Genomic DNA, 56771 nt, shown 5'->3' with positions numbered 1-56771 from the left:
GCCTGCAACTGCCAGCGGCTGGTCACCAGCACCAGGCAGCCGGGACCGGGCAGCAGCGGCCGGATCTGCTCGGTACTCGCGGCGTTGTCGAGCAGGATCAGCATCCGGCGGCCGGCGCTGTAGGTGCGCCAGGTGGCCGCGCGACCGTCGACACCGGCGGGGATCCGGTCGGCGGGGACACCCACCGAGGCGAGCATGGTTTCGAGCGCGGTGGCGGGTTCGACCGGGTCGCCAGGACCGTATCCGCGCAGGTTGAGGTACACCTGCCCGCCGGGGAACCGCTCCCCGACCTCGTGCGCGAAATGGACCGCGAGCGTCGTCTTGCCGATCCCGCCCATGCCCTCGATCGACGCGATGGACGTCGATCTCTCGGTGTCCAGTGCTTCGGGGACCAGTTCGTGCAAGGCCTTGAGGTCGCGCTGACGGCCGGAGAACACCCGGAGATCCGCCGGTAGCTGACGCGGGATCAGCGGTTCGGCGCCGAGCCGGTACCTCGTCAGCTCGGAGTCCAATGTGGTCTCGACGGCCTCTTCGCCGGTCAGGATCGCCTGGTGCGCGCGTTGCAGCGACGTGCCGGGGTCGAGGCCGAGTTCTTCGGCCAGCACCGCGCCGATCCGGCGGTAGACGGTCAGCGCCTCGGCCTGCCTGCCGGAGCGGTAGAGCGCGACCATCAGCTGCTCGTGCAGCCGCTCCCGCAGCGGGTTCTCGCGGCACAGCCTGGTCAGTTCGGGAACGACGGTGGCGTGATCGCCGAGGGCGATGAGCGCGTCGGCCCACTGCTCGCGGACACGGAGCCGCTCCTCGCCCAACTGGTCGGCTTCGTCCCGAAGCAGGGCTTCGGAGTGGACGTTCTGTAGCGCCGGACCGCGCCATTCGGACAACGCGGCGGCGAACCGATCCGCGGCCCGGCGCAGGTCACCGTCCGCCGCGGCCTCCGCGCCCGCGGCGGCGAGTGCGCGGAAGCGGGCGAGGTCGAGCAGGCTCTCGTCGAGTTCGAGCAGGTAGCCGCCGCGTTCGGTCCGGATGGTGACCTCGTCGCCGAGCGCGCGACGAACGCGCAGGATGTAGGTCTGCAGGGCGCCCTTGGACCGCCGCCGGTCGTCCGGCCACAGCCAGCGGCCCAGTTCCTCGACCGGCACCACCGTGTTCGCGCGCAGCAAGAGGCCAGCCAGCACAATGAGCGGCCTGCTGCCGCCCAACGGCACCGGCAGCCCGTCCGCCGTGACCTCGGTGGGCCCCAGCACGCGAAAGTCGAGTGCCACGTCGCTCATTCTGTCCGGAACCGCGGGAAACGGCACCTGATTCCAGCGGTGGCATGATCGGCGTCGATGGACGTCTACGCGATCCCCCTGCGCACCCGGTTCCGTGGCATCACGGTCCGTGAAGGCCTGCTGATCCGCGGTGAAGCGGGCTGGGGCGAATTCTGCCCGTTCTCCGACTACTCCGACGCCGAAAGCGCGCCGTGGCTCGCCTCCGCGCTGGAGGCGAGCGAACGCGGATGGCCCTCGCCGGTGCGGGACAGCGTCGAGGTGAACGCGACCGTCCCGGTGGTGTCGCCGGAGAAGGCGTACGAACTCGTATCCGCTTCGGGCTGTCGCACGGCGAAGGTCAAGGTCGCCGACCCACAGGTGAGCCTCGCCGAGGACTGTGCCCGGGTGGAGGCGGTGCGGGCCGCGCTAGGCCCGTCCGGTGCGATCCGCGTCGACGCGAACATGGCCTGGGACGTGGACGCCGCGGTCAAGGCCATCGGGGAACTTGACCGCGCGGCGGGCGGGCTCGAGTACGTCGAGCAGCCGTGCCCGTCGATCGGGGAACTGGCCGACGTCCGGCGCCGGGTCGAGGTGCGGATCGCCGCGGACGAATCGATCCGCCGGGCCGAAGACCCGCTCAAGGTGGCCGTGGCGGGCGCGGCCGACGTGGCCGTGCTGAAGGTCGCGCCGCTGGGCGGGGTCCGGCGCGCGTTGGAGGTCGCCGAAGCCTGTGGCCTGCCGTGCGTGGTGTCGTCCGCCGTCGAGACGAGCGTCGGGCTCGCCGCCGGACTTGCGCTCGCGGGCGCACTGCCCACTTTGGACTTCGCGTGCGGACTGGGGACGATGTCGTTGCTGACCGGGGACGTCTGCGGCGTCTCACTGTCCCCTGTGGACGGTCGCCTGCCGGTCACCCTCAGCGCTCCGGCACCGGATCTCTTCGGCGCGCACGCTGCCGCTCCGGACGTCCGCGCCGCCTGGGAGGCCCGCTTCACCCGCGTCCGCACCCACCTCCGGATGCTATGAAGGACGCTTTCATAGCAAATTTTGCTATGAAAGCGTCCTTCATCTCACGCTGCTGCCGAGGATCAGCCGCAGTGCTCCAGCGGGGATTCGTAGCTGGAGGATCCCGCCGAGCCGCCCCACTTGACGCACTTCGCGCCCGCGGCCGCGCTCACCGGGCCCGCGTAGTACTCGAAGCTGCCGGAGTCTGTCTTTCTCGTCGCGCCTTCCACTTCGAGGAACGCCGAGACCGCGCTGGCCGCGCCGACCGACGTGGCCTTGATGGTGGTGACGCAGTTGTTCTTGTTCGTGCCGTTGTACAGCAGGTACGTGGTCGCGGCGGCGCCGAGCGCCTGCGAGTCGATCACCTTGTAGCCGTCGCCGCACACCTCGACGGCGTCGTACGGGTTGGGGTTCCCGGTGCCGCCGCACGTGTTCTTGGAGGTCACGTTGGCGTTAGGGTAGCCGAACTTCACGCCGTTGAAGTACGCGGGCTTGATGTTGCTCGGCCACGAGGAATCGTTGGTGCGGACTTCGTAGTGCAGGTGCGGGGTGATGTTGTTGCCCGGCTTGGAGGTGTTACCGACCTCGCCGATCTTCTGCCCCTGCGCGACCTGCGCACCGGCCGCGACCGAACGCACCTTCAGATGCGCGTAGTAGGTCGACCATCCTCCACCGTGGTCGATCTTCACCAGGTTGCCGAAACCGTTCGCCGAACCCTGATGCGCCGAGGTGACCACCTTGCCCGCGGCCGCCGCGACGACGGCGTCGCCAAGGTCCGCCCCCGCGGAGCCGCCGCGGTTGAAGTCGATTTCGTAGGCCCGGTGCGCGCTGCTGTTGTCGTTGTCGCCGTTCCACACCTGGTTGCAGGGGAACGGGAGCTGGAAGTTGGGACGCGGACCGACGGCGGCTTCGGCCGAAGTCGCGGTGATCGCCAGCCCGGCCATGCCAAGTAACGCGGTGGCGGCCGCGGTGACCACTCGTCTGAATCTCATCGGATGTCCTTTCTCGGCGTTTCGCGAGAAGCGTCCCGAAAGGGCGTACAAGCGAGATACAAACGAGCACGGGCCCTCCCGGCCGAGGGGTCCGGGAGGGCTCGTGGCTCAGCCGACCCGTTCGATGATCGCCCGGCGGATCAGGAACTTCCCTGGTTCGCGGACCTGTTCGAAGGCCGCGTTGTTCAGCAGCGCGCAGCTGCCGGAAGCACCGGTGACCTCGACGGTGGTGGCCTTGTCGTTGTCCAGGTTCGTCACCTTCAGTTTGGTGCCCGCCGGGAACTCACCGCTGGACGCGGCGGGTGCGCCACCCTCGCCGGACAGCGTCACCGTGGAGCCCTGGCAGACGACTTCGCCGGCCACGTCGACGGCGTCTTCCTGCACGACCGCCTCGTCCTCGGCCGCCATCGCGTCATCCATCCCGGCCTCCTGCTCGGCGGCCTTTTCGGCTTCGTCGGCGGCCTGGTTCTGCTCCTGTTTCTTTCCGTCGGCTCGCACGTTCTCGGCGCAGCCCGCCGTCTGGCGGCGCTGCTCGATGAGGTCGACGACGGCCTGCCGGTTCGCGATCCGCGCCTCGGACAAGGCGTCCGGGTCCGCCTGCTGACCGGCGATGAAGTTGAGGTTGTTCCGGAGGGCGGTGTCCAGCCCCTGGCAGCTTTCCGCGGCCTGTCCGTCCGGAGTGCTGACCGCGAACATCGCCGCGGCGATGGCGGCCACCCCGAGAACCGACGCGATGCCGATCGTCGCCCGCTTGCGGTGTTTCCCGGCGCTGTTCATCATCCGTGTTTCCTCCGGTCTGGTTCCTCCTCACCCACATCTGGAGATACGGTCGGATAACGAAAGTGGTTCAAACCGATTTCAGCCGAGCCAGGGTTTCGCGATCCGCGCGTAAGTCCCGTCGTTCAGCACGAGACGCAGCCACTGATCGGCCCACTCCTTGAACACGACATCGCGCGGCAGGAGGTACGCCTTCTCCGAAAAGGTGAACGGCGTGTCGGGGTGCACCGCGCAGAGGCGCGGGTTCTGCTTTGCCTGCCAACGGGTTTCGGTCGCGTCGGTGATCATCAGGTCGGCGCGGCCCGCGATGATCTCGGCGAAGATCGTGTTGTTGTCCGGATGCCGCACGATCGTCGCCCGCTTGAGGTTGGCGTCGGCGAACTGTTCGTTGGTACCACCCGGATTCACGATCGCCCGGACACCCGGCTGGTCGATCTGCTCCAGTGTCTGGAATCGTTTTTCGTTCTCGCACAAGGTGATCGGCGTCTTGCCGTCCCGAAGGTAGGGCGCCGTGTAGAAGCCCTTCTTCGCGCGATCCAAGGTCACCGACACGCCACCCATCGCCAGGTCGCACTTCCGCCCGACGTCGTCGGCGATCGACTTCCAAGTGGTCTGGACCAAATTGAGGCGGACGCCGAGCCGCTGGGCGAGGTCGCCCGCGAGGTCGATGTCGATCCCGCTCCACGCGCCCGCGGCGTCGCGATAGGTGAACGGGCGATAGTCCCCCGTCGAGCACACGCGGAGCTCGCCGCGGGACTGGACGACGTCGAGCCTGCTCTGCGCGCCATGGCCTTCGGGCGCGGCGCCGGCCGTGCCGATTCCCAGCACGGTCAGCACCGCGACCCCGAAGGTGAGTGTTTTCGCCTTGATCGTCATCAAGGCATTTTCCACGCCCTGAGGTAGGCGCGCACCAGCCAAGCGTCCGCCCATTCGGCGTCCGGCTCCTCCGGCAACGGCGAGGAAGTGCGCACCAGCTCGTCCAGCCGGTGCTCCAGGGATTCGGCCGCTTCCAAGGCTTCCTCCCGGGTCCGCTTGCCTTGCCGCAGGTCACGCAACCAGCCCAGCCACGGCTCGGGGACCGGAAGCGAGATGCGCCCGGTCTCCATCAGCTCCACGCCCTGGACGCCGAGGCGCACCATGTGCATGGCGAACTTCGTGTCGAAGCCGTACTTCTCGATCAGCTCCGGCCGACCGGGTTTGCCGCGCAGCCCCAGCATCCGCTCGCGCTGTGCGCGGGAGTAGCCGAGGAACCGTAGACCCGCGCGACGCGAGACGATCCGGTGCGCGTTCTCCCGCAGTTCGGCGCCGAGCTCGTCGATGTGCACGATCTCGTTGTCCGGCACGAACAACGGCAGCAGGACGGTCGGGTTCCCGTTGAGGGCGAGGCGCAGCCACTTGCGCAGCGAATAGACGGTCAGGTCGAGGTCGCCGGGACCGGACCGGACGCCTTCGGGCTGCGTGCGGAAGATGTACTGCTCGAACCGCTTCAGGCCGATCACGTGGTCCGGCGGCTCGACGCAGATGCCGAGCTCGTCCCGGTCGTCCTGGCCGAGCACGGCGGTACCGTGCAGCCCGGACCCGACCTGGCAGCGCAGGATCGTGCCCTGTTCGGCGATGGCGGCGAATTCGGGGCTGTCGTGTTTCACCCGAGAAGTTGTACCTGTGAAGACACGTCGAGGGCATCCGGTTTTCGGACCCCCAGGGGTCGGATTCCAGGGTCGGGTCGGGGCCGTTCCCCGATGTGCCAGGGGTCGTTCCCGGGCGAATATTGAGCCATGACGAACAGCGTGTACACCCCCCAGGCCACCAAGAAGCTCTACCGCAGCCGGACCGACAAGATGCTCGCGGGCGTCGCCGGCGGCTGGGCCGCCTACCTCGGCGTCGACGCCGCGATCCTGCGCATCGCCCTCGTGGCCGGTGTCTTCTTCACCGCCGGGTTCGCGATCCCGGTCTACGTCGCCGCGTGGCTCCTGACTCCGGAGCAGCCGGGCGAGTCCTGAACCGGAGCGGACGCCGCGCGCAGGGGACGCGGCGTCCGTCGGGGATCGGGGGCAAGGGGGTAGGTGAAAGGCCCGGACAGGGGGATGTCCGGGCCTTTTCGCCGTGCCAGGCATGTCGCGAAAGCCACTTTCGGGACATCTGATGTCCTGAAAGTGGCTTTCGCGACACCGCCGCCCTGGGCTGCGGCTCGACCAAGCCAGCCGATCCGGCTCCGGACATAGGAAAAGCCCGGACGCGCGAGGCGTCCGGGCTTTCCGGTGGTGCTACTGGCTCGAACTCAGAAGTCCATGCCGCCCATGCCACCGGACGGGTCGGCGGGAGCGGCCGAGGCCTTCTCCGGCTTGTCCGCCACGACGGCTTCGGTGGTCAGGAACAGCGCCGCGATGGAGGCGGCGTTCTGGAGCGCGGAGCGGGTGACCTTCGTGGGGTCCGGCACGCCAGCGGCGAGCAGGTCCTCGTAGACACCGGTGGCGGCGTTCAGGCCGTGACCCGTCGGGAGGCCCTTGACCTTCTCCGCCACGACGCCGCCTTCGAGGCCGGCGTTGATCGCGATCTGCTTGAGCGGCGCCTCGACGGCGACCTTGACGATGTTGGCACCAGTGGCCTCGTCGCCCTCGAGCTTCAGACCGGCGAAGGCTGCCTCGGCGGCCTGGATGAGAGCGACGCCACCACCGGCGACGATGCCCTCTTCGACGGCGGCCTTGGCGTTGCGCACTGCATCTTCGATGCGGTGCTTGCGCTCCTTCAGCTCGACCTCGGTGGCGGCACCGGCCTTGATGACGGCCACGCCGCCGGCCAGCTTCGCCAGACGCTCCTGGAGCTTCTCACGGTCGTAGTCCGAGTCCGAGTTCTCGATCTCGGCGCGGATCTGGTTGACGCGACCCTGGATCTGGTCGGCGTCGCCCGCACCCTCGACGATGGTGGTCTCGTCCTTGGTGATGACGGCCTTGCGCGCCTTGCCCAGCAGGGAAAGGTCCGCGTTCTCCAGCTTGAGGCCGACGTCCTCGGAGATGACCTGTCCACCGGACAGGATCGCGATGTCCTGCAGGATCGCCTTGCGGCGGTCACCGAAGCCCGGGGCCTTGACGGCGACGGACTTGAAGGTGCCACGCATCTTGTTGACGATCAGGGTGGCCAGAGCCTCGCCCTCGACGTCCTCGGCGATGATCAGCAGCGGCTTGCCGGACTGGATGACCTTCTCCAGCAGCGGCAGGACGTCCTTGACGGTGGAGATCTTGGAACCGAAGAGGAGGATGTAGGGGTCCTCGAGCTCGGCTTCCTGACGCTCCGGGTCGGTCACGAAGTAACCGGAGATGTAGCCCTTGTCGAAGCGCATGCCCTCGGTGAGCTCGAGCTCGAGACCGAAGGTGTTGCTCTCCTCGACGGTGACGACGCCTTCCTTGCCGACCTTGTCCAGCGCCTCGGCGATGAGCTCGCCGATGGTGCGGTCAGCGGCCGAGATCGAGGCGGTAGCAGCGATCTGCTCCTTGGTCTCGACCTGGACGGCCATCTTGTGCAGCTGCTCGGTGATGGCCTCGACGGCCGCCTCGATGCCGCGCTTCAGGCTGATGGGGTCGGCCCCGGCGGCGACGTTGCGCAGACCCTCGCGGACGAGAGCCTGGGCGAGCACGGTGGCGGTGGTGGTGCCGTCACCCGCGACGTCGTCGGTCTTCTTGGCAACTTCCTTGACGAGCTCGGCCCCGATCTTCTCCCACGGGTCTTCGAGCTCGATCTCCTTGGCGATGGAGACACCGTCGTTGGTGATCGTCGGCGCGCCCCACTTCTTTTCGAGCACGACGTTGCGGCCCCGCGGGCCGAGGGTCACCTTGACGGCATCGGCGAGGATGTTCAAGCCACGCTCGAGACCGCGGCGGGCGTCCTCGTCGAACGCGATCAGTTTGGCCATTTCGGTGTGGTCCTCCGATATTGGGCGCCGCCGCACGCTTGAACAGCGCGGCGGCAGGACTCTTTCCTCGGCCAGGCTCGGTGCCCGCGACGGACGACCCACCCCGTGAAGGGTGCGGCCTCACCGTCCCGACCTTCAGACGAGCGGTCGGTGACCCCTCGTCTGGCACTCGACGGCGTCGAGTGCCAATACTGTGTTTAGCACTCTCCAGGGTCGAGTGCAAGAACCGCAGGTCAGCGCGGTGAGGTGTCAGTTACCCGGTTTGATGGAGATCGAGGTCGGCGGAGCCTTCAACGACGACTCCGGGGACTGCGACTGCGAGCCGCCGGGGCCGACCGGGATGTTCGGCGCGGTGGTCTGCGGACCGTTGCCACTGCTCGAGTCACCGAAGATGAAGATGGCGGCGACGATCGCGCCGGCGACCACGAGGACGCCGACGATGATCCAGATCCACTTGGCGCCGCCGCTCTTCTTGGGCTGGAAACCGCCCTGTTGCTGCGGCGGCGGGCCGTAACCCGGGGGCGGGCCCTGCTGGAAGCCACCCTGCTGCTGGAAACCGCCCTGCTGCGGCGGCGGGCCGTAGCCAGGAGGCGGTCCTTGCTGGTAGCCGCCCTGCGGCTGGAAGCCACCTTGCTGCGGCGGGGGCCCGTATCCGGGCGGCGGGCCCTGCGGGGGCTGGCCTTGCGGCGGGGGACCCTGCGGTCCCGGTCCCTGCTGGCCGTAGCCGGGCTGCTGTCCTCCGTACGGGTGCACGGGGCCCCCCTCTCCCTGTGGCGGCGTGTTCTGCCGCGGCGCCTGCTGCTGGACCGGCGCCGCGGCCCCGGGCGGACCCGGCGGCTCGTTCGACATGGCGAGCGGACCCAACGCGCGCCTGGCGGCCGCGATCATCTCAACACAGTTCGGGTAGCGATCGGCGGGATTCTTCGCCATTCCCTTGCGGACGACCTCGTCGATCCCGGCAGGCACGCCGACGATCCGCGAGATGGCCGGGGGCTCTCCGTTCAGATGCCCCTTGATGACCGTCTGCACGTCGCCCTTGAAGGGCGGGCTGCCGGTCAGGCAGGCGTAGAGGACACAGGTGAGGGCGTACTGGTCGGTGCGGCCGTCGAGCGGCTCACCGCGCAAGTGCTCGGGCGCGGCGTAGGTCGGCGAGCCGAGGAAGTCGCCGCCGCGGGTCCGGTGCCCGGTGGCGCCGCGGCGGGTCAGGCCGAAGTCGGCGACGTAGACGTGCTCGCGCGAGGTCTCCTTGCTGGTGACCAGGACGTTGGCCGGTTTGACGTCGAGATGCACGAGACCCCGGTTGTGCAGGGTGTCGAGCGCGTCGGCGACCTGGTCGAGCATGGTCAGCGCGCGGGCGGGCGCGATCGGGCCGCCGGAGATCAGCCCGGCGAGGTCCCCGCCGTCGACCATCCGCATGGCGATGTAGAGCATGCCTTCGAGCTCGCCGAAGTCGTACAAGGGCACGACGTTGGCATGGTCGATCGCGGACGTGTTCCGCGCCTCGTCGACGAAGCGTTCGCGGAACTCGGCGTCGGCCCCGAGGTGATCACCGATGACCTTCAGTGCCACCTTGCGTCCGAGCCGCACGTCCGTGGCCTTGTAGGTCACGCTCATGCCGCCCTTGCCGAGCACACCGTCGATGCGGTAGTTGCCCAGCCGGCGACCGGTCAGGTCCCCCGACTCATCGCCTGTCACGCAGCGAAGCGTAACGCGCCAGTTCCGGAGGCCGCCGGGGGTCGCCTGAACTCGGCGCTAGACCTTGCGTACGTCCGCCGCTTGACTCCGCCCGTCTCGTCCGGATTGGACTTCGAATTCCACCCGATCACCCTCGTCGAGCGTCCGGAATCCATCGGCCTGAATGGCCGAGTAGTGGACGAAGACGTCGGGCCCTTCGGTGGATTCGATGAATCCGTAGCCCTTTTCCGAGTTGAACCATTTGACGGTGCCGACTGCCACGGCGCCCTCCCTCAGCACGGGACCCGCCGGCCTTCTCTGGCCAGGACGGCGGTTTCGAGTGCAGTTCACGCTACCCGAATTACCGGCGTCGGCAATGCTCAATTCGCCCTAAGATCAGCCGCGGGAAAGCCGCCTATTGCGCGATTGCACCAGGACGCGTCCTGGTCCCGCGAAGTCCAGCGCGAGCCCTTCGCCGGTGCGGACCGACTGCGGACCGGACTGGTCGACGGCGCGCAGACGGCACTGCACGGTGTCCGGGTAGGCCAGCAGGAAGTCCGGCCGCACGGTGACGAGTTCCCCGGCGGTGAGCTCGAAGGCGTCGACAGGGCCCTGCGCGGCCAGCACGAGCGGACCGCTTCCGCTGTAGTGCTCCAGGAAACCGGCATCGGCCCCGAAGAGCTTCTGCAACGGCGCCCAGCCCGGGTCCTGCCGGATGGTCGCGGGCCTGGCGAGGATCGCGTCCCGGCTCACGCACCAGCCCGCCCCGCCGGTGAATTCCAGCGGGTAGACGTCACCGGCGGTCAGCGGCGCGAAGTCGATCCAGCCGCCGCCCTCCGGCGCGTTGAACACCGACGGAGCGGCCTTGCCCGCCCGCGAACCACCGCGCACGGGAACGGTTTCGGTGATGCCGAAACTGCTGGCGAGCATGGTGTCCCCGGCGGCCTGGACGGCCTCGCCGGGGGACAGCAGCACGCGTGCGACCCCGAAGTTCGGGGTGTGCCTCGTCTGGACGCGCATGCGCTCAGCGGGACGGGACCTGGGCGATCACCCAGGCGGACAGCGCCGACGGGTTGCGGGTCTGGGTGAGCAACTGGCCCGGCCCGGCGAAGTCGAAGACGAGCCCTTCGCCGCTCTTCATCGACTGGATGACACCGGTGGCGACCTTGCGGATCTGGTACTGCAAGGTGTCGGCGAACGCGACGACGTGCCCGGTGTCGATGGTGATCACCTCGCCCTGCTGGAGGGTGACCGTCTCCAGCGCGCCGTAGCAGGCTACGACCAGCGGGCCCTGTCCCGTCGCGTGCGTCAGGAAGCCGCCCTCGCCGCCGACGAGGTTCTTGAGCCCGCCCCATTTGGTCTCGGTCTGCACGCTATGGGACGACGCGAGCCACGAACCGCGGGTGACGCACCAGCCGGTGCGGCCGTCGAGGTTGATGACCTGCATGTCGCCGGGCAGGTTCGCGGCGACGTCGACCCAGCCGCCGTTCTGCGGGGCGGTGTAGGTGGAGATGAAGAAGGACTCGCCGGAGAGGAAGGCGCGGCCGAGCCCCTTCATGATGCCGCCCTGTGCCTGGGACTGGACCTGCACTCCGTAGCTCGTCGCCATCATCGCGCCGGACTCGACCTGCGCCGGTTCACCCGGTGCGAGCATGAGCCTCGCCACCGCGAACGATGGCTGGTGACGGATCTGAACCTGCATGTCTTCTACTCCCCGGTGGTCGTTGTGACGCGCAGAGTCTTGCATGCGACCCCCGCTCGGGGAGGATGGTCGGCGTGATCTCCGTCGACGCCCACCGTGAGACCGTCACCGGCCTGCTCGGAAACGCCCCCGTCATCAGCCTTCCGCTCGCCTCCGCCGCCGGGCTCGTCCTGGCCGAGGACGTACTCGCGGGGGTCTCGCTGCCGCCGTTCGACAACTCCGCGATGGACGGTTACGCCGTCCGCGCCGCCGATGTCGCCCAAGTACCTGTGACGTTGCCGGTCGCCGACGACATCCCCGCCGGCCGCGTCGAGATCGGGACCCTGGAGCCGGGGACCGCGCACCGGATCATGACCGGCGCCCCGCTGCCACCCGGCGCGGACGCCGTCGTGATGGTCGAGCACACGGACGGCGGCGTGACCGACGTCCGGATTCTCAGGACAGCCGTCCCGGGCGCGCACATCCGACGGCTCGGCGAAGACGTCGTCGAGGGCACGGTGGTGCTTTCCGCCGGAAGCGTGCTCGGCCCGGCGCAACTGGGTCTCGCGGCGGCGGTCGGACTCGCCGAGGTTCCGGTGCGGAGGCCGTTGAAGGTGCTCGTCGTGTCCACCGGCACCGAACTCGTCGACGCGCCGGAACCCTTGCGGCACGGGCAGATCTACGAGTCGAACAGCATCATGCTGGCGTCCGCGATCCGCGCGCTCGGCTGCGAGGCCGAGGTCGTGCGCAGTGTCGTCGACGACGTGGCCGAGTTCCGCGCGGTGATCGAGCCGCGGCTGGCGGACGTGGATCTGCTGGTGACCTCGGGCGGGGTCAGCGCGGGGGCGTACGAAGTGGTGAAGGACGCGCTGACCGGGCAGGGCGTGGAGTTCCGGAAGGTCGCGATGCAGCCGGGCGGGCCGCAGGGCTGCGGACGGTGGAACGGCGTGCCGGTGGTGACGTTGCCGGGCAACCCGGTGAGCGTTCTCGTGTCCTTCGAAGCGTTCCTGCGGCCGGCGCTGCTGTCGGCGATGGGGCATTCCGGTGTCGACCGGCAACAGGTGCGTGCCCGGCTGACCGAGGCGATGACGTCCCCCGCCGGAAGGCGTCAGTTCCGGCGGGGCTTCTACACGCATTCCGAGGGTGAGGTCACCGGGATCGTCGGGCCGCGCGGCGGGCCGGGATCGCATCTGCTGGCGTCGTTCACGCAGGCGAACTGCCTGATCGTGCTGCCGGAGGACGTGGACTCGGTCGAGCAGGGCGACGAGGTGACCGTCCTGCTGCTGTGATTCACCGCGTCGCGTTTAGCCCGCTAAACGCGACGCGGCCGGGAAGTCGCGGCACCGGCCGATCGGCGTGAACAGCAGCGCGGCGACGGCGACGACTTCGAGTCCGGCCATCAGCCACAACGTCTGCCGCACGCCGGCGGTCTCGCCGAGGATCCCGCCGAGCAGGCCGCCGAGCGCGATCGCGCCGAAGCTGAGCACGGACATGCTGGCGGTGACCCGGCCGAACATCGCCGCCGGGACGTAACGCTGCTTGAACGTGGCGTTGAGGACGTTCGAGCCGACCACCCCGGCGCTGAGCGAAAACCCCGCGGCGACGAAGAAGGCGAGCCCCCAGCCGCCCTGCGCGAGCGGCCCCAGCAACATCATCAGCGCCCCGAATCCCTCACAGAGCACGAAGGCTCGCGCGGTGCCGATGCGTGCGGCGAGTTTGCCCGACAACGCGGCGCCGAAAACGCCACCCGCGCCGACGAGTGCGAGCACCAGCCCGACGGCACCCGGCCCCACCCCGAGATCGCGGGCGAGGAACACGACCTCGATCGACTGATATCCCATGAGCGCGACGTTCGAGACCGCGCCGAAGACCGCGAACACGCGCAGGAACCGGTCGCGGAGAACGAAATCGAGGCCCTCGCGGATCTCGTCCCGCAGTCGCGACCGCGTGGTGACCACGCGCCGTGGCTCGCGGTACCGGATGGATCGCAGGCACAGCAAGGAGATCCCGAAACTGATGGCGTCGGCGAACACCCCGGCGACGGCGCCGAAGCCCTGTGCCAGCAGCCCGGCGAGCCCGGGTCCACCGATCTGCGCGGCGGACTCGCTGCCTTGCAGTTTCTCGTTGGCCTCCTGGAGTTCCTCCTTCGAGACCAGTGAAGGCAGATAGGCGCGGTAGGCGACGTTGAAGAACACCTTCGCGACGCCGCCCGCCAGGGCGACGACGATCAATTGGGTCATCGTGAGCAGCCCGAACCAGGCGGCGACCGGGACGCTCAGGAACACCAGCATCGAGAAGGTGTTGCACACCAGCATGATCGGCCGTTTCGGCCAGCGATCGACCCACGCGCCCGCCGGCAGGCCGATGAGCAGCCACGGCACCCAGGCGGCCGCGGTCAGCAGCCCGACCGCGAACGTGCTCGCCTCCAGGGTGACCACCGCGACGAGCGGCAGCGCGACGACGGCGATGGAACTGCCGAGCACGCTGGTCGTCTCGCCGGTCCACAGCAGCCGGAAATCGCGTGAGCGCAGCAATCCGCCGCGTTCGCGGACGCTCACGGCCGGGCGGGGACGGCTCGGGTGGCGAAGAACACCGGCCTGCGTTCCTGGCCGTCGTCCGGTTGTTCCCGGTCGCTGTATTCCCGGACCAGCGCCTGGATCCGGCCCTCGATCTCGGCCATTTCCGCGACCGACAGCTTCATCCAGCTGTCGGTCGCGAAGGCGGCCCGGTGCCACTGCTCGGGATAGGTCTCGCGTTCGGCGAACCATTGCCGCGCCATGGAGACCTGGCGTTCGAGGGCGAGGGATTCGGCGGCGGCCGCGACCGGATCGTCCGGGAAGTCCGACGGGGACCAGGAAACCGCGTACCCGACGCGGCGCCACCAGCGCTCGCGCCGGTCGCGGGCGAGTTCGGGCGCCTCCTCGACGAGGTCGCTGGCGGCCAGCACCTTCAGGTGGTGGCTGACGTTCCCGACAGCCTGCCCGGTCCGCTCGGCGAGGACCGACGCGGTGCACGGGCCGTCGAGGCGGAGGACGTCGAGCAGGCGGCGCCGCAGCGGATGCGACATCGCGGCGAGCACCTTCGAATCGTGGACTTCACGCACTTCACGGTCGGCCATAACGCACAACAGTAGTTGCACAAGAGCCCTTGTACAAGTCCTCTTGTGCGCTACTCCATTCGCGTCGGTAATCTCGGGGCATGGGTTTCTTCTCGTGGATCGTGTTCGGCGCCATCGCCGGCTGGCTGGCCAACGTCGTGGTGGGCGGCCAGGACCGGCGGAGCGGCTGCCTGTTCAGCATCCTGATCGGCGTACTCGGTGCGGCGCTGGGCGGTTTCATCTACCGCCTCGCGACGGGCACCGAGCGGAGTTTCGAGTTCGACTTCCCCAGCTTCGGCGTCGCCATCCTCGGTTCGATCGTGCTGCTCGCCCTGCTGCGGCTGGTGCGCGGCTCCGGGCGGCGCGATTCTCAGCCGCCCTATCGCCGATGACCACTGGAGTAACCGTTGGTAACGGTTGACTCGCGGCGGGTGATCGCAGGCGTCCGGCGAACTAAGGTGGACTTTCGTTCAGTTCCAGCGGCCGCGGCCGGGTGCATATGCCGTCGGGGGGCATATGCATCCGGCCGCTCGCGCCTCGGCGATCACCGAGGCGGCGCGGACGGGGTCGACGAGCGAAGGCATCGGCGCCGCCGAAATGTCCCTCTTCCAGGCTCGGAACAACTCGGCGAGACGCTCGCCTGCGGGGTCCGGACTGGCGGGCATTCGCGGGTCCTCAAGGTCGGCGATCGGCATCAACTACCTAGAGTTATCGCTTATTTCCACCTACCGTTACCGCGATGTGGCCCCTCCCACCCGGACCGGGGAAACCCTTCCGGGGGAGGCCACGGCCCGGCCCCGGACAGGGCGGTAGCGTGGTGGCTCTTCATGCCCCAACCCCCCGACACGAACTGCGGTGAACCCGACCAATGAGCGGCAACCGGCCGGAAGCCACTGGTAACCCACTCGCGCACGCCGTGAAGCTGGCGCGCGAGACCGTTCCGCCGATGCACCCGGCCGGCAGGCCGTTCGTGTTCGGCGGTCTCGCCGCGACACTGGTGCTGCGGAGGTTCTCCAAGCGCCTCGGCGTCGTCGGCGCGCTCGCGACGGCCGCCACGGCCGCGTTCTTCCGTGAGCCCAAGCGCGTCCCGCCCGCCCAGTCCGGTCTCGCGGTGGCGTCGGCGGACGGCCTGGTCTCGCTGATCGAAGAAGCCGTGCCGCCGCCCGAGCTGGGGCTGCCCGCCGTGCCGCGGATGCGGGTCAGCGTGTTCCTGTCGGTGTTCGACGTGCACGTCCAGCGGATCCCGGCGTCGGGTGTGATCGAGCGGGTCGCCTACCGGCCCGGGAAGTTCCTGTCCGCGGACCTGGACAAGGCGAGCGAGGACAACGAGCGCAACTCCGTGCTCATGCGCACCGAAGACGGCCACGAGCTCGTCGTGGTGCAGATCGCCGGGCTGGTCGCCCGGCGCATCCTCTGTGAGATCCGCGAGGGTGACAAGGTCGGCGTCGGTTCGACGTACGGCATCATCCGCTTCGGCTCGCGAGTCGACCTGTACCTGCCGCCGGGCAGCAAGGTCCTCGTCTCGAAGGGCCAGCGCACGATCGGCGGCGAGACCCCGATCGCCGAGCTGCCCACGGCGCCGCACCCGGAAGGCTGATCCATGGTCCGTGTGACCACGACAACTCCCGGCGTCCGGCTGTTGCCGAACGCCATCACGGTGCTCGCCCTGTGCGCCGGTCTGTCGTCGGTGCAGTTCGCGCTGATCGGCAACTATCCGATGGCGATCGCGTCGATCGGGATCGCCGCGGTGCTCGACAGTCTCGACGGCCGGATCGCGCGGCTGCTGGACGCGACGTCGAAGATGGGGCAGGAGCTCGACTCGCTGTCCGACGGCATCTCGTTCGGTGTCGCGCCCGCGCTGGTGCTGTACGTCTGGCACGCCGAGGGTGAGCGGATCGGCTGGGTCGCGTCGCTGATCTTCGCGGTCTGCATGATCTTGCGGCTGGCGCGGTTCAACACGCTGATCGAGGACACCGAACAGCCGCCGTACGCGGGCGAGTTCTTCGTCGGCGTGCCCGCGCCCGCCGGTGGTCTGCTGGCGATGCTGCCGCTGATCCTGGAACTTCAGTTCGGGCAGGGCTGGTGGTCGCATCAGTACGTGGTGTGGGTGTGGACGATCGCCGTGGCCGCGCTGCTGATCAGCCGGATCCCGACGCTTTCGCTGAAGACGGTGAAGGCGCCGGCGAAGGCGATCGCGCCGCTGCTGGTCGGGGTGGGCCTGCTGGCCGCCGCGATCATCCAGTTCCCGCTGGTGGCGCTGGCGATCGCGCTGGTGCTGTACCTGGCGCACATCCCGTACTCGGTGTACCGGCAGCGCTGGCTCGCCAAGCACCCCGAAGCGTGGATGGCCCCGCCGCGGGAACGGCGCGCGATCCGGCGTTCTTCGAGCCGTCGCCGTCTTGGCCTGCGTCCGCCGCTGCGGCGTGTGGTGGCCGGTGCCGCCCAGCGTGTCCGGCTTCAGCGGGGCGAACAGCACGTCGCGCGCGCTCCGCGCACCATCACCAGTGAGAAGGACCGGGAGAACGGCCGCGGACCCCGTCGTCGCTCGTGGCGCCGGATCGGGCTGCGGAAGCGCTGACCCGGCCGAAGGCTGGATAGGGTGGCGGGGTGAGCGCACCCCAGATCACGCTGACCGTCCGGCACACCCCGTCCGCCCTGGATTCCCGCCGCGGCGTCGTCCGGCTGCACCCCGAAGTCCTCGACGCGCTCGGCCTGATGGCCTGGGACGCTGTCCGCCTCACCGGCGCGCGCGTCAGCTCCGCGCTGGCCGCGCCTTCGGAAGCGGAGGGGATCCCAGGCGTGATCCTCCTCGACGACGTCACGATGTCGAACCTCGGTGTGACCGAGGGTTCGGAGGTGGTCGTCGCGCCGGCGGAGGTGTCGGCCGCGAAGACGGTCACCGTGTCGGGCTCGCGGATGGCCAGCGTGTCGCTCTCCCCGCACACCCTGCGGCTCGCCCTGATCGGCAAGGTGCTGACCGTCGGCGACGCCGTTTCCCTGCTCCCCCAGGATCTCGCGCCCGCGCCCGGCTCCGACGTCTCCGCCGTCCGCGGCCAGCTCTCCCGCGCCATCGGCATGACCTGGACGAACGAACTGCTCACCGTCACCGCCACCGAACCGTCGGGCCCGGTCGCCGTCGGACCGTCCACAGTGGTCAGCTGGCGCGACGGCGCCCGCACCGGCGAGGCCACGCCCGCCGCCGCTCCGGCCCGCGCCGGGACGACGCTGGTGCGCAGCACGCCCTCGACCCCGCACGAGGACTTCATCGACGCCGAGATCGTCGAAGACGAACAGATCGACGAGGTGGCCGAGGAATCCGTGCCTCCCCTGTCCGACCTCGCCGGCTCCGAATCGGCCGCGCGCAAGCTCGCCGAATGGTTCGACCTGGCCTTCCACCGCCCGGAACTGCTGGCCAAACTCGGGACGTCGGCGCATCTCGGGGTGCTGCTGTCCGGGCCGGAAGGCGTCGGGAAGGCGACGCTGGTCCGCGCCGTGGCACAGGCCGAGAAGGTGCGGGTGGTGTCGCTCGCGGCGCCGAACATCGCCGTTCTCGATCCGAACGTGGCCGCCGCGCGGCTGCGCGCGGCGATCGAGCAGGCCACGAGCGACGAAGATCCCGCCGTCCTGCTGATTACCGACATCGACGCGCTGCTGCCCGCGTCCCAGCCGCCGCCGCTCGCGACGGTCGTCCTCGACGACCTGCGGAAGGCCTTGCGCAGCAAGGGTTTCGCCGTCATCGCCACCACCGGCCGGGCCGAGTCCACCGATCCGAGGCTGCGCGCGGCCGACCTGCTCGACCGCGAACTCGGTCTGCCGCTGCCGGACGCCAAGACTCGCACGGAACTGCTGCGTGTCCTGCTGCGCGACGCCCCGCTGGAGACCGGCGTCGACGTCGGTCCGATCGCCGAACGCACTCCCGGCTTCGTAGCCGCCGACCTCATCGCGCTCCGCCGTGACGCCGCCCTCCGCGCCGCGCTGCGGCAACGCGAGGCGGACGAGCCGCGGATCTCCCAGCAGGACCTGCTCGACGCGCTGACCACCGTCCGCCCGATCTCGATGTCCACTTCGGACAATCTGGCCACCGGCGGGCTCACCCTCGACGACGTCGGCAACATGGTCGACGTCAAGCAGTCGCTGACCGAGGCGGTGCTGTGGCCGCTGCGCTATCCGGACTCGTTCGCCCGCCTCGGCGTGGACCCGCCGCGTGGTGTGCTCCTGTACGGGCCGCCCGGTGGCGGCAAGACGTTCCTGGTCCGCGCGCTCGCCGGCACCGGCGCGCTGAACGTGTTCGCGGTCAAGGGCGCCGAACTGATGGACAAATGGGTCGGCGAGTCCGAGCGCGCGGTACGGGAACTCTTCCGCCGCGCCGCCGAGGCCGCGCCGTCGCTGATCTTCCTCGACGAGATCGACGCGCTCGCCCCGCGCCGCGGCCAGTCCTCGGACTCCGGCGTGTCGGACCGGGTCGTCGCGGCCCTGCTGACCGAATTGGACGGTGTCGAGCCGATGCGCGAGGTCGTCGTCCTCGGTGCGACGAACCGGCCGGAACTGGTCGACCCGGCCCTGCTTCGGCCGGGACGACTGGAGCGCCGCGTGTACGTCCCGCCGCCGGACGCGCACGCCCGCGAGGCGATCCTGGCCGCCAGCGCCAAGAACACGCCGCTCGCGTCCGATGTGGACTTGGCGGCGTACGCGGCCACTTTGGACGGTTACTCGGCGGCGGACTGCGCGGCGCTGATCCGGGAGGCCGCGCTGACCGCGATGCGGGAGTCCCTGGAAGCCAAGGAGGTCACCGCCGCGCACCTGGCGAAGGCCGCCGAGGCTGTCCGGCCGTCACTCGACCCGGCGCAGCTCGCGGCCCTGGAGGCGTACGCGCGGAACCAGGCGTGAATACGTGAAAGGCCCTCTTCCTCGCAGTGGGAAGAGGGCCTTTCACGTACCAGGCTAGGAGCCGGCTTTGTCGTTGGTTTCGTAATCCTTGGTGAGGATGACGATCACGCCCGGGGCCGCGTTCTGGATGCCCTCGAACCTCGGCAAGGCTTCGATGCCGAACTCCAGCGCCAACGCCTTCGCGGCGGCTTCCTCGTCGGTGCCCGGCCGGTAGTAGGCCGCGCTCTTCTCGAGCCTGCCCTGGTGCGGGCCGATCTCGGTGACGTTCCAGCCGGAGGCGCGGAAGTCTTTCGCGCCCTTGTCGGCGAGGCCCTGGATCGTGCTGTTGTTGTAGACGCGGACGGTCACCCACTTGTGCGACGCCTGCTGATCGCCACCGGGCTGCCCCGGACCGGGCTGGCCGGTCTGCCCTGGCTGACCCGGCTGGCTCCCGGGCGGCGCGGAGCTCGCGGGCGCGCTCGACGGCGGGGCCGACGAGGCGGGCGGTGAGCTGGCCGGAGGCGAACCCGGCCCCGGGGACGAAGGCGGGGTCGCGCCGTCCGAGGTCGTGGGCGTGGTGCCGGGCGGCGTCGCCGTGTCCGAGTCACCGCCGCCGGTGGTCAGGGTGATCCCGCCGATCACGGCGGCGATCACGGCGACACCGACCAAGGCCAGTCCGGCGGCCTTCATCGGCCGGGACAGGCCCGAAAACAGACTCATGAGAGATCGATCCCCAGTCGCCGGGCCGCGCGATTGCGCTGCCGGGCCGCTCGCGTCTTGCGCAGGCGCTTCACCAGCATCGGATCAGCCTGCATGGCTTCGGTCTTCTCGAGCAGCCGGTTCAGCAGCTGGTAATACCGCGTCGACGACATCGAGAAACGTTCACGGATGGCCTGTTCCTTCGCGCCGGCGTACTTCCACCACTGCCGTTCGAAAGCGAGCATGTCGAGCTCGCGCTCGCTGAGGCCGTTCACGGTCTCCGACGGGGGCGGCTGGTCGGGCTCGGCCATCGACTCCGCGGCGTCCATCCGACTCCTCGCAATCAGGTCAGTGCTCGGCGGGCGTGAAACCACAGGCTTGTCATTCCGCGGCGCCATTAGACCACGGATCCAGCGCCCGGCCTCGGTATCGGCGTCGGCGCGTCATGGGTAAGGGTGTACCAGAAGGGTCCGACTAAACTGCGCGCGTGACCGTCCATCCCATCGTGATCGCCGGCGAGCCCGTGCTGCACAACCCGACTCGGGAGATCACCGAGTTCGACGACAAGCTGCGCACGCTCATCGACGACATGTTCGAGACCATGTACGCCGCCGAAGGGGTCGGCCTCGCGGCCAACCAGATCGGCCTCGACCTGCGGGTCTTCGTCTACGACTGCCCCGACGACGAGGGCACGCGCCACAAGGGCGTCGTGGTGAACCCGAAGCTCGAGACGTCGGAGATCCCGGAGACGATGCCGGACCCGGACGACGACTGGGAAGGCTGCCTGTCGGCCCCCGGTGAGTCGTACCCGACCGGACGCGCTTCGTGGGCGAAGGTCACCGGCTTCGACGTCGACGGTAATCCGATCGAGGTGGAGGGCACCGGTTACCTCGCGCGCTGCCTCCAGCACGAGACCGATCACCTGGACGGCTTCATCTACCTCGACCGGCTCGTCGGACGCCACGCGCGGGCGGCGAAGAAGATGCTGAAGTCGAACAAGTGGGGCGTTCCGGGCAACTCCTGGCTGCCCGAAGCGGCGCCCGAGCCCGCCGACGACTGACCCCAGCGGGTGAGATGAACGGGACTTTCATGGCAAATTTTGCCATGAAAGTCCCGTTCATCTCAGTGCCCGCAGGACCGTGAAGGCCTCCTTGAGGGACCCAGGGTCCCTCAAAGTTCCCCTCACTCGTCCCGGGACAGCACCTCTGGTCACAGCTACCCCGCTAGCCACAACGACGGCCCCTGAAGGCCCCCTTCCCTCAGCTCAGCCAAGGAAACGCGACCTTCACACCTTCCCAAGTACATGAAGGCCCCCTTCCTTGCGCCTAGCGCAAGGAAGGGGGCCTTCATGTACTTCAAGCGGCGCCGGTACCGAGCGCGGGACTCAGCACTCCAGGAAGTGGCACCGCACCACCCGCGGCTGCTCGATCACCTTCCCGGCCTCCACCGACCAGGCGAGCCGGAGGTACTGGGCGTGCGTCCAGGCCAGCGGCGTCGCGGAGGCCGTTGGCGTACCCGCCGGGAAGCCCGTTTGACCCGAAGGCGCGTTCTCGTCCCAGACCTGCTCCGGCATGGTGTCGCCGGAGCTGCTGACGCGACCCAGATCGCGAAGTCGCTTCGCGGCCGTACCCCGGTCCCCCGCGGCGAGGTCGTACTCGCCGCGTTCCCCCGCGAGCAGCGGCCAGAGTCGCCCGAAAGTGGTCCGGCTCTCGGCCGGGAACGTGTAGTCCCACGGTGAGCCGTCGGCCTTCTCGCCGTAGCCGTCCTTCGTGTAGCGGTGCCAGAACTGACCCGTCGGAGTGGTGAACGCGATGTCGGCGTCGGTGACCTTGACGCTATTCCGGATCACCGGATCGTCGGCCCGGTAGATGCCCAGCCTCACCAGTTCGAGGAATCCGGCGTCGGTCACGGCACGCTGGTCCATGGTCACGCTCGAATTGCCCAGGTTGTACTTCGTGCCGCTGTTCGCGTCGCCGTCCTTGGTCAGCCGGACGAAGTACGGATCCTTCGACAGCGGACCGTTCGTGGTCACCGTCCACCGGGCGAGTTTCGCCTTGAACGCGTCGGCGGTGCCGAGATAGCGCTTCGCGTCGGCGGCGGCGCCGTTCGCCTTGGCGAGATCCGCCGCGCAGACCAGTCCGGCGATCACCGCGGCGATCGTCGAAGGCGAGTAGCCGTCCTGTTCTTCCCAGCGCTCCTGCTGACTGTACGGCGACGCGTGACCGTTGTCCGCCTTGTAGGACAACAGGAATTCCGCCGCCTTGCGCACGCCCTGCCAGGTTTTGGCGTCGGTGCGGCCGAGTTGCTGCGCGAGCACGATCGGCAGCGCGGTCTCGTCGAGCTGGATGGACTTCCAGTACGGCGTGCCGTCGACGTGACTGTTCTGCGGCAGATGCCCGTCCGGCAGCTGCTGCGTGCCGAACATGTAGTCGACCGACCGGTTGGCGGCGTCGCGGTCACCGGCGGCGAGCAGGCCGGTCGCGATCTGGTAGAGGTCGCGCGGCCAGACCAGGTGGTAGGTGCCTGACGGCGACCATTCCGGATCGTTGTTGCCGAAGCGCCAAGGCATGCTCGGCGACGCGATGAGCGCCCCCTGGTGGATCTTGTCCTCACTCGCCGCGAGCATGAGCACGGACGCCTGGTAGAGGTCCCGTTCCTGCTTGGTCTTGAGGGACGACGGCACGTCCTTCACCTGACGGAGGTACTGCTTCCAGCCGCGGTCGTACGCACGGGCGGCGTCGGCGAATCCTCGTCGTTGTGAGGCCTTCGCGTTGGCGAGCGCCTCGGAGTCCTTCGCGCCCATGCCGAGCGAAAGCGTGAAGTCCCGCGAGCGGACACCATCGGCGGACGTCTGCCCGGTCAGCAGCACGTTGCCCTTGGCCGCGCTCGCGTAATCCTTGAGTGTGAACGACTTCGTCAGCTGGGTGATGCCGTCGGAGGAACCCGCGTAACCCACGGAAGTGCGCGAGAACGCCGGTTCGGCGGTCAGCGCGGCCGCGGTCTTCGCGTCGGACGCCACCGTGTTCACCCCATCGGAGCGTGCGGAGTCGTCGGATCCCTCGTTGGTGAGATCGGGGTCCGCGACCGCGTACACCTGATACGGGCGGCCGGTCAGCGAGACGAAGTCGACGTCGATCAGCACACTCGCGCGCGCCGGGTCGGTGACGTAGGTCTTGCGGAGTTTCCAGCGGCGCTGATCGTCGGTGATGGTCTGCTCGTAGGTGAGGCCGCCGATGCGGCGCACCTGCTGCGACTTGGCCGAGGAATCGACGGCGGCGAAACTCTTCCCGTCGGTGACGACCAGGTCGAGGGAGCGGACGCTCGGCGTCGACAGGTCCGGGTAGTAGACCTCGGAGAGGCGACCACCCTGCAAGGTGAACCAGACGTTGCTCGCCCGGTCGCGGGCGGTGCCGAAGCCGGTCTTGTCCGCCGGGAGCCAGCTCGGATGGGCGCCGGGGGCTCCGGGCGCCTCACCTCCCTGTGCCGTCGCCACCGCCGGGACCAGGCCGGCGATCAGCACGCCTGCCAGTGCCGGGAGCATGAATTTCCGCATAACCACCCCAGACTTCTGTAACGGTGCAGAACCCCAGAATTCTGTCGTGAATCCCGTGCGAGCACATGCTCCAAACCGGTGAACCGCTAACGCTGTCGACTTGTCGATCACGCAAGTAGAGGACTAGTTGCGGCAGTTGCCCGCGCATCGACCGCAACTAGTCCTCTACTTGCGGCTTCGGAGTGACCGATCCCCCGGAGGGTTGATTGCGGGAGCCTCCGCGTGGCATGGTCGGGGCACAACCAAACAACCGCGGGAGCTCGCGCCATGGCGGGCTGAGAGGGCGGCTGGTGTCTTTCTAGAAGACCCGGTGCCGCCGACCGCATGAACCTGACCGGGTAATGCCGGCGTAGGGAGTGAACGTCGTTGACGACGCTTGACAGTGCCTTTGAAAAGGGTACCCAGAACGTCACGCCGACCGTGACCACCGGGCCCATCACCGGTTCCCGCAAGGTCTACAACCAGACGGAATCCGGTCTCCGGGTGCCCGCCCGGCGGATCGACCTTTCCAATGGCGAGCATTTCGATGTTTACGACACCTCTGGTCCGTACACCGACGACGACGTGCAGATCGATGTCCACAGTGGACTTCATCGGCTGCGCGCGGGCTGGGCGGACGGCCGCGAGCACAACACCCAGCTCGGCTGGGCAAAACAGGGCGTCATCACCCGCGAAATGGAGTACATCGCGGTACGCGAGCGGTGCACCCCGGAATTCGTGCGGGACGAGGTCGCGCGCGGCCGCGCGGTGATCCCCGCCAACCGCAAGCACCCGGAGAGCGAGCCGATGATCATCGGCAAGAACTTCCTGGTGAAGATCAACGCCAACATGGGCAACTCGGCCGTCTGGTCCTCCGTGGAGGAGGAAGTCGACAAGATGGTGTGGGCCACCCGCTGGGGTTCCGACACCATCATGGATCTCTCCACCGGCAAGCGGATCCACGAAACCCGTGAGTGGATCGTCCGCAACTCGCCGGTCCCGGTCGGCACCGTGCCGATCTACCAGGCGCTGGAAAAGGTCGACGGTGAACCGGAAAAACTGTCGTGGGAGATCTACCGCGACACCATCATCGAGCAGTGCGAACAGGGTGTCGACTACGTCACCGTGCACGCCGGCGTGCTGCTGCGCTACATCCCGCTGACCGCACGCCGGGTCACCGGCATCGTCTCGCGCGGCGGCTCGATCATGGCCGCCTGGTGCCTCGCGCACCACAAGGAATCTTTCCTGTACACCAATTTCGCCGAACTCTGCGAGATCCTGCGCGAGTACGACGTCACCTTCTCCCTCGGTGACGGACTGCGTCCCGGCTCGATCGCCGACGCGAACGACCGCGCGCAGTTCGCCGAACTGGAGACGCTGGGCGAGCTCACGCACATCGCCCGCGAACACGACGTCCAGGTGATGATCGAGGGCCCCGGCCACGTGCCGATGCACAAGATCAAGGAGAACGTCGAACTCGAGGAGGAGCTGACCGGCGAGGCGCCGTTCTACACCCTCGGCCCGCTCACGACCGACATCGCGCCGGGTTACGACCACATCACCTCGGCCATCGGCGCGGCGCAGATCGGCTGGTACGGCACGGCGATGCTCTGCTACGTCACGCCGAAGGAGCACCTCGGCCTGCCGAACCGCGACGACGTCAAGACCGGCGTCATCACCTACAAGATCGCCGCGCACGCCGCCGACCTCGCCAAGGGGCACCAGTACGCGCAGGAGTGGGACGACGAGCTTTCCAAGGCCCGCTTCGAATTCCGCTGGAACGACCAATTCAACCTGTCGCTGGACCCGGACACCGCGCGTTCGTTCCACGACGAGACGCTGCCCGCGGAACCGGCGAAGACGGCGCACTTCTGCTCGATGTGCGGGCCGAAGTTCTGCTCGATGCGCATCACGCAGGACGTCCGCAAGTACGCCGAGGAACACGGACTGTCCACTGTGGAAGCGATCGAAGCGGGCATGTCCGAGAAGTCGACCGAATTCGCCGAGCAGGGCAACAAGGTCTACCTGCCGGTGGTCAATCAGTGACGGAAACCCCCAGGACCGCCCTCACCATCGCCGGCTCCGATTCCGGTGGTGGTGCGGGCATCCAGGCTGACCTGCGGACCTTTTTCGCCAACGGTGTGCACGGGATGGTCGCGCTCACCGCGGTCACCGTGCAGAACTCGCTGGGCGTGCAGGGCTTCAGTGAGATCCCCGTCGACGTCGTCACCGGCCAGATCAAGGCCGTCGCGACCGACATGGGCGTCGACGCCGCGAAAACGGGAATGCTCGCGACGGCCGAGATCATCAACGCCGTCGCCAAGACGCTCGACGAGGTCCACATCGGACGGAATACTTCGACGCCGTTCGTCGTGGACCCCGTCGCCGCTTCGATGACCGGGCACGCACTGCTGCGCGAGGAGGCGCTGGAGGCGATCCGCACCGAACTCTTCCCGCGCGCCACGCTGATCACCCCGAACCTCGACGAGGTGCGGCTGCTGACCGGCGTCGCCGTGACCGGTCCGGCGACCCAGAGGGAAGCGGCGGAAGCGTTGCTGGAGTTCGGTTCCGAGTGGGTGCTGGTGAAGGGCGGGCACCTCGACGCGGCCCAGGACTGCGTGGACCTGCTGTCCGACGGCGAAACGTGGATCGAGCTGAGCGGGCCGCGGTTCGACACGCGGAACACGCACGGCGGCGGGGACACGATGGCTTCCGCGATCACGTCTTCGCTGGCGAAGGGTTCCGACGTGCCTACCGCGGTCAGTGAAGGGAAACGCTTTATCGAGCGTTGTGTGGCGGAGTCGTATCCGCTGGGGGCGGGCGTCGGCCCGGTTTCACCCTTCTGGCGGCTGAGCGAGGCCTGAAGCGTGCAATGAAGGGGCCTTTCATAGCAAATTTTGCTATGAAAGGCCCCTTCATTGCACGCGTTACCGAGTCGTGACCCTGGGAGCGTCCACGGCCCAGTACCAGTTGTTGCCCGCCGCGTAGAGCCGCCAGGTCAGCTTCACCGAACGAGCACCGGCGGGCACCTTGACCGAAGCCGACGTCGGCACCGAAAGCACATCGCCGCCCTTGTTCGCCGTACCCGATTCCGGGCCGTAGGCCAGCACGCTCTGCTCGGGGCCGCCGTCGAACGACGCCGTCAGCGCGCCCCGCTGCGTCCCGTCCTGCCGGTAGTGCGAGACGAACGAGACGTCCACAGTGGACTTACCGCTGACATCGAGCCCCGGCGAGACCAGCGAAGAGTCGAAGGTTCCACGCGAAGAAGGCGAACCCTTGTCGTCCCACTCGTCCGGGTCGGCGACCGCGAAGACACCGCGCGCCCGGGCGTTCGCCTCGCGCTGCTGGCCGGGCGCCGTCCGGGTCCAGAAGTCGTCGTTGGTGAAGGACCAGCCCTGCCATTCCGCGACCCCGGCGGGCATTCCGGACGCGTTCCGCACGGTCCAGCCGCCCGGCGCGTCGTGCGTCCAGCCGAGAACTCCCGCCGGGACACCGGTTTCGTCCTGGCGAGGCTTCAAAACAGCCGTGTCGAAGACGTCCGAAGGCGCGGCGCCGAGAGGGTAGCCGTCGTAGACCGCCGGAGCCGCGACGCCGAGGTGCCGCAACACCGTGGGCGCGATGTCGACGATCTTCGGTGCCACAGCGGGTGTTCCGGCCGGGACCGCGCCGCCCGCGGCGATCACGAACGTCATCCGTTCCTCAGGCGTGTCGCCGCCGTGGCCGCCCGAAGGCGTGTGGCCGTGGTCGGCGGAGATCATGATCAGCCAGTCCTCGTTTGCACGGTTCGACCGTGCGTCGACGGCGGCCAGCAAGCGGCCGATCAGCGCGTCGTCGGTGCGCAGGGAGGCTTCGTACTGCGGGGAATCCGCACCGTGGTCGTGGCCCGCGATGTCGGTCTGTCCGAAGTAGACGAACGACGCGTCGGCCTTGTCCTGCTTGAGGTGCTTCTCCGCGTCGACGGCGACCTGCTCGTCCGTCTTCTCGTAGCCGGCGCTGTCGCCGTTCTGGACGAACTTGCGGTCCTGCCCGGTGCGCAGGATCTTGTCGCTGATCGGCGTCCAGTCGACAGCCGCGTAGGTGTCGAGAGCCGGGTTCGCGGTTTCAGCGCGGGCGAGCCAGCTCGGGTGCGAGGCGAGGTCGTTGCCGGTGAAGGAATTGTCCTTCACCTTGTGCTTGTCCGGCCAGACGCCGGTGAGGATCGTGGACCAGCCAGGACCGCTGACCGTCGGCGCCATCCCGCTCCCGTACAAGGAACTCCGCGAGGCGTACCCACGCTGGACCAAAGCGTGGACGTTGGGGGTGTCGGCGGCCATCAGCTTGTCGAACCGGGCGCCGTCGAGGCCGATGACCAGCACCTTCGGCGCCTTGGCCTCGGCCGCCGCGACGCCGGCGGTTAGACCGGCGACGGCCACCACGGCCGACAGGAGGGAAAGCGTTCTACGCACAAAAGCCTCCGGGTAACTTGTTCGAACCAATTGTTCGCCAAGTTAGTGCGCCGAATCGACTTCCCGATGAAGTCCGGGTGCCCGCCGGACGGACTTCAGCCGACGGGCTCCAGCACGCGCGAGTCGTAGGCCTTGCGGGATTCCAGGATCCCGTCGAAGTTGCCGACCGACCATTCGCTGACCGCCATGAGCAACGTGCCCGCGCTCGAACCACGTTCGGTCAGCGCGTACTCGACGGTCGGCGGCGTGGTCGGGTACACCGTCCGAGTGACCAAGCCGTCGCGTTCGAGGGCGCGCAGGTTCTGGGTCAGCATCTTCTGACTGATCCCGCCGACCGCGCGGCGCAGTTCACCGAACCGGTGCGGCCGCCGCGAGAGCGCGCCGAGCACCAGCGCGGTCCACTTGTTGGCGAGCAGATCGAGGACGTCTCGGCACGGACAGTTCCGCAGGTAGATGTCCCACGGCGATTCCGGCACTTCACAGGTGGTATCCATCAGGTACCTAGTTTACCCGTAAGTGCCTTCTAGCGAGAAGTGACCAAGGCGCCGAGGATGGAGTCACAAGAACGAGTAAGGAGCTTTCGATGCGCATCGTGACCCAGCAGCGGCTTGGTGGCCCTGAAGTACTGGAGGTGACCGAGACCGACCGTCCGGCGCCCGGCCCGACCGAGGTGCTCGTGCGGGTGCGCGCCGCGGGCATCAATCCGGTCGACTGGAAGACCCGCGCGTACGGCGTCTTCATGGGCGAGCCGCCGTTCGTCCTCGGCTGGGACGTCTCCGGGGTGGTGGAGGAACTCGGCGTCGGGACGACGCGGTTCGCGGTCGGCGACGAGGTCCTCGGCTTCCCGTGGTTCCCCCGGCAGGCCGGTGGCTACGGCGAATACGTGACGGCCCCCGCCCGCCAGTTCGTGCGCAAACCCGCGAACCTCACCCACGAGGAGGCAGCCGGACTGCCGCTCGCCGGGCTCACCGCGTGGCAGGGTCTCGTGGACATCGCCGACATCCAGCCAGGACAGCGCGTGCTGATCGACGCGGCCGCGGGCGGGGTGGGGCATCTCGCCGTCCAGGTGGCGAAGGCGCGCGGCGCGTACGTCCTCGGTACGGCGAGCGCCGGGAAGCACGGCTTCCTCCGCGAACTCGGTGTCGACGAACCGATCGACTACCGCGACGACAACGCGACCGCGTCCGAGGTGGACGTCGTCTTCGGGCTGGTCGGCGAGCAGAGCGACCTGCGCTGGCTGGACGCGGTGAAGCCGGGCGGCCTGCTCATCGCGGTTCCCGGCGGCGTGAGCGAAGCCGTCACCGCGAAGGCCGAAAAGCTGGGCGTACGGACGTCGGGGATGCTCGCCGAACCCGACCAGCTCGGCCTGCTGGCGCTGACCGAACTGATCGAGAAGGGCGAATTGCGCATCCACGTCGACCAGACCTTCCCGCTCGAAGACGTCGCGAAGGCGCACGAAGTCGGCGAAGGTGGCAGGACAACCGGGAAGCTCGTCCTGACCCTCTGAGATCGCGCGTGGAAAATGGACCCATGAGCGAGAATCCGAGCCCGCCGTCGGCGCTGACCATCGCAGGCTCCGACTCCGGCGGCGCCGCCGGTCTGCAGGCTGACCTGCGCACGTTCCTCACCTGCGGAGTGCATGGCCTGGTCGCGGTGACCGCGGTGACCGTCCAGAACACCCTCGGTGTGCACGACCGCACCGACATCCCGGCGCACATCGTCGCCGGGCAGATCGAGGCCGTCGCCGCCGACATGGGCGTCAACGCGGCCAAGACCGGCATGCTCGCCTCGGCCGAGATCATCCACGCCGTCGCCGCGGCCTGCGACAAGGCGGAAATCGGGCGCGACCGGAAAGTGCCGTTCGTGGTCGACCCGGTCGCCGCGTCGATGCACGGACATCCCCTGTTCGACGAGGACGGCCTGGTGGCGCTGCGGGACGAGCTCCTGCCCCGCGCGACCGTCCTCACGCCGAACCTCGACGAGGTCCGGCTGCTGACCGGGATGACCGTGACCACCCGCGAACAAATGCATCAGGCTGCGGTCGTCCTGCACCGGCTGGGCCCGAAGTACGTGCTCGTGAAGAGCGGTCACCTCGTTTCGGATCCCGAGTGCGTCGACGTGCTCTTCGATGGCTCCACGTTCGTCGAACTGCCCGGCGAGCGGTTCGCGACCCAGCACACGCACGGCGCCGGGGACACGATGGCGTCGGCGTTGACGGCCGGCCTCGCGAAGGGCATGTCCGTCGTGGAGGCCGCGCGCTACGGCAAGTGGTTCGTCTCACACGCGGTCGAAAACGCCTACCCCATGGGCGCGAAGGTCGGTCCGGTTTCGGCGTTTTGGCGGCTTGCGCCGGAGCAGTGAGCACACGGCCGGTTACTGCGCCTGACTGCTAGTGTCGTGCGTCAGAAATTCGCGCCGTAAATTGGTGCAGGAATCCGGTCACCGATCGCTGGATGAACCCCACCTGCTCGTGAGGTTGGTGGGATTATTTACCACTCATGGCCCACTCGCCCGACCTGCCGCCGCCGCTCGCAGTCCCGTCAGGACCCGTTTTCGCCAACGACGCCGGACCTGATGTGTCGCGAAAGCCACTTTCGGGACGTCAGGTGTCGCGAAAGTGGCTTTCGCGACACGTGCTGGGCGGCTGGGCGCACGGTACGCCGAACAGCGGGACACAACACCGGAATCTGAGGCACGAACTTAAGCCGCGAACTAACGAATCACCACACTAGAACTTCTCGTCCGCGATAAGCGCTTCAAGCGCCGGAAGAGCCGCCGCGAGCGCCGCCTGATGCTCAGGAGTCAGCCGTTCGAGGCGCATGCCCAGCTCGTGCACGCGCGTCGAACGGACGCCGGAAACCAGCCTTTCGCCCTCTTCGGTCGCCTCCGCGAGCCAGGCCCGCCTGTCGATCGGGTCCGACTCACGGCTGACGTAGCCGGCTTCGACCAGCGAAGCGACGATCCTCGACATGGTCGCCGCGGCGACGCCTTCCTTCGCCGCGAGATCACCCAGACGAAGCTGACCGTAGTTCACGAGCGTCGCGAGCGCGGAAATCGCACCGTGGCCTGGTCCGGGCACCCCCGCCTGGCGCAGTGACCGGGACAACCGGCCCACCGCCAGGAACAATCTGCCCGAAACATCCTGGACCGCTGACGTGGTCACCACTGGCTCCTCTGGGTACACGGCGGCGGTGCGCCGCCGGAGAGTGCCGTCAACCATACGGGCTTCCGGTGCGTACTCGCTGTCAAGTCCGTGAACCGTACAAAAGGGTTATCGGGGCGGACTGGAGGCGTGCGCCCAGAACCGCTGCGGGATCCGTCCCGCCCCCGCGGCCAGCCGTCCGGCGGTGACGGCCGCGCGCATCGCCGACGCCATCCGTTCCGGATCCGCGGCCCTGGTCACGGCGGTGGAGAGCAGCACGGCGTCGCAGCCGAGCTCCATCGCCAGCGTCGCGTCCGAGGCGGTGCCGATACCGGCGTCGAGGATCACCGGGACACCCGCGCGCGACACGATCAGCTCGATGTTGTGCGGGTTCCGGATGCCGAGGCCGGTGCCGATGGGCGCGCCGAGCGGCATCACGGCCGCGCAGCCCGCCTCCTCCAGCCGCAGCGCCAGCACCGGGTCGTCGTTGGTGTACGCCAGGACGGTGAAGCCGTCCGCGGTGAGCTGTTCGGCCGCTTCGAGGGTCTCGAAGGGGTCCGGCAGCAGCGTGCGGTCGTCGGCGTGGACCTCCAGCTTGATGAGGTCGGTTTCGAGTGCTTCGCGGGCGAGCCGGGCGGTGAGGACGGCTTCCGCGGCCGTCCGGCAGCCGGCGGTGTTGGGCAGCAGGCGGATGCCGAGCCGCCGAAGCAGCTCGAGGACGCCGGAGCCGCCTTCGGCGTCGGCCTTGCGCATCGCGACGGTGGTCAGTTCCGTGCCGGACGCCACCAGCGCGCGTTCCACCACGGCGAGGTTCGCCGCGCCGCCGGTGCCGATGATCAGTCGAGACGTGAGTTTGTGCTCGCCGATGACGAGGTGGTCGCCGTCCATTTCAGCCTCCTTGCACAGCGGTGAGGATGTCGACGCTGGCGCCCTTGCGCACCACCGCTTCCGGCCATTCGCCGCGCCGGACGACCACGCCGTCCACCGCGACCGCGACCCCTTTCGTCGCCGTGCCCAGCGCCTCGAGCACGCCCTCGACGGTGGTCCCGTCGGGGAACTCGCGCCACTGGCCGTTGACCTGGATCTCCATCACACCCGCTCCTCGCTTCGCCGCGACGGCGTGGCCGCCGCGACCTCGTCCGGCAACGGCCCGCCGTCCAGCCACGCGACCGCGGCGTCCGCGGTGAGCGGGGCCATCAGGAGGCCGTTGCGATGGTGGCCCGTCGCGGCGAAGACTCCTTCGCCGAGCTCGCCGATGAAGGGCATCGTGTCGACACTCGCCGCGCGAAGCCCGGCTGCGGTCTCGACGAGTTCGTATTCGGCGATGCCCGGGAGGACGCGCTCCGCGCCTTCGAGCAGCTCGCGGACCCCGCGCGCGGTGACGGTCTCCTCGAAACCGGCCTCGTACTGGGTCGCGCCGAGTACGACCTCGCCGTCTTCGCGCGGGACAAGGTAGATCGGGCGGCCCTCGACCATCGCGCGGACGGTCCGGCGCGGCGGCGGCAGGCAACCCCGGCGCGGCCTCAACCGGAGGATTTCGCCCTTCAGCGGGCGGACGGCGTCGGCGAGCGCGGGGTGCAGGCGTCCGGTCCAAGCGCCCGCGGCGAGGACGACGTGACCGAGTCCTTCGAGGCCGGTGACGGTCTCGTGGCGGAACTCGACTCCGTGCCTGCCGCAGGCGTGTTTGAGCGCGTGGAGCAGCCTTCTGTTGTCCACGGCCAGATCCCCGGGTACGAGCAGTCCACTTCGGACGGATCCGGCGAGACCGGGCTCGGCGCGACGGGCCTCGCGGCCGGTCAGCTGCTCGACCTCGCGGCCGAGTTCGGCGAGGTACGCGGCGAGCATTTCGAGGTTGCCCGCGTCGGCGCTGTCCAGCGCGACGACGAGCGTGCCGTGCGGTGAAAGACCCGGGTCGACGCCCTCTTCGGCCAGGTCACGGGCGAAATCCGGCCAGCGCCGCAGCGACGCCTCGCCGAGGGTGAGGACATCCTCCTCGCCGGGCCAGGCCTCGGTGACCGGCGCGAGCATGCCGCCCGCGAGCCACGACGCGCCACGCCCCGGATCGGGGTCGAACACGGTGACGCGATGGCCGCGCACGGCCGCACGCCAAGCGACCGACAGACCGATGACCCCGCCGCCGACTACCGAAAGTTCCTTCATGAACGCACGCTCCCTGCGCCGGCATGACCCGGATCAGGTTCCACGGTCGGAGCGGTGTCGGCTCCCTCTCAGCCCGTCCTCGGGCTCCCGTGCGGACCACCCCACCGTAGCGCGCGGGTACCGTCGCCGCCATGCCCACCCTGTCTGGTCAACAGATCCGCGCCCGGCTCGCGGATGCCCGCCTGTACCTCTGCACCGACGCCCGGTCCGGCCGCGGCGACCTCGCCGAATTCGCCGACGCGGCGCTGGCGGGCGGCGTCGACATCATCCAGCTGAGGGACAAGACCGGCGGTGCCCCGATCGAGGCGAAACACGAGATAACGGCGCTGGAAGTGCTCGCGGAAGCGTGCGAAAAGCACGGCAAACTGCTGGCGGTGAACGACCGCGCGGACGTCGCGCTCGCCGTCGGCGCGCACGTGCTGCACCTGGGCCAGGACGACATCCCGGTGCCGCTGGCGCGTCGCGTTCTCGGCGACGACGTGGTGATCGGCCGGTCGACCCATTCGGCCGAACAGGCCAAGGCCGCCGCCGAGGAGCCCGGCGTGGACTACTTCTGCACCGGCCCATGCTGGCCGACGCCGACGAAGCCGGGCCGGTCCGCCCCAGGGCTCGACCTGGTGCGTTCCACCGCGGCTTTCGGGACGTCGCGGCCGTGGTTCGCGATCGGCGGGATCGACGCCGGACGGCTGCCCGAGGTGCTGGACGCGGGGGCGTCGCGGATCGTCGTCGTCCGGGCGATCACCGAGGCCGAAGACCCCGAAGCGGCCGCCCGCACCCTCCGCGCCTCCCTCGCCTGACCGGAGGGGTCAGGGCGCGGGGGTGCCGGAGGCGGGGGCCGAAGGGGTCGTCGGGGGCGCCTGAGAGGTCGACGGAGTCGTCGAGGGCGTCGTCGGAGGGGCCTGGGTGGTCGTGGGAGCCGTCGGCGTCGTCGACGGGGTCGGCGTGCTCGAAGGCGTCTTCTCGGGCTGGTTGTCCTCGGTCTCCGAAGGGGACGTCGCCGGCGGAGCGTCTTGCTTGTCCTGCCGCTCCTGGGCCTGCCCGCCGCCGATGATCTTCCCTATGGTCGTCCCGTTCCCGCCGCCGAAGGTCTTGCCGGTCGCGCCCTCGAAGCCGGTGATCGCGACGAGCGCCACCACGAACGCCACCACGCTGACCCCGGCGATCACCGCCCAGCGCGGCTTGAACTTCCGCTCGGAGGACTCTTCATCCTCCGCCGGGGTGAGCCGGACAGTCTCTTGCTCCGACGGGTCGAGCACCCGGCGCCGTCCCGGCACCGTCAGCACGACGCGCGCCTTCAGTGCCGCGTCCTTCGTGCGTTGCAGCGAACGCAGGTACAGCTCGCCGCCGAGCGTCGTGATGACACTCGCCAGCCCCGCGCCGGCCACCGTTCCCGCGACGCCGAGCGTGGAACCCAGCAGCGCCGCGGTGATCGCGGCCATCGCGGCCGCCGTCACCTGGACGATCCTCCCCTGCTTTTCCGTCTTTTCGGTGTCCTTCTCGGAAGTCTCCTTGGTCATGATCCCGTTCTGCAAGCTAGTCGATCCTCACTCGGTCCTAACGAATAAGGCGCACGGGATGCTCCCTTCGTTGTCCACACGTGAGGAGCGCCACGCCGTCTGTCCAAAAAGGACTGTCCAGGTTTCACGATTCCTTGACATAATCGGGCGTATGGAACTGGTCTCAATCGAGGAAATCCGCGACGCGGCGAGCCGGATCAAAGGCGCCGCCGTACGCACGCCGTTGCTGGAACAGTCGTGGGCCCCGTTGTGGCTCAAGCCGGAGAGCTTGCAACCGATCGGCGCTTTCAAGGTTCGCGGCGCGTACAATGCGATCGCCGCACTGGACGAAGATCAGCGCGCTCGCGGCGTTGTCGCGTTTTCCAGTGGCAACCACGCGCAAGCGGTCGCCTACGCGGCGAAACGGTTCGGAATTCCCGCGGTGATCATCGTTCCGGACGTCGCACCGCGCGCCAAGGTCGAAGCGACCAAAGCGCTCGGCGCCGAAGTCATCGAGGTCCCGATCGACCGCCAGCAGTCCTCCGCGTTCGCCGTCGCCGACGAACGGGACCTCTCCATGATCCCGCCGTTCGACCACCGCGACGTCATCGCCGGACAGGGCACCGTCGGCCTGGAGATCGCCGAAGACCTGCCGGACGCCGGCGTCGTACTCGTCCCGCTCAGCGGCGGCGGGCTCGCCTCGGGCGTCGGCACGGCGATCAAGGCACTGCTCCCCGACGCGAAGGTCATCGGCGTCGAGCCCGAACTCGCGGCGGACACCGCCGAAGGGCTGCGCGCGGGCAGGCGGATCGAATGGCCGATGGACCTGCGGGCGCGGACCATCGCCGACGGCCTGCGCGCCCAGCCGTCGGACCTGACCTTCGCCCACCTCCAGTCGGTACTGGACGACGTCATCACGGTTTCCGAGGAGGAGATCCGGGAGACCGTCCGGACGCTGGCGCACCGCGCCCGCCTGATCGCCGAACCGAGCGGCGCCACCGCGACCGCCGCGTACCTGTTCCACCGCGGCGAACTGCCCGAGGGCAAGACCGTTTCCGTCGTCTCCGGCGGCAACATGGACCCGGCCACGCTGGCCGGACTGCTGGCCTAGATGAGTGACTCCGTGAAGATCGCGTGAAGTGCAACCCCGCGGGAATCCTTCCCTTGGCTGTCCATAAAGGACACTAGCTGTGTCGAATTGGTCGATTGATCATCGACTGCCCGTATTACCGGGTCTGCGAGGCCTCCTCAAGGACGCGAACCAAAGTCGTGAAGGCCTCCTTGCCTACCTTGAGGGTAAGCAAGGAGGCCTTCACGACCTTGGCGATACGGACATGCGGCATCTAATCGGACGATTTGACTCGCAAAGCGTCCTCTATGGGCAGTCACAGCGCCTCACTGAGCTTCACGTGATTTTCACGGAATCAACCGTCTAGGTCGGGTGACCGCCGGGGCGGACGTGTGTCGGCGGCGAGTCGACCCCGCAGTGGAGACACTCGCCGGGGTGCGGTGATTCTTCGTCGACCGGTTCATCCGAAGGCGTGTCGAGGACACCGTTGTGGATGCCGAGCGCGATCAGCCCGCCCCCGATCGCCAGCGCCGCGCACACCAGCAACGCCGTCCGCCAGCCCGAGGTCAGCGCCACCGGATCCGTGTAGGCGGCGCCGGACAGTCCGGCGACGGCGGGCAGTACGGCGATCGCGAGCAGCCCGCCGGACCGCGCGATGGCGTTGTTGACGCCGGACGCCACCCCGGCGTAGCGGTCCGGCGCGGCGGCGAGCACGGTCGCGGTCACCGGCGCGACGACCGTCGCCAGCCCGGCACCGAACACGACGACGGCGGGCAGCACCGAGCCGAGGTACGTCGATCCCGGCCCGACACGCATCAGCAGGAGCATCCCGACACCGACCAGGATCGGGCCGGCGACCAGTTGCGCCCGCGGCCCGATCCGCTGCGCCAGCGCGCCCGACCGGCCGGAGAACAGCAGCATGATCACGGTGATCGGCAGCCCGGCGAGCCCGGCCGCGGTCGGCGAATAGCCGAGCGACACCTGCAACTGCATGACCATCAGCATCATCACGCCGCCGAGCGCCGCGTAGACGACGAAGGTGAGCGCGTTGGCGAGGCTGAACGTCCGGTCGCGGAACAGTTTCGGCGGCACCAACGGGTCGGCGGAGCGATGCTGGATCACCAGGAACGCCGCCAGCCCCGCGACGCCGAGCACGATGGAGACCAGGACGACGACGTCCCCGATGCCGCGTCCCGGAGCCTCGACCAGCGCACCGGTCAGCCCGGCGAGCCCGATCGCGCCGACGGCGGCCGCGGTGAAGTCCGGATGCCCGGTCGCCTCCTCGTCGCGGGACTCGGGCACGTAGCGCTTGGCGAGCAGGACGCAGACGGCGGCCAGCGGCAGGTTGATCAGGAACGCCAGCCGCCACGACCACACCTGCACCAGCACGCCGCCGAGCAGCGGGCCGATCGCCGCCGCGATCCCACCGAGCCCGGACCACGCGCCGATCGCGCGGGCCCGGTCGTCGTGGGCGAAGGACGCTTGCAGGATCGCGAGCGAACCGGGCGTGAGCAAAGCTCCCCCGATCCCCTGGAGGATCCGGGTCGCGACGAGCATCTCGGTCGTCGTCGCGGCGGCGCACAGTCCCGACGCGATCCCGAACCAGACGACGCCGACGATGAACATCCGGCGGCGCCCGTAGCGGTCGCCGAGCGAACCGGCGACGAGGATCAGCGCGGCGAGCGCGAGCAGGTAGCCGTCGAGGATCCATTGCAGGCCCGCGACGGACGCGTCGAGTTCTTCGCCGATCCGCGGCAAGGCGACGTTGATGATCGTCCCGTCGAGCATCGCCATGCCCGAACCCACGATGGTCGTCGCGAGCACTCCGCGCGCCACCGGCGTCCCCCAGCGGATGCCCGCCGCCCCGTCACTCATAAGACGAACTGAATCACGACCGGGGACACCGGGCCATCCCGGAAATACCTGACGCGTCAGAGAATTAAGTAGCGAAGCCACTGGAACCGGCGGACCTGACTCCCCGAAAGCGCGTCAGCGCGACGGGGAGTCCGCACAGGCGCGCCCTCTTTTGGCCGAAGGCCACGGAAACGTTTTGTAGGGCGCCCTTCAAGATCACCGCGAGTTCACTTCGGTCCAGCGCCCTGCGAAACGTTTCCGTCAGCGCGCCTCAGGCAAGAGCGTCGTGACGAACTTGTAACGATCGCCACGGTAGATCGCGCGGGCGAACTCGACAGGCTTTCCGTCGGTGGCGAAAGAATGCCTCGAAAGGAGCAACATCGGCATTCCGACATCGGCGCCGAGCATCTCCGCCTCGTGCGGTCCGGCAAGCGCTGTCTCGATCGTTTCCTCGGCCCTTTCCAGCTCCACGCCGTAGTGCTCCCTCAGCACGGCGTACAGCGAACCACCTGCGGAAACATGTTTGCGCAAACCGCGGAACCGGCCGAGGGGGAGATGCGTGGTCTCCAGCGCCATCGGCTGCGAATCGGCCAGCCGGAGACGGCGAAGGCGAAGGATCTTCGCGCCGACCCGGATTCCGAGCAGTTTCGCCAGATCGGCCTCCACCGGCAGTTCGTCGATCTCCAGGAGCTTCGACGACGGCTTGAGACCCTGCTTGCGCATGTCCTCGGTGTAGGACGACAACTGAAGGCGCTGCGCGAGTTTCGGCTCGGCGGCGAAAGTGCCCTTGCCCTGCACGCGGTGGAGCCTGCCCTCGGCGGTCAGGTCGGCGAGCGCCTGCCGGACCGTGGTGCGCGAAACGGTGAATTCCCCCGCCAGTGCCCGTTCCGTCGGAATCGGCGAGCCCGGCGGCAACGCGTCGAGCAGATCGAGCAGGTGCTGTTTCAGCGCCCAGTACTTGGGTTCGCGCTGTCCGCGCATCCCTGCCGTAGCGCCCGCCTCACCCGCGGTGGTTGTCTCCAGCATGACCGACTCCCTAAGCCTTCCCACTCAAACGCGCACCGTCCCCGCTAGGAAACGTACCCTTCACCACAAACGTCCATTCGGGCTAGCATTGGTCTAGACCTACTCGGGGGACGAAGTACGTCCCGGTCGAAGGGAACGAGATGACCGAACAGCGCCCCGGCGAGCACATGGCCGCGGAGATCTCCCAGCAACCCGCCATTCTGGCAGGAATCGTGGAGCGACAGGCCGAAATCGCCGAGGTGGCCGAAGCCATCTCCAAGCGCCCGCCCAGGTTCGCACTGCTCGCCGCCCGCGGCTCCAGCGACCACGCCGCCCTGTATGCGAAGTACCTGATCGAAGTACTCCTCGGTCTCCCCTGCGGTCTCGTCTCGCCCTCCACCGCGACTTTGTACGGCGCCCGTCCCGATCTGCGGGACGTTCTCTTCATCACAGTAAGCCAAAGCGGTGGTTCCCCGGATCTCATCGAGGTCACCGAAACCGCGCGTCGCCAGGGAGCGCTGACCGTCTCGGTCACCAACACCCCGGAATCCCCGTTGCGCGCCGCCGCCGAACTCGGCGTCGACATCGGCGCCGGGCTCGAAAAAGCCGTGGCCGCCACGAAGACCTACTCGGCCACCTTGCTCTCCCTTTACCTGCTGATCGACGCGGTCCGCGGCGGCACGGGCGAGGACGCGGCGAAGCTGGGCGAACTCGCGCAGCAGACCCTCGACAACGCCGACGAAGGCGTGCGGCGCGCGGTGGACCGCTACCGGTTCGTCGACCGGGTGCTCACCACCGGCCGCGGCTACTCCTACGCCTCGGCGCTGGAAGGTTCCCTGAAATTGGCCGAAACCAGTTACCTCGCGGCCCGCGCGTACAGCGGCGCGGACCTGTTGCACGGTCCGGTCGCCGCGGTCGACGGCGAGACCGCGGTGCTCGCCGTGACGAGCCAGGGACACGGCGTCGGCGCGATGCAGGAGGTCCTCGAAGCCGTCGGCAAACGCGGCGCGGACGTGCTCGCGGTCGGTTCCGCTTCAGCCGACGTTCCCGCGGCGCTGCGGATCGGTGTCGCCCCTTCGGCCGAAGAGGTCGCCCCGATCCTGGAGATCCTGCCCATCCAGCGGATCGCGCTCGGCCTTTCGCTGGCGCGCGGCGGTGACCCGGACAGCCCCCGCGGGCTGCTCAAGGTGACCAAGACCCGGTGACGCATGTCGTAGGTGTGGACGCCGGAGGCACGTCGACGCGAGCGATCGTGCTCGACGCCTCCGGCGCCGTCCTCGGTTCCGGACGCGCGGGCGGGGCGAATCCCAACTCCCATCCGCCCGCCGAAGCCGCGGCGCGGATCGCGAGCGCGATCACCGGCGCGCTGGGCGGGCTGGACCCGGCGGCGACGGCGGCGTGTGTCGTCGGCATGGCGGGCGTCAGCAAACTGAGCGATCCCGCGATCGCGGAGATCTTCGCCGCCGCTTGGAAGAACGCGGGAATCAGTCCTGTGCGGACGGTCCCCGACTCCGAAGTCGCCTACGCGTCGGCCACTTCCGCGCCGGACGGTTCGGTACTCGTGGCCGGCACCGGCTCGATCGCCGGACGGGTCCGGGGCAGGCGGATGGTTTCCACCGTCGGCGGGTACGGCTGGTTGCTCGGTGACGAAGGCTCGGCCTATTGGCTCGGCCGCGAAGCCGTTCGCTCCACTTTGGATACTTTGAGCCTCGGTGGCGAACTCGGCCCGCTCGCGGGCGCCGTACTCGCCGAAGCGCTCGGACCGTCCGCAGTGGACCCGGCGAACGACCGGTCCGCGCTGTGGCGCGCGCTCATCACGAACGCCAACGCCGAGGCGCCGATCCGGCTCGCCAGGTTCGCCCCGTTCGTCAGCGAGGCCGACCGTGACGGCGACCCGGCGGCGGACGACATCACCACCCGCGCGGCCGCCCTGCTGGTGACGAACGTCATGGCCGCGCGGGAACCCGGCGAGAACACGCCGATCGTCCTCGTAGGCAGTGTGTTGTCACCGGATGGCCCGGTCGGGGCGAAAGTCCGCGCCGAACTCACCGGGTTCGAGGTCCTGACCAGCACCGACGGCGTACTCGGTGCCGCGTGGCTCGCCGCCGTCGACGCGTACGGCGAAGGGGCGCCGCGGCCGGCGCACCCGTGAAAAACACCAAAAAAGAGCCCTAAAAGACCAAACCATCGACTCCGGGCCCGAACTCCGGGTACCGTAGGACCCGGCCCCCGGACCCTCCCCCCTCGCCGGGGGCCGCCTTATGTCCTGGGTAGCCCGTCGGGCTCGGATCCGGAGGGGTTCTCGTTCTCCGCCACGACCCGCAGACCGGGATGTTCCGGCGGCAGTGTGCGGTACAGCACCCAGCCGCTCACCGCGACCGTCACCGCGACCAGCGGCCAGGACAGCACCGTCCGCGCGATGCCGAGCGCGACCACCTGCCCGCTCCACCACAACGAGCCGTAGACGACGACTCGCAGCGTGTATTGCAGGAAGACCCACACCCAGCTCGCCCGCGAATACGCGCGCAGCAGCGCGGGATCGCGGCGCCAGCGGGTCTTCTGGCCGATGACGAGCCCGACGACGACGCCGAGCAGCGGCCACCGGATCACGATGCTGGCCGCCCACAGCAGCGCGCTGGCCACATTGGACAGCAGCTGGATGAGGAAGAAGTCCTCGGCGCGGCCGGTGTGCAGGGCGATCAGCGCGGCGGCGATCACCGCGGCGAGGCTCACCACGACCGCGCGCGCCTTGTCACCGCGCGCGACCCGGTACGCGCCGAGCAGTACCGCCACCCCGATGGCCACGCCGGCTCCCCAGGCGATCGACTGACCCGCGATCAGCCAGCCGATGACGAAGGCCGCGGGCGGGATGCTCGCGTCGATGGCGCCACGCCGCCCGCCGAGGATCTGGGCGAGCGACTCGCGCGGGGGTCGATAGGTCACCCTTACAGCCTGCCGGATCTATGAGCCTGAACACCCGGGCGGGGAGACGTTCGCCACACCACGTGTCCGTTTTACGTCCACTTGAGGGGAATCTCCGCAGCACAGGAGTGTACATCCCAGTAATGGAGATGCATGGACGTCCGACAAAATAAGAGACTGTGTCAACGGGCTGAACCAAGGGTTTCGCTCAGGTGGGATTGCAGGGGCGCTCTCAGCTGTTAGTTGTGGTGTACAAGTACCAACCGGGGGCACACGGACGGAAGGGGACCCAACGTGTACGGATTCGACAGCTATGTGGCGATCGGTGACAGCTTCACCGAAGGACTCAACGACGATCTGCCCGACGGCACCTTCAGGGGCTGGGCGGATCGGCTCGCGGAGATCCTGGCCGAAGGCAGGCCCGATTTCCAGTACGCGAACCTCGCCCTCCGCGGGAAGATGCTCGACGAGATCCTCGAAGAACAGTTGCCGATCGCACTGGCGGTGAAGCCCGACCTGGTCACCCTGTGCGCGGGCGGCAACGACATCATCGTGCCCGGCGCGGACGTGGACGCCGTCGCCGCGCGGCTGGAGGCGGGGGTCGCCAAGCTGCGCGAGGCCGGGATCCCGGTGCTCATCTTCAACGGGCCCGACACCAAGTACCTGTCCGTGATGCACGTCCTGCGCGGCAAGGTCGGCATCTACAACGCGCATCTGTGGGCGATCGCCGCCCGCCACGGCGCGAAAGTGGTCGACATGTGGGCGATGGACCCGCTGCACGACCGCCGCGCCTGGAGCGACGACCGGCTGCACTTCACCCCCGAGGCCCACCGGCGGATCGCCCTGCGCGCGGCCGAGGTACTCGGCGTCCCGGTCGCCGACGACTGGCGTGAGCCATGGCCGGCGTCCGAGCAGCCGAGCACCTGGATCACGTCACGCCGCTCCGACCTCGAATGGACGAAGGCGCACCTGCTGCCGTGGATCCGCCGTCACCTCAGGGGCGAGTCCATGGGCGACGGCCTGTCGCCGAAGCGCCCCGAACTCGCGCCGCTGCTCCCGCTGGAGCAGATCGAGCCGGCGGGCGTCTCCATCCCGGCCGAACCACTGCGGGAGATCCACCACCACGCGAGCTGACCCCGGCCGCTCGGCACCGGTGCCCTGGGCGCCTGAAGTACATGAAGGCCCCCTTGCTTGCGTCTAGCGCAAGCAAGGGGGCCTTCATGTACTTCACAACCGCCGATCGGTGTCACCCAACAGGGTTATGTACTGACCGCCCGGTGCAGTCCGCGCGGGTCTGCGGCCTCTTCCCCGGCCACACTCGACGTCGCAGGCCAGAGAGGGTGCGCCGCACCTCGCGGGTTAGCCCCAACGGCCGCCTGACGCTGCGCCGAACGTGGTGAAAGCCGGTTCGCCAACCGGCAAGGCGCGGCTTACAGTTCCCTCATGCCCGGTACACGCTGGAGCCGCTTGCTGCCTACAGCGCTGCTGGTCACGCTCGCCTTGACGGCGATTTCCGTATGGTCGGCCTCGAACGACATCGAGGCCGAGCTGACGGCGCGCGCGAAGGAAGCGCTGGCCGACGTCGGCGTCTCCGGCGGTCAGGTGAGCTTCTCCGGCCGCGACGCGAACCTCACCGGCTTCCCGCCGGACAAGGCCGCGCAGGCGATGGACGCCATCCAGCGGGTCGACGGGGTGCGCACGGTCGAGATCTCCGGGGACACCGCCCCGCCCGCCGGACCGGTGACGACCAGCGGCGAGCCGTCGAGCCCCGCGCCACCGAGCCCGCCGCCCAGTCCGGCGCCGACTTCGGCCAAGCCGACGGACAAGGCCGGTTTCCAGGCCGAGATCGACCGTCTGCTGACGGCGACGCCGATCGCGTTCGAACCGGACACCACCGAACTCACCGCGGATGGCGAACGCGGCGCACTGGAGATCGCGAAGCTGCTCACGGACGCTCCGCGCGAACTGCGGTTCCGGATCACCGGGCAGGTGGCGACCGGTTCGGACCGGAAGCTTTCGCTGAACCGGGCGCTGGCGGTGGAGCGGCTGCTGGAGCGAAACGGGGTCAAGCGCGACCAGGCGTACTCCACCCAGCGCAGGAACTCCGACGGCGCGAACGGCGAGGGCCGCCGCGTCGACATCACGGCAGAACAGAGGTGATGGCTGAATGTTCTGGCTCTTCGGGCAGATCTGGCTCTGGCTGCTCATCTCCTTCGCCCTCGGCTGCGGTGTGACCTGGCTGATGACGCGTGGCGAACGGCGGGAGCGACCGGCGGCCCCCGAGCCGGAACACCCCGCTCCGGCCTACTCCGAGCCGGAGCCCGAGCCCGTACCCGAGTTGCTGTCCGCCGAGCGGACGCAGTTCCTCCCGCCCGCGCGGATCCAGGACGACGACGAGCCGTACGACCAGGAGTCGGAAGGCCACCGCGAGGGTCAGCTGACCCCGGAACCGGTGCGACCTGCGCGGATCTACCACCTCGACGAGCCGGAACCCGCCGGCCGGAACGGTGGCCAAGGCCGCGAACCCGAGCCGGTCTGGCCGAGTGACGAGGACTGGCCGCCCGCCGGGCGCGCCTCCGAGCACCGGCCGGGGCAGGGCGGCTGACACCCGCCTGGTAAATTCGGCTACGCACTGTGAGCGTGACGCCGGGTACGTTTCTTCGATCGGGAGCCCCGGCACACGAAGGAGGCTCCGATTGGCGCTCCCCTATTGGACGCCGCACAACCTGCTGCCTCCGGGCCGCCATCCCGCCGATCTGGCCGATGTCTACGAGCGGCTCGTCTTCGACGCACCGCACCAGAACGACCGTGAGATCCTGTTCAGCGCGCTGAACAGTTACCTGGGGGTGGCCCGGCGGATCATGCCGACCGGCCGCGCGTGGATCGGCGGCGCGCTGACCGCCAGGACCCCGCATCCGCCCCTCGGGCTCGACGTGGTGCTGATCCCGGACGAATGGGGCGCGCTCAAACGGCTCGACGACACGGGCCGCTCGGCGCTGTACGGACTGCTGACGCTGCGCGGGGTCATCGTCGGGCAGCCCGCCATGTACCTCGAACAGGTCCAGCCCGTCGGCGGCATGCTCGACGGCTTCCTCTGCCGCCCCGGCGACGAGGAGATCTGGGAGGAAGTGTGGGCATCGGGTGGCAGGGGAATTCCGGAAGTGATCTGGTGAGGAACGAATTCCGGCGCATCGCCGACGAGATCCCCGGCGGCACCTGGCTCGACGACCTCGCCCGCGCGTCGGCGATGGCCGCGTACGCCAAGTTCGAGCGGACGTCCCGTTCGCCGCTGCTTCGCGTGTCCGTGATCGGTGAGTCGCATCTCGACGCGTACACCTTCTCCGACATCAGCCGCGCGCTGCAGGACGCGACGGCGAAGATCGGGCACATCATCCGCAACCCGTCGGGCGAGGTGACGATCGTCCAGCCCGCGGACCGGGAGAAGGCCCCGCTGATCCAGCGCGGCCAGGCCGGCAACGCGATCTTCTTCGGTTTCCCGGAACCGGCGCTCGACGACGCGCTCATCCACGACGGGATCGAGTCGCTGTCCGAGCGCGCGGTCAAGGAACTGTGCGATTTCCTGCCTGCCAACGGTTCCGACGACGGCGCGCTGGACGCGGTGCTGTTGCAGCGTGACACCGTCCGCAACGCGGTCAGCGACATCGTCAACGCGGTCAGCAAGCACTCCGGGATCGGCATGGCGCTGACCCCGACCGCCGGCGAGGAACTGACCCGCAGCATGACCACCGAGCAGGCGCGGGTCCTGTCCGGGAGCCTGCGCGAGTCACGGGAGGCCGTCGGTTACGAGACGGTCAGCGGCAGGCTGGACGGCGTCCGCACCCGGCGCCGGATCTTCTATCTCGAACGCGAATCGGGCGGCACGATCCAGGGCGCGGTCGCGCCGGATCTGCTCGACGAGATCAAGGAGAACCTGGACCGGCCGGTGACCGCGCGGCTGCGCGTCGTGCGCACCACGACCATCGACGGCCGCCGCGGCCGCCCGGTGCACGAACTGCTGGAGATCACTCCCGAAGTCAGTCTGTTCGATCAGTGATCGGGTTTCCGATATTCGGCGGTGCCACAATTCTCGTCAGAAAATATCGATGACCGCTTGATTATCGTTGAATAATGACTTTTTCCGGCAGGTAACAATTTCGGCCATTGCCCCGAACGATGGGTTAACGTCTTCGGACGGAAGCCTCCGAAAGGGCATGTATGCCGACCGATCCACCACTCCCGCACCCACCAGCCACCCGGTACGGCCCGGGCTTCGCCACGCACGGGACCCGGCACCGAAAGCCCAAGAACGGCCTGGTCATCGCCGGCTTCCTGGTCGGACTCGCGGCGCTCGGGGTCGCCTTCGTCCCCGTCGCCGGGATCGCCGCTTGGCCGCTCGCCGTAATCGGAATGACTCTTTCCGTGATCGGTCTTACCAAAATCAAGAAGGGTGAAGCGGACAAGAAGGGAATGGGAGTCGCGGGGCTCGCACTTTCCATCGCGGGACTACTGGCCGCAACCGGGTTACTGGTCTACACCAGTTTCTTCGCTACTGGCGAGTCGGGACTGCACATCCCGGCGGTCGCCTCGGACAAGAACACCGTCGAGTTCGTCGTCAGCGCCTCCGGCGGCGCGACCGTCCGGTTCGGCTCGCTCAACGACCAGCGGACCGAGACGACCCCGGCCAGCACCGACGAATGGCGGGGCACGGCGTCCTTCAACTCGGGTGACTACCTGCTCACCGTCACCGCGGACACCCGGAACTCGTCGGTCAGCAACCAGATCGCCTGCACGATCCTGGTCAACGGCAAAAAGGTGGCGGAGAACAAGGGCCAGACCATCGCCCTGTGCACCGCGAACACCGGCTGACCCCCGCAATTCGGCACCTGATCGCGGTACTTGCGCGCACGCAACCATCGCAATCAGGTGCCGAATTGCGAGAAGCCGCCTGGCGGCCGGCCGGTATCGCCCCCACCTCCACCGGCCGGACCGCCACGAGCCGCTCCTGGCGACTCTTCAGGCGGCCCCGAAAGGGAACCGCCCGAGCGCCGATCGCTACCGCATGCCCCTCCCCTAGGGCTCGATCGACACTGAACGGGACCCTACGCGCGCGAGAGGCGAGGCCACTAAGAATCCGCTAAGGATCACTCACGGACTTTCGCCGAGGTCCGTGAGTTCCGCACGGACCAGCCCGGCGAGCTTGGGATTGGCGTCGGAAAGGATCTTCAGCGCGAGCGCGAATTGCTCGCGGGCACCGTCCACATCCGACCCGGCACGCAGCACCCTGCCCAGTGTCAGCCGCAGCACGCCCTCCTGGAGAACGAACCGCCTGCTGATCGTCAGGTCGACGGCCTCCCAGACGTACCGCTCGGCGGCGGCGAGTTCACCGATCCGCATGCTCAGTTCGGCCAGGTTGTTCAGCGAGACGACGACGTAACTTTCGTCGCCGAGGGTCCGGTCGATCTCCAGCGAGGCGATCTGGTGCCCGATCGCCTCGATGAACCGCCCGGCCCGCTTTTCGGCCTCGGCGCAGTTGTTGAGCGCCTGCCCGCGCAGTTGGAGGTCGCCGGTCCGCTCGGTCTCCTCGGCCGCCTGCTTCAAGGTCGTGATGGCCTCGTCGTACCGTCTCAGCAGGGTCAGCGCGGAGCCGAGGTGGATGTTCGCCGAGACCATCAGCCGGTTGTCGCCGATCGCGCTCGCGAGTTCCAGCGCGCGTTCGGCGTCGGCGAGACATCCCTGTGGCAGCTCGAAAGTGAGCGCGATGGCGCAGCGCGAGATCAGCATCCAGCACCGGCCGAGGACGTCACCGGACCGCTCGGCGGCCTCCAGTCCGATCTCGACCAGCCGGGTCCATTCGTCCAGCAACGGGTACACCGCGCGATAGGTGTGCGCGACCCTCGCCAGCCGCCAGACGTCGTCGTGCCGTCCGCCGGCGCGGGCGGCTTCGAGGACCTCGACCAGGTTCTCCCATTCCGCGGCGAACCAGTCCTGCGCTTCGGCGAAGGAGTTGATCGGCGGTGTCTGCGCGTCGGTGAGCACAGCGGTGAAGTCGAGGGGGTCGACGATGCGCAGCATCTTCCGCCGGGCCCGGTCGGCGACGGCCTGGTAGTACCGCACCGAGCGCGACAGGACGTCTTCCCGGTCGGCCTCGTCGAGTTCGTTCTCCGCCAGCTCACGCAGGAACAGACGGACGAGGTCGTGCGGGACGAAGGTGTCACGGCCGGTTTCGGCGAGCAGGTTGTGCGCGGCGAGCACCCGCAGATGCCGCCGCGCCTCGGCAACGGTGATCCCGCCGATCGCGGCCGTCAGATGGGAACCGGCCGAGACGCACTGGACCACGCCGAGACGCAGGAACGTATTCGCGACGTCGGCGGGCAGCCCGCGGAACGAGACGTCGAACGCCGCGCGGACCCCGTCGTCCGGGCCCTCGACGTCGAGCGCGGCCAGCCTGGTCCGTTCGTTGCCGAGTTCTTCGACCAGGTCCTGCGCGGACCACTGCGCGCTGGCGGCGAGCCGGGCGCCCGCGATCCGCAGCGCGAGCGGGAGATAACCGCAGAGCCGGGCGAGCGCGTGGTTGAGGTCGAACCCGGCGGGCCCGGCGAGTTCCTCGATCAGCCGGACGGCGTCACCGGGCGCGAGCGTGCCGAGGACCCGCAGTTTGGCGGCGTTGGACACGGCGAGCCCGTCGAGCCTGGAGCGGCTGGTCACCAGGGACATCGACCGCGACCCGGGCGGCAGCAGCGGCCGCACCTGCTCGGCGGAGCGGGCGTTGTCGAGGATCACCAGCATCCGCCGCCCGGCGATCATCGAGCGGTAGAGCGCGATGCGTTCGTGGACCTGATCCGGGATGCCCTCGGCGGGGACGCCGAGTCCGAGCAGGAACTGGGTGAGCAGGTCGGCGGGTTCCAGCGGCGGGTGATGCGGGTCGAAACCCCGCAGCGAGGCGAAAAGGATGCCATCCGGGAAGCGGCGGGAAGCGCGGTGCGCCCACCACACCACCAGGCTGCTCTTGCCGATCCCGGCGGTCCCGGTGACCACGCCGACCGCGGTCTCGCCCGCCTCGGCCCGCTCGGCGAGACCGTCGAGCCACGCCAGATCGGCCTCGCGCCCGGCGAGGTTCGGCACCGCGGGCGGCAACTGCTGGACAGGCGGTGCTTCGGGTTTCGATTCCGCGACGACCTTGACCGGCAGGTCGTCGTTCAGGACCCGTTCGTGCAGCCAGCGCAGGTCCGCGCCGGGTTCGACGCCGAGGGTGCGCAGGGTCGCGCGGGACACCGTGCGGTAGAGCTCGAGCGCGTCGCCGCGGCGCCCGGCGTGGTAGAGCGCGCGCATCAGCTGGCCCGCCGTGCGCTCGGCGAGGGGCTTGGCCCGGACCAGCGGGCTGAGTTCGACGATCAGTTCCGCGTGCCTGCCGAGTTCGAGGTCCGCGTCGACCCGGGCGCCGTGCACGGCGAGCCGCAGATCCTCCAGTTCGGGAGCGCGGACCGAGCCCGGCACACCGGCGAGCGCAGGGCCCTGCCAGAGCGCGAGGGCCTCGGCGAGCAGCTCGGACGCCTTGTCCGGATCTTCAGCCGACGCCCGCTCCAGCAACGCCCTGGCCCGGTGGACGTCGATCCGGCCGGGTTCGACGGTGAGCTGGTAGCCGGGCGGCGCGGTGAGGATCCGGGCGCCGCGCGGATGGTCGCCCTGGATGTCCCGGAGCACGCGCCGCAGATGGGAGACGTTGCCGTGGACGATCGTGCGGGCGGTGGCAGGCGGGTCGTGGCCCCAGAGCGCGTCGATGATCTCGTCGAGCGCGACGACCTTGTTGACCTTCAGGGCCAGCAGTGCGAGCAGGCCACGGACGCCGGGACCGCCGACGGGGACCGGCCGTTCACCGTCGAGGAGCCGGACGGGACCGAGGAGTTGGAAACGAGCAGGGGAACCGCTTTCGCCCATGACGAACCCCCCTCCCCCGATCTCTCCCCTTACCGGAGTAGCCAACCTACCGCGCGAAGACGCCGCCAACCAGAAAACGCGAGGGAAGAGAGATACATCGGGACAAAAGGGACCCGAGACAGGGCCGATGTCCCCAATGCGGCATTGGGGGCACTGAGCGCCTCCAATGCCGCATTGGGGACATCGAGCGGGAATCCCGGACGCTCACGCAAGCCGAGGTAGGCGACCGGCAGACCGTCTCCCCGAAAGCGCGTCAGCGCGACGGGGAGACTTCACCCCGCGCGCCCGTCTTCGTCAGCGCGCGGAAATAGAAAGGCTCCGCGCCATCAGTCCCGATCTGATGGCACGGAGCCGGGGGATGTCCGATTTGGGCCGCCTGGGGGCGCGACCCACACCGGACATCGGCGTCCACGTCCGTCCGGGTGGGCTCACCCCGAGCGAAGAACCCGTTCGTCCGTCGACAACACCAACGTGTGCGAGCCCACTGGCCCGCACGCGTTGGCGACAACGTAACAGGGCGCACACTGTCGACTACAGGCGCCCCGTCATGGCCTTCGCGACCTGGGGTTCGTCAGCGCGACAGGGGTGTCGAGTCGCGGCCGGCGATGAACGCCGGACGCGGTTCGATCGCGGCGAACGGCTCGCGCAGCGCGTTCTCGACGCTGTTGAACACGACGAAGATGTTCGACCGCGGGTACGGCGTGATGTTGTTCGACGAACCGTGCATCACATTCGAATCGAACCAGAGCGCCGAACCTGCCTGTCCGGTGAATTGATCGATTCCGTATTCGGCGGCGAGTTCGGTGATGTCATCCTCACTGGGAACACCGACCCGCTGCTCTTTCAGCGAACTCTTGTAGTTGTTCTCGGGGGTTTCCCCGGCGCATTGGACGAAGGTCCGCTGCGAACCGGGCATCACCATCAGCCCGCCGTTGAACGCGTAGTTGTCGGTGAGCGCGATGGAACAGCTGACCGCGCGCGGCGCCGGCATGCCGTCCTCGGCGTGCCAGGTCTCGAAGTCCGAATGCCAGTAGAACCCGGTGCCCTTGAAGCCGGGCATGTAGTTCACGCGGCTCTGGTGGATGTAGACCTCGGAGCCGAGGATCTGCCGGGCACGGTCGAGCACACGGGGGTCGCGGACGAGTTCCGCGATCAGCTCGCTGGTCTCGTGGACGTCGAAGATGGAGCGGACCTCACCGGTCTTGGCCTCGGTGATGACCCGCTCGTCGTCGCGGTGGTCCCCCGACGACATGCGGACGAGTTCCTGCCAGTACGTCTGGACCTCGCCAGGCGACAACAACTGGTCGACGACGGTGTAACCACGGGCCTCGTGGTTGGCGAGCGCGGCCGCGTCGATGGGGCCGTCGGCTTCGCCGCCCCAGACGGTGGGGTGCGTCCTGGGCAGGTGTACGGGCTTACCCGTGATGCGAGTCGGGTAGCTGTCGTCGACTCGGGTGTCGGTCAGCGTCAATGCAGTCGCCTCCTCGAGCGATTTTTACGGTTCCGTGACGAGCGGGTACACGCCGTTTTCGTCGTGGACCTCGCGGCCGGTGATGGGCGGGTTGAACACGCAGACGCACTTGATCTCGGTCCTGGGCCGGACCTGGTGCTTGTCGTGGTCGTTCAGCAGGTACAGCGTGCCCGGCTTCAGCTGGAAGACCTCGCCGGTCGCGGTGTTCTCCAGCTCGCCTTCACCGGAGGTGATGAAGACCGCCTCGATGTGGTTCGCGTACCAGAAGTCGTTGACCGTCCCGGCGTAAAGCGTGGTCTCGTGCACCGAGAAGCCGACGCCCTCCTTGGCCAGCACGATGCGCTTGCTGCGCCAGTTCGGGGTCTTGATGTCGGCGTCGGTGTCGGCGACCTCGTCGAGTGTTCTGACAAGCAACGGAAAACTCCTTCTCGTTCTTGGTTGAGGGCGGTCAGCTCAGGACGGTGGCGATGGACTCGTCGATGATCGACAGGCCCTTCGTGAGTTCCTCGTCGGTCAGCGTCAGCGGCGGCAGCAGCTTCATGACCTCGCCGTCGGGGCCGGAGGTCTCCATCAGCAGCCCGCGCTCGAACGCGGCGGCGCAGACCTTGCCCGCGAGGTCGCCGTTGGCGAACTCGAGCCCACGGGCCAGCCCGCGGCCCTTCGCGAGCAGGTTCGCTTCCGGGTACGCCTCGACGATGCCTTCGAACGCGGCGGCGATGCGCTCGCCCTTGGCCTTGGTCGACTTCTCCAGCTCGTCGTCGCTCCAGTAGACGCGCAGCGCCTCGGTCGCGGTGACGAACGCCGGGCTGATGCCGCGGAAGGTGCCGTTGTGCTCACCCGGCTCCCAGACGTCGAGGTCCGGGCGGATCAGCGTCAGCGCCATCGGGATGCCGTAGCCGCCGATGGACTTCGACAGGCAGACGATGTCGGGTTTGATGCCCGCGTCCTCGAAGCTGAAGAACGGGCCGGTGCGGCCGCAGCCCATCTGGACGTCGTCGAGGATCAGCAGGATGCCGTGCTTCTTACACAGCTCGTCCAGCGCCTTGAGCCACTCGACCCGCGCGGCGTTGATGCCGCCTTCGCCCTGCACGCCTTCGACGATAACGGCGGCGGGCTCGTTCAGGCCGCTGCCGGAGTCTTCGAGCAGCTTCTCGAAGTAGAGGAAGTCCGGGATGGAGCCATCGAAGTAGTTGTCGTACGGCATCGGGGTGGCGTGCACCAGCGGGACACCCGCGCCGCCGCGCTTCATCGAGTTGCCGGTCACCGAAAGGGCGCCCAGCGTCATCCCGTGGAAGGCGTTGGTGAAGTTGATGACGGATTCCTTGCCGGTCACCTTGCGCGCGAGCTTCAGCGCGGCCTCGACCGCGTTCGCGCCACCGGGGCCGGGGAAGACGACCTTGTAGTCGAGTTCGCGCGGCGCGAGGATCTTCTCCTTGAACGTCTCGAGGAAGTCCCGCTTGGCCACGGTGAACATGTCGAGCGCGTGCGTGACGCCGTCACGGGCGATGTAGTCGATCAGGGCCCGCTTGATCGCCGGGTTGTTGTGCCCGTAGTTGAGCGCGCCGGCGCCGGCGAAGAAGTCGAGGTAGGCCTTGCCGTCTTCGTCGTACAGGTAGCTCCCCTGCGCCCGGTCGAACACCACGGGCCAGCCACGACTGTAACTGCGTACTTCGGATTCGAGTTCCTCGAAAATGCTCATCACGTTTTCTTTCTCCCTGAGATCCCCGGCTTTACGTTCTACTGACTGCTGAGCGGACCGATTCGGTACAGATCCTCTTGCTCATGCGTTCCGTCCTCGGCCGGAAAATCCGTCGCGGAGAACAGATCCTGCCGTTCCAAGGTGGCGTTCCACCGCTTGGCGAACGAGGCGAACAACCGGATCGAAGCCTCGTTGTCCGGGGTGATCGTCGTTTCGAGGTACCGCACGCCTTGGGCGGCAAGGCGGCTGAACAGCTCGTCGAGCAGTGCCCCGGCCAGGCCTTTCCCGCGCTGGGACGCGTCGACCGCGACCTGCCAGACGAAGCCGGTGTCCTGCTTCCGATACCCGAGCACGAAACCGACCGGCGTGCCGTCGACTTTCGCTACGACGGACGTATCCGCGAAATCGCGGCACCAGAGCAGATAGGCGTAGGCCGAGTTGAGATCAAGCTTCTTCGAATCGCGGGCGATTCGCCAGAGCTCGGCACCATCCGCCTTGGTCGGGTATTCGATCAAGTGCTTTCCGGACATGTCCAAGAAACGTACCGGAGGATTCGGGCGCGGTCAGATCAGCGCGGCGACGGCAACGCGGCTACCTGCAACAACCCTGAAACACACGTGACAAAGGTAACGGTAACGTTTGAAGCGCAGCACTCGTGGGTAAGGCCGCCTCGATGCGGTCTCACCGCATGTGACGATACCAACCGTCACCACTCGGTCGCAGCGTCAGGCCACAATTCGGCGGTTCAGCGGCGCCCTCGCCGCCGGAATACGGCACCGAGCGGCGTCCAGACGGCGGGCAGCAGGACCAGCAGGCAGACGACCAGCCACCAGACCGGCGCCTCACCGCGCCGCCAGCCCGCGACGACGTCGCCAAGCCAGCCGAACAGCGGGTCACGGACCGGTGGCAGGAACGCGGCGAACAGCAGACCCGCCCCCGCCAGCACGCCCAGCACCGTGAGCACCATCCGCCACGTCTTGCGCAACGTCATCAGGCTGACCACCAGGAACACGATGGCGCCCGCGGCGACCGGGACGCCCACCCATTGGAGCACCGGCCCGCCCTGTCCACCGAGGACGAACCCGGCCAGCACGGTGATCAGCGCGGCGAGCACGTTCCACGGGGACGGCAGGGTGGCCGCGCCGCGCGTGATCCACCACGCGCTGCGGCTCGCGGCCTTGGCGAAGGTCGCGGCGGGCTGGACCGACTTCGGCACCCTCGTCGCCCCCGCGGCCGCGTTGATCCCGGCGGCGCCCGCCTTGACCAGCGTCTTCGTCAGCAACATCGTCCCGCGTTCGTGTTCGAACCGCTCGCCGGAGACCTGGCACGCCTGGAACGCGCGCTGCGCCTGCTCGTCGGTTTCCGGCTCGTTCTCGATCAGTTTCCGGAACCGCTCCGACGGTTTCCCGTTCCCCTTGGCCGTTTTCGCGTCGTGTCCGCAATGGAGCGCGACGCAGGGCAGTTCCTCGCGCGCGATCCCCAGTTGCCGGACCCTGGCGAGCACCATCGCCGTCACCGGCATGCTGATCGGCAGCGCCGATTCGCCTTCCACGTCGCCGAGTTCGCCGTCGAGACCGAGGAAAGCCAGCTCACTCGCCAATTGGGCGCGCAACGCCTCCGCTTCCGCCGGGGACAGCCCGTCTTCGGTGCCCGGCTGCCGCCAGCCGATCTTCTTGAACGCGTCCCGGACCTGTGTGCGGAAGGCTTCCCGCCCGACGACGTCACGCAGCAGCCGCAGGCGTTTCGGGTCGAGCAGGCATTGGAACAGCCAGCCCGCGCCGTCGACCCGGCCCCACATCCAGTCGTTCGCGCGCCACGACGCCTTGTAGAACGCGCCGAAGTAGTCGGCCTGCATGCCGGTGAGCTTGTCCCACGAGCGGCGCCGTTTCATGTCCAGCAGCGTCCGCGAATCCGCGCTCACCTGGACGAGGTCGACCCGCTGGTCGACCGACGGCGGCTGCGCGAGCAGGCCGCGGGTCGCGATGTGCAGGCGCACCAGACGCGAGGTGACGATCGGATCCCCTGCGCTCTCGGCGTCGGACGTGAGCCCGGTCCACGCCAGCAGCGTGCTGACCGTGTCGGCGGCTTCGGTGTCGGGTTTCGCCTGTGCCAGCGGCAAAAGGATCGGCGTCGCCTGCCGGAGCGCGGCGACCACCATCGGCCACGCCTCCTTCAGCGCGTCCGACCGGCCGAGGGCAGCCCATTCCTTGGCGAGGCCTTCGATCCAGGCGGCCAGTGTGACGTCGGCGGGCGGCGGGTCCTGTTCGGCGACCCAGCCCGCGAGCCGACGGCCCCGCGCGGACTTGTGGCGTGCCTCGTGCAGCAGCACGCGGCAACGGTTGAGCTGCACCGCCTGCTCCGGCGCCGGATCGAGCCGGAAACCCGCGTTCACCAACTGGAGACCGGTGGCCACCGAATCGTCGAGCGCGGTGGTGCGGAAGGCGACCAGGTTCTCGACCTCGCAGGTGTCCGCGGGCGGCTCGGTCGGCAGGCCTTCGCGCAGCCCCGCCGCCGCGGCCGCGCGCAACTGCGCCGCCGTGCCGGACGCCCATTGACGGCTTGAATCCTCCACATCGGACAGTGAGAGCCTGCGGGTCGCCTCGCGGACCAGCGCGGTGGCGTCCTCCTGCACCCGCCGGTCGCGGTAGTCGTTCATCAGCCGCTGGTCGACGAGCGTCTCCGGTCCGCCACGAACCCCCATCGCGGCAAGGGAAACGCGGGTTCCCCTGGTCCGGACCACGGCGTCGTTGTGCCGGGTCAGGTCTTCGAGTTCGGCGCTGATCGTCTGGCTCAGCACGGTGCCGACGACCTTGCTCATCGCACTGCCCAGCAGCGGCGGCCGCTCCGGATCGACCTCGACCCGCTCGGCTTCGCGTTCCGCCGTCGGCACCACGTACAACAGCAGCCGCCGGACGTCCGAATGCGACTGCCGTTCGAAGATCTCCCGCAACGCCGGGCGCAACGGCTTGTTCAGCAGCACACCGCCGTCGGTCAGCCAATGCGACCGCGTGACGTCGGTGTACCGGGTCATGTCCGGATGCAGCGGCCCGGTCTTCTCGCCGATCGGCATCCGGGAAAGTTCGAACGCGCCCGGGAACGACGCCGTGGAGCGGGCCGCGAGCGCGAGCGGCCCCACGACGTCATCTGTCCACAAAGGACCATCGAACCGGAACAGCAGGCGATGTTCGGTGTCCCGCACGAGGTTTCCCAGCGCGTCGTCGAACCTGGTCGTCTCGCCGTCGATCATCGTGCCGGTGAGCAACACGGTGATGTCGGGACAATCCGGTTTCACCGTCGCCTTGTCGGTGATCCGGTGCAGCGCGTCCTTGAGGTCCGCCAGCAGCACCTTGTCACCGTTCAGCAACGACCTCGGCTCCTTCTCGCCGGGGTCGCGGATCAGGTTGTCGAGCGATCCCGTGCTGATCCACGTGTCGCGCAGCACCTGCGGGCTCGACCGGAACGCCTCGGCCAGCCCGAGACACGCCGCGTTGATGCCGCCCGCGCTCGTGCCGGTGAGCACGTCGAGCGAGACGGTGGCGTGGAGCAGATCGAGCAGGGTCCGGTACGGCCCTTCGGCTTCCGGTGTTCTCGACGCCTGTAGTAGATGTGAGGTCTCGGTGGCGACCCCGCCCATCCAGACCGCGAGACTCGCCCCGCCCACCATGGTCATCGCCAGCCGGATCTCCTGCGGCCACGGACTCCCCGCGTCGGCCATGTACGCCCTCCCCAAGGCTTTGTGCACCGTGCACCTTAGACCGGACGGGCGAACCGGTGTACCACCGTTAGTGCCGAAATTCGTTCGCCCGTAAGGGCGGTTTCACGCCCCCGCAATCAGGTGCCCAATCGCTGCGCCTGGATACGCGACGCCCCGCGTTTCGTCCTCTGGTTGCGGTAGTTGCACACGCAAGGACCGCAACCAGAGGACGAATTGCGGAAGGGACGGGGTGGGCGCCGGAGCTTGATGTCCCCAATGGGGACTTTTCATCTTGGTCTTGGCTGGTGGGGTGGGGTTGACCGGGTGTGTTAATGCCGGGGTGGGGTGGTGCTTGTCAGATGTGCCGGGTGCGTTGTTCGTGCTGGATGAGCACGAGCAAGG

General features: G+C 68.8%; 53 protein-coding genes and 2 riboswitches (1 of these 55 running past the window's edge). Of the genes, 22 read left to right on the top strand and 31 right to left on the bottom strand.

The features are described from left to right. Nucleotides 1-1271, bottom strand: the start of a protein-coding gene (locus ACLARN_RS30560) for a BTAD domain-containing putative transcriptional regulator (RefSeq protein ID WP_409494938.1). Its footprint begins 1552 nt before the window's first position; only the first 1271 of its 2823 coding nucleotides appear in the window; its start codon is at nt 1269-1271; its stop codon lies off the left edge, out of view. A gap of 57 nt (nt 1272-1328) precedes the next feature. On the opposite strand from ACLARN_RS30560, the gene ACLARN_RS30555 reads away from it, so the two are divergent. Further along, nucleotides 1329-2273, top strand: a complete 945-nt coding sequence (locus tag ACLARN_RS30555) for an o-succinylbenzoate synthase (RefSeq protein WP_409494937.1) — start codon at nt 1329-1331, stop codon at nt 2271-2273. A gap of 62 nt (nt 2274-2335) precedes the next feature. Here the strand turns inward: ACLARN_RS30555 and ACLARN_RS30550 are convergent, their stop codons facing one another. The 4 genes from ACLARN_RS30550 to ACLARN_RS30535 all read right to left on the bottom strand — a co-directional run bounded on the left by ACLARN_RS30550 (nt 2336) and on the right by ACLARN_RS30535 (nt 5667). Continuing rightward, the gene (locus tag ACLARN_RS30550) at nt 2336-3244 is read right to left on the bottom strand and encodes a M23 family metallopeptidase (RefSeq protein WP_409494936.1); all 909 of its coding nucleotides are present in this window, start codon (nt 3242-3244) and stop codon (nt 2336-2338) included. A gap of 108 nt (nt 3245-3352) precedes the next feature. Next, nucleotides 3353-4024 (bottom strand): hypothetical protein, encoded by a 672-nt coding sequence (locus ACLARN_RS30545; RefSeq protein WP_409494935.1) that lies wholly within the window; start codon nt 4022-4024, stop codon nt 3353-3355. Nucleotides 4025-4102: 78 nt separating this feature from the next. Then, complete coding sequence (locus ACLARN_RS30540) at nt 4103-4897, bottom strand: transporter substrate-binding domain-containing protein (RefSeq protein ID WP_409494934.1); 795 nt, start codon at nt 4895-4897, stop codon at nt 4103-4105. Next, the gene (locus tag ACLARN_RS30535; protein ID WP_409494933.1) at nt 4897-5667 is read right to left on the bottom strand and encodes a DNA polymerase beta superfamily protein; all 771 of its coding nucleotides are present in this window, start codon (nt 5665-5667) and stop codon (nt 4897-4899) included. The genes ACLARN_RS30540 and ACLARN_RS30535 overlap by 1 nt, the downstream gene beginning before the upstream one ends. Nucleotides 5668-5796: 129 nt before the next feature. On the opposite strand from ACLARN_RS30535, the gene ACLARN_RS30530 reads away from it, so the two are divergent. Beyond that, nucleotides 5797-6021 carry a PspC domain-containing protein gene (locus tag ACLARN_RS30530; protein ID WP_409494932.1) on the top strand — a complete coding sequence of 75 codons (225 nt, stop codon included), beginning with the start codon at nt 5797-5799 and terminating at the stop codon, nt 6019-6021. Nucleotides 6022-6299: 278 nt separating this feature from the next. Here the strand turns inward: ACLARN_RS30530 and groL are convergent, their stop codons facing one another. The 5 genes from groL to ACLARN_RS30505 all read right to left on the bottom strand — a co-directional run bounded on the left by groL (nt 6300) and on the right by ACLARN_RS30505 (nt 11304). Then, on the bottom strand, nt 6300-7928 hold the full coding sequence (groL, locus tag ACLARN_RS30525) for a chaperonin GroEL (protein WP_409494931.1): 1629 nt from the start codon (nt 7926-7928) through the stop codon (nt 6300-6302). Between the two features lie 249 nt (nt 7929-8177). Then, nucleotides 8178-9623: a serine/threonine-protein kinase gene (locus ACLARN_RS30520; protein ID WP_409494930.1), complete on the bottom strand. Its 1446-nt coding sequence runs from the start codon at nt 9621-9623 to the stop codon at nt 8178-8180. A 57-nt stretch (nt 9624-9680) separates the two neighbouring features. Then, on the bottom strand, nt 9681-9884 hold the full coding sequence (locus ACLARN_RS30515) for a cold-shock protein (protein ID WP_076160121.1): 204 nt from the start codon (nt 9882-9884) through the stop codon (nt 9681-9683). Nucleotides 9885-9998: 114 nt separating this feature from the next. After that, nucleotides 9999-10622, bottom strand: coding sequence for an AIM24 family protein (locus ACLARN_RS30510; protein WP_409494929.1), 624 nt, complete (start codon nt 10620-10622; stop codon nt 9999-10001). 4 nt (nt 10623-10626) lie between these two features. Beyond that, complete coding sequence (locus ACLARN_RS30505) at nt 10627-11304, bottom strand: TIGR00266 family protein (RefSeq protein ID WP_409494928.1); 678 nt, start codon at nt 11302-11304, stop codon at nt 10627-10629. Between the two features lie 74 nt (nt 11305-11378). Between ACLARN_RS30505 and glp the strand changes: the two genes are divergently transcribed. After that, nucleotides 11379-12572, top strand: a complete 1194-nt coding sequence (gene glp, locus ACLARN_RS30500; protein WP_409494927.1) for a gephyrin-like molybdotransferase Glp — start codon at nt 11379-11381, stop codon at nt 12570-12572. Nucleotides 12573-12587: 15 nt separating this feature from the next. Here the strand turns inward: glp and ACLARN_RS30495 are convergent, their stop codons facing one another. Together ACLARN_RS30495 and ACLARN_RS30490 are read right to left on the bottom strand one after the other, a co-directional pair. After that, nucleotides 12588-13841: an MFS transporter gene (locus ACLARN_RS30495; RefSeq protein WP_409494926.1), complete on the bottom strand. Its 1254-nt coding sequence runs from the start codon at nt 13839-13841 to the stop codon at nt 12588-12590. Then, nucleotides 13838-14401: an ArsR/SmtB family transcription factor gene (locus tag ACLARN_RS30490; RefSeq protein ID WP_409494925.1), complete on the bottom strand. Its 564-nt coding sequence runs from the start codon at nt 14399-14401 to the stop codon at nt 13838-13840. The genes ACLARN_RS30495 and ACLARN_RS30490 overlap by 4 nt, the downstream gene beginning before the upstream one ends. Nucleotides 14402-14481: 80 nt before the next feature. Between ACLARN_RS30490 and ACLARN_RS30485 the strand changes: the two genes are divergently transcribed. From ACLARN_RS30485 to ACLARN_RS30470, 4 genes are all read left to right on the top strand, one after another. Continuing rightward, nucleotides 14482-14772 carry a GlsB/YeaQ/YmgE family stress response membrane protein gene (locus ACLARN_RS30485; RefSeq protein WP_409494924.1) on the top strand — a complete coding sequence of 97 codons (291 nt, stop codon included), beginning with the start codon at nt 14482-14484 and terminating at the stop codon, nt 14770-14772. A 476-nt stretch (nt 14773-15248) separates the two neighbouring features. Continuing rightward, nucleotides 15249-15977 carry a phosphatidylserine decarboxylase gene (locus ACLARN_RS30480; protein WP_409494923.1) on the top strand — a complete coding sequence of 243 codons (729 nt, stop codon included), beginning with the start codon at nt 15249-15251 and terminating at the stop codon, nt 15975-15977. A gap of 3 nt (nt 15978-15980) precedes the next feature. Continuing rightward, entirely contained in the window at nt 15981-16958 is a 978-nt protein-coding gene (gene pssA / locus ACLARN_RS30475; RefSeq protein ID WP_409494922.1) for a CDP-diacylglycerol--serine O-phosphatidyltransferase, read from the top strand. Between the two features lie 29 nt (nt 16959-16987). Beyond that, nucleotides 16988-19267 carry an AAA family ATPase gene (locus tag ACLARN_RS30470; protein WP_409494921.1) on the top strand — a complete coding sequence of 760 codons (2280 nt, stop codon included), beginning with the start codon at nt 16988-16990 and terminating at the stop codon, nt 19265-19267. Between the two features lie 54 nt (nt 19268-19321). Here the strand turns inward: ACLARN_RS30470 and ACLARN_RS30465 are convergent, their stop codons facing one another. Together ACLARN_RS30465 and ACLARN_RS30460 are read right to left on the bottom strand one after the other, a co-directional pair. Next, nucleotides 19322-19966, bottom strand: coding sequence for a LytR C-terminal domain-containing protein (locus ACLARN_RS30465; RefSeq protein WP_409494920.1), 645 nt, complete (start codon nt 19964-19966; stop codon nt 19322-19324). Beyond that, complete coding sequence (locus ACLARN_RS30460) at nt 19963-20274, bottom strand: DUF3263 domain-containing protein (RefSeq protein WP_409494919.1); 312 nt, start codon at nt 20272-20274, stop codon at nt 19963-19965. The genes ACLARN_RS30465 and ACLARN_RS30460 overlap by 4 nt, the downstream gene beginning before the upstream one ends. Before the next feature lie 158 nt (nt 20275-20432). On the opposite strand from ACLARN_RS30460, the gene ACLARN_RS30455 reads away from it, so the two are divergent. Beyond that, entirely contained in the window at nt 20433-21005 is a 573-nt protein-coding gene (locus tag ACLARN_RS30455) for a peptide deformylase (RefSeq protein ID WP_409494918.1), read from the top strand. Between the two features lie 324 nt (nt 21006-21329). Here the strand turns inward: ACLARN_RS30455 and ACLARN_RS30450 are convergent, their stop codons facing one another. After that, on the bottom strand, nt 21330-23498 hold the full coding sequence (locus tag ACLARN_RS30450; protein WP_409494917.1) for a glycoside hydrolase family 15 protein: 2169 nt from the start codon (nt 23496-23498) through the stop codon (nt 21330-21332). 242 nt (nt 23499-23740) lie between these two features. Continuing rightward, nucleotides 23741-23871: riboswitch (TPP riboswitch) on the top strand. Nucleotides 23872-23918: 47 nt separating this feature from the next. On the opposite strand from ACLARN_RS30450, the gene thiC reads away from it, so the two are divergent. Both thiC and thiD (ACLARN_RS30440) read left to right on the top strand, forming a co-directional pair. Then, entirely contained in the window at nt 23919-25523 is a 1605-nt protein-coding gene (thiC, locus tag ACLARN_RS30445) for a phosphomethylpyrimidine synthase ThiC (protein ID WP_409494916.1), read from the top strand. Continuing rightward, nucleotides 25520-26341 (top strand): bifunctional hydroxymethylpyrimidine kinase/phosphomethylpyrimidine kinase, encoded by an 822-nt coding sequence (gene thiD, locus ACLARN_RS30440; RefSeq protein ID WP_409494915.1) that lies wholly within the window; start codon nt 25520-25522, stop codon nt 26339-26341. The genes thiC and thiD (ACLARN_RS30440) overlap by 4 nt, the downstream gene beginning before the upstream one ends. 63 nt (nt 26342-26404) lie before the next feature. Here thiD (ACLARN_RS30440) and ACLARN_RS30435 read toward each other — a convergent pair whose 3' ends face one another. Together ACLARN_RS30435 and ACLARN_RS30430 are read right to left on the bottom strand one after the other, a co-directional pair. Continuing rightward, entirely contained in the window at nt 26405-27922 is a 1518-nt protein-coding gene (locus ACLARN_RS30435; RefSeq protein ID WP_409494914.1) for an alkaline phosphatase family protein, read from the bottom strand. A gap of 95 nt (nt 27923-28017) precedes the next feature. After that, a complete protein-coding gene (locus ACLARN_RS30430) occupies nt 28018-28416 on the bottom strand; it encodes a winged helix-turn-helix transcriptional regulator (protein WP_409494913.1) in 399 nt (132 codons plus the stop codon). Between the two features lie 89 nt (nt 28417-28505). On the opposite strand from ACLARN_RS30430, the gene ACLARN_RS30425 reads away from it, so the two are divergent. Beyond that, nucleotides 28506-29429, top strand: a complete 924-nt coding sequence (locus tag ACLARN_RS30425) for an NADP-dependent oxidoreductase (protein ID WP_409494912.1) — start codon at nt 28506-28508, stop codon at nt 29427-29429. A gap of 23 nt (nt 29430-29452) precedes the next feature. Continuing rightward, a complete protein-coding gene (gene thiD, locus ACLARN_RS30420) occupies nt 29453-30283 on the top strand; it encodes a bifunctional hydroxymethylpyrimidine kinase/phosphomethylpyrimidine kinase (RefSeq protein ID WP_409494911.1) in 831 nt (276 codons plus the stop codon). Nucleotides 30284-30650: 367 nt separating this feature from the next. On the opposite strand, the gene ACLARN_RS30415 is transcribed toward thiD (ACLARN_RS30420), so the two are convergent. From ACLARN_RS30415 to thiO, 4 genes are all read right to left on the bottom strand, one after another. After that, nucleotides 30651-31085, bottom strand: a complete 435-nt coding sequence (locus tag ACLARN_RS30415) for a MarR family winged helix-turn-helix transcriptional regulator (RefSeq protein WP_409494910.1) — start codon at nt 31083-31085, stop codon at nt 30651-30653. A gap of 108 nt (nt 31086-31193) precedes the next feature. Then, nucleotides 31194-31952, bottom strand: coding sequence for a thiazole synthase (locus ACLARN_RS30410; RefSeq protein ID WP_409494909.1), 759 nt, complete (start codon nt 31950-31952; stop codon nt 31194-31196). A gap of 1 nt (nt 31953) precedes the next feature. Then, nucleotides 31954-32154, bottom strand: a complete 201-nt coding sequence (thiS, locus tag ACLARN_RS30405; RefSeq protein WP_005160548.1) for a sulfur carrier protein ThiS — start codon at nt 32152-32154, stop codon at nt 31954-31956. Next, entirely contained in the window at nt 32154-33224 is a 1071-nt protein-coding gene (gene thiO / locus ACLARN_RS30400) for a glycine oxidase ThiO (protein WP_409494908.1), read from the bottom strand. Before thiO ends, thiS begins: the two co-directional genes overlap by 1 nt. Beyond that, a riboswitch (TPP riboswitch) is annotated at nt 33218-33325 on the bottom strand. (Overlaps the previous gene by 7 nt.) Before the next feature lie 30 nt (nt 33326-33355). On the opposite strand from thiO, the gene thiE reads away from it, so the two are divergent. Continuing rightward, nucleotides 33356-34021: a thiamine phosphate synthase gene (thiE, locus tag ACLARN_RS30395; RefSeq protein ID WP_409494907.1), complete on the top strand. Its 666-nt coding sequence runs from the start codon at nt 33356-33358 to the stop codon at nt 34019-34021. 9 nt (nt 34022-34030) lie between these two features. Here the strand turns inward: thiE and ACLARN_RS30390 are convergent, their stop codons facing one another. Further along, on the bottom strand, nt 34031-34741 hold the full coding sequence (locus ACLARN_RS30390; RefSeq protein WP_409494906.1) for a hypothetical protein: 711 nt from the start codon (nt 34739-34741) through the stop codon (nt 34031-34033). Nucleotides 34742-34892: 151 nt separating this feature from the next. Between ACLARN_RS30390 and ACLARN_RS30385 the strand changes: the two genes are divergently transcribed. Continuing rightward, a complete protein-coding gene (locus ACLARN_RS30385; protein WP_409494905.1) occupies nt 34893-35831 on the top strand; it encodes a threonine/serine dehydratase in 939 nt (312 codons plus the stop codon). A gap of 321 nt (nt 35832-36152) precedes the next feature. Here the strand turns inward: ACLARN_RS30385 and ACLARN_RS30380 are convergent, their stop codons facing one another. Together ACLARN_RS30380 and ACLARN_RS30375 are read right to left on the bottom strand one after the other, a co-directional pair. Further along, nucleotides 36153-37664 (bottom strand): MFS transporter, encoded by a 1512-nt coding sequence (locus ACLARN_RS30380; RefSeq protein ID WP_409494904.1) that lies wholly within the window; start codon nt 37662-37664, stop codon nt 36153-36155. 240 nt (nt 37665-37904) lie between these two features. Beyond that, complete coding sequence (locus tag ACLARN_RS30375; protein WP_409494903.1) at nt 37905-38669, bottom strand: GntR family transcriptional regulator; 765 nt, start codon at nt 38667-38669, stop codon at nt 37905-37907. A gap of 140 nt (nt 38670-38809) precedes the next feature. On the opposite strand from ACLARN_RS30375, the gene ACLARN_RS30370 reads away from it, so the two are divergent. Both ACLARN_RS30370 and ACLARN_RS30365 read left to right on the top strand, forming a co-directional pair. Further along, a complete protein-coding gene (locus ACLARN_RS30370) occupies nt 38810-39853 on the top strand; it encodes an SIS domain-containing protein (protein ID WP_409494902.1) in 1044 nt (347 codons plus the stop codon). Then, nucleotides 39850-40800: an N-acetylglucosamine kinase gene (locus tag ACLARN_RS30365; protein ID WP_409494901.1), complete on the top strand. Its 951-nt coding sequence runs from the start codon at nt 39850-39852 to the stop codon at nt 40798-40800. The genes ACLARN_RS30370 and ACLARN_RS30365 overlap by 4 nt, the downstream gene beginning before the upstream one ends. Before the next feature lie 107 nt (nt 40801-40907). On the opposite strand, the gene ACLARN_RS30360 is transcribed toward ACLARN_RS30365, so the two are convergent. Further along, nucleotides 40908-41591 carry a DUF3159 domain-containing protein gene (locus tag ACLARN_RS30360; protein WP_409494900.1) on the bottom strand — a complete coding sequence of 228 codons (684 nt, stop codon included), beginning with the start codon at nt 41589-41591 and terminating at the stop codon, nt 40908-40910. Between the two features lie 273 nt (nt 41592-41864). Between ACLARN_RS30360 and ACLARN_RS30355 the strand changes: the two genes are divergently transcribed. The 6 genes from ACLARN_RS30355 to ACLARN_RS30330 all read left to right on the top strand — a co-directional run bounded on the left by ACLARN_RS30355 (nt 41865) and on the right by ACLARN_RS30330 (nt 46436). Then, nucleotides 41865-42704, top strand: coding sequence for an SGNH/GDSL hydrolase family protein (locus ACLARN_RS30355; RefSeq protein ID WP_409494899.1), 840 nt, complete (start codon nt 41865-41867; stop codon nt 42702-42704). Nucleotides 42705-43013: 309 nt separating this feature from the next. Continuing rightward, complete coding sequence (locus ACLARN_RS30350) at nt 43014-43730, top strand: OmpA family protein (RefSeq protein WP_409494898.1); 717 nt, start codon at nt 43014-43016, stop codon at nt 43728-43730. 7 nt (nt 43731-43737) lie between these two features. Then, nucleotides 43738-44175, top strand: coding sequence for a hypothetical protein (locus ACLARN_RS30345; protein ID WP_409494897.1), 438 nt, complete (start codon nt 43738-43740; stop codon nt 44173-44175). A gap of 91 nt (nt 44176-44266) precedes the next feature. Next, on the top strand, nt 44267-44743 hold the full coding sequence (locus ACLARN_RS30340; RefSeq protein ID WP_409494896.1) for a DUF6932 family protein: 477 nt from the start codon (nt 44267-44269) through the stop codon (nt 44741-44743). After that, entirely contained in the window at nt 44740-45624 is an 885-nt protein-coding gene (locus ACLARN_RS30335) for a hypothetical protein (protein WP_409494895.1), read from the top strand. The genes ACLARN_RS30340 and ACLARN_RS30335 overlap by 4 nt, the downstream gene beginning before the upstream one ends. 161 nt (nt 45625-45785) lie before the next feature. Then, entirely contained in the window at nt 45786-46436 is a 651-nt protein-coding gene (locus ACLARN_RS30330) for a DUF4190 domain-containing protein (protein ID WP_409494894.1), read from the top strand. Between the two features lie 279 nt (nt 46437-46715). On the opposite strand, the gene ACLARN_RS30325 is transcribed toward ACLARN_RS30330, so the two are convergent. From ACLARN_RS30325 to ACLARN_RS30300, 6 genes are all read right to left on the bottom strand, one after another. Then, the gene (locus ACLARN_RS30325) at nt 46716-49505 is read right to left on the bottom strand and encodes a BTAD domain-containing putative transcriptional regulator (protein WP_409494893.1); all 2790 of its coding nucleotides are present in this window, start codon (nt 49503-49505) and stop codon (nt 46716-46718) included. A 571-nt stretch (nt 49506-50076) separates the two neighbouring features. Further along, a complete protein-coding gene (gene thpD / locus ACLARN_RS30320; RefSeq protein ID WP_409494892.1) occupies nt 50077-50976 on the bottom strand; it encodes an ectoine hydroxylase in 900 nt (299 codons plus the stop codon). Nucleotides 50977-51000: 24 nt separating this feature from the next. After that, a complete protein-coding gene (locus tag ACLARN_RS30315; protein WP_409494891.1) occupies nt 51001-51390 on the bottom strand; it encodes an ectoine synthase in 390 nt (129 codons plus the stop codon). Nucleotides 51391-51424: 34 nt separating this feature from the next. Further along, nucleotides 51425-52675, bottom strand: a complete 1251-nt coding sequence (gene ectB, locus ACLARN_RS30310; RefSeq protein WP_409494890.1) for a diaminobutyrate--2-oxoglutarate transaminase — start codon at nt 52673-52675, stop codon at nt 51425-51427. Between the two features lie 38 nt (nt 52676-52713). Continuing rightward, nucleotides 52714-53205 carry a diaminobutyrate acetyltransferase gene (gene ectA / locus ACLARN_RS30305; RefSeq protein ID WP_409494889.1) on the bottom strand — a complete coding sequence of 164 codons (492 nt, stop codon included), beginning with the start codon at nt 53203-53205 and terminating at the stop codon, nt 52714-52716. Between the two features lie 215 nt (nt 53206-53420). After that, the gene (locus ACLARN_RS30300; RefSeq protein WP_409494888.1) at nt 53421-56390 is read right to left on the bottom strand and encodes a patatin-like protein; all 2970 of its coding nucleotides are present in this window, start codon (nt 56388-56390) and stop codon (nt 53421-53423) included. Nucleotides 56391-56771: the final 381 nt, after the last annotated feature.

The sequence above is a fragment of the Amycolatopsis sp. cmx-11-12 genome (assembly GCF_046269425.1).
Taxonomy (GTDB): Bacteria; Actinomycetota; Actinomycetes; order Mycobacteriales; family Pseudonocardiaceae; genus Amycolatopsis.
This window is presented reverse-complemented; position numbering and strand designations above follow the sequence as displayed.

Bases quoted from the DNA above. Each gene is read 5' to 3' on its own strand.
- ACLARN_RS30555 (WP_409494937.1), top strand. From the start codon at position 1,329: ATGGACGTCTACGCGATCCCCCTGCGCACCCGGTTCCGTGGCATCACG.
- ACLARN_RS30550 (WP_409494936.1), bottom strand. From the start codon at position 3,244: ATGAGATTCAGACGAGTGGTCACCGCGGCCGCCACCGCGTTACTTGGC.
- ACLARN_RS30545 (WP_409494935.1), bottom strand. From the start codon at position 4,024: ATGATGAACAGCGCCGGGAAACACCGCAAGCGGGCGACGATCGGCATC.
- ACLARN_RS30540 (WP_409494934.1), bottom strand. From the start codon at position 4,897: ATGACGATCAAGGCGAAAACACTCACCTTCGGGGTCGCGGTGCTGACC.
- ACLARN_RS30530 (WP_409494932.1), top strand. From the start codon at position 5,797: ATGACGAACAGCGTGTACACCCCCCAGGCCACCAAGAAGCTCTACCGC.
- groL (WP_409494931.1), bottom strand. From the start codon at position 7,928: ATGGCCAAACTGATCGCGTTCGACGAGGACGCCCGCCGCGGTCTCGAG.
- ACLARN_RS30510 (WP_409494929.1), bottom strand. From the start codon at position 10,622: ATGCGCGTCCAGACGAGGCACACCCCGAACTTCGGGGTCGCACGCGTG.
- ACLARN_RS30505 (WP_409494928.1), bottom strand. From the start codon at position 11,304: ATGCAGGTTCAGATCCGTCACCAGCCATCGTTCGCGGTGGCGAGGCTC.
- ACLARN_RS30490 (WP_409494925.1), bottom strand. From the start codon at position 14,401: ATGGCCGACCGTGAAGTGCGTGAAGTCCACGATTCGAAGGTGCTCGCC.
- ACLARN_RS30485 (WP_409494924.1), top strand. From the start codon at position 14,482: ATGGGTTTCTTCTCGTGGATCGTGTTCGGCGCCATCGCCGGCTGGCTG.
- ACLARN_RS30480 (WP_409494923.1), top strand. From the start codon at position 15,249: ATGAGCGGCAACCGGCCGGAAGCCACTGGTAACCCACTCGCGCACGCC.
- pssA (WP_409494922.1), top strand. From the start codon at position 15,981: ATGGTCCGTGTGACCACGACAACTCCCGGCGTCCGGCTGTTGCCGAAC.
- ACLARN_RS30465 (WP_409494920.1), bottom strand. From the start codon at position 19,966: ATGAGTCTGTTTTCGGGCCTGTCCCGGCCGATGAAGGCCGCCGGACTG.
- ACLARN_RS30460 (WP_409494919.1), bottom strand. From the start codon at position 20,274: ATGGACGCCGCGGAGTCGATGGCCGAGCCCGACCAGCCGCCCCCGTCG.
- ACLARN_RS30450 (WP_409494917.1), bottom strand. From the start codon at position 23,498: ATGCGGAAATTCATGCTCCCGGCACTGGCAGGCGTGCTGATCGCCGGC.
- ACLARN_RS30430 (WP_409494913.1), bottom strand. From the start codon at position 28,416: ATGGATACCACCTGTGAAGTGCCGGAATCGCCGTGGGACATCTACCTG.
- ACLARN_RS30425 (WP_409494912.1), top strand. From the start codon at position 28,506: ATGCGCATCGTGACCCAGCAGCGGCTTGGTGGCCCTGAAGTACTGGAG.
- thiD (WP_409494911.1), top strand. From the start codon at position 29,453: ATGAGCGAGAATCCGAGCCCGCCGTCGGCGCTGACCATCGCAGGCTCC.
- ACLARN_RS30410 (WP_409494909.1), bottom strand. From the start codon at position 31,952: ATGGACGGCGACCACCTCGTCATCGGCGAGCACAAACTCACGTCTCGA.
- thiS (WP_005160548.1), bottom strand. From the start codon at position 32,154: ATGGAGATCCAGGTCAACGGCCAGTGGCGCGAGTTCCCCGACGGGACC.
- thiO (WP_409494908.1), bottom strand. From the start codon at position 33,224: ATGAAGGAACTTTCGGTAGTCGGCGGCGGGGTCATCGGTCTGTCGGTC.
- thiE (WP_409494907.1), top strand. From the start codon at position 33,356: ATGCCCACCCTGTCTGGTCAACAGATCCGCGCCCGGCTCGCGGATGCC.
- ACLARN_RS30390 (WP_409494906.1), bottom strand. From the start codon at position 34,741: ATGACCAAGGAGACTTCCGAGAAGGACACCGAAAAGACGGAAAAGCAG.
- ACLARN_RS30385 (WP_409494905.1), top strand. From the start codon at position 34,893: ATGGAACTGGTCTCAATCGAGGAAATCCGCGACGCGGCGAGCCGGATC.
- ACLARN_RS30380 (WP_409494904.1), bottom strand. From the start codon at position 37,664: ATGAGTGACGGGGCGGCGGGCATCCGCTGGGGGACGCCGGTGGCGCGC.
- ACLARN_RS30375 (WP_409494903.1), bottom strand. From the start codon at position 38,669: ATGCTGGAGACAACCACCGCGGGTGAGGCGGGCGCTACGGCAGGGATG.
- ACLARN_RS30370 (WP_409494902.1), top strand. From the start codon at position 38,810: ATGACCGAACAGCGCCCCGGCGAGCACATGGCCGCGGAGATCTCCCAG.
- ACLARN_RS30350 (WP_409494898.1), top strand. From the start codon at position 43,014: ATGCCCGGTACACGCTGGAGCCGCTTGCTGCCTACAGCGCTGCTGGTC.
- ACLARN_RS30345 (WP_409494897.1), top strand. From the start codon at position 43,738: ATGTTCTGGCTCTTCGGGCAGATCTGGCTCTGGCTGCTCATCTCCTTC.
- ACLARN_RS30330 (WP_409494894.1), top strand. From the start codon at position 45,786: ATGCCGACCGATCCACCACTCCCGCACCCACCAGCCACCCGGTACGGC.
- ACLARN_RS30325 (WP_409494893.1), bottom strand. From the start codon at position 49,505: ATGGGCGAAAGCGGTTCCCCTGCTCGTTTCCAACTCCTCGGTCCCGTC.
- ectB (WP_409494890.1), bottom strand. From the start codon at position 52,675: ATGAGCATTTTCGAGGAACTCGAATCCGAAGTACGCAGTTACAGTCGT.
- ectA (WP_409494889.1), bottom strand. From the start codon at position 53,205: ATGTCCGGAAAGCACTTGATCGAATACCCGACCAAGGCGGATGGTGCC.
- ACLARN_RS30300 (WP_409494888.1), bottom strand. From the start codon at position 56,390: ATGGCCGACGCGGGGAGTCCGTGGCCGCAGGAGATCCGGCTGGCGATG.